Origin of the sequence: Nonomuraea sp. K271, assembly GCF_009908215.1 — a bacterium.
Taxonomy (GTDB): Bacteria; Actinomycetota; Actinomycetes; order Streptosporangiales; family Streptosporangiaceae; genus Nonomuraea; species Nonomuraea longispora.
The window spans coordinates 56,039-102,722 of record NZ_JAAAHR010000009.1; the positions used below are offsets into that span (position 1 = coordinate 56,039).

At 68.6% G+C, this 46,684-nt stretch carries 48 protein-coding genes, 2 pseudogenes and 1 riboswitch (1 of these 51 only partly in view); of the genes and pseudogenes, 20 read left to right on the forward strand and 30 right to left on the reverse strand.

The genetic code is table 11. From position 1 onward, the window contains the following. From GUY59_RS04935 to GUY59_RS49800, 5 genes are all read right to left on the reverse strand, one after another. A protein-coding gene (locus GUY59_RS04935) for a sirohydrochlorin chelatase (RefSeq protein WP_252374864.1) crosses the window boundary here: on the reverse strand, nucleotides 1-544 show its 5' portion. The gene continues 170 nt to the left of window position 1, outside the view; only the first 544 of its 714 coding nucleotides appear in the window; its start codon is at nucleotides 542-544; its stop codon lies off the left edge, out of view. A gap of 59 nt (nucleotides 545-603) precedes the next feature. Then, complete coding sequence (locus tag GUY59_RS04940) at nucleotides 604-1,332, reverse strand: phosphoadenylyl-sulfate reductase (RefSeq protein WP_138199974.1); 729 nt, start codon at nucleotides 1,330-1,332, stop codon at nucleotides 604-606. 163 nt (nucleotides 1,333-1,495) lie between these two features. After that, the gene (locus tag GUY59_RS04945) at nucleotides 1,496-3,184 is read right to left on the reverse strand and encodes a nitrite/sulfite reductase (protein ID WP_138199975.1); all 1,689 of its coding nucleotides are present in this window, start codon (nucleotides 3,182-3,184) and stop codon (nucleotides 1,496-1,498) included. A gap of 109 nt (nucleotides 3,185-3,293) precedes the next feature. Continuing rightward, complete coding sequence (locus GUY59_RS51245) at nucleotides 3,294-3,377, reverse strand: putative leader peptide (RefSeq protein WP_354532976.1); 84 nt, start codon at nucleotides 3,375-3,377, stop codon at nucleotides 3,294-3,296. A gap of 61 nt (nucleotides 3,378-3,438) precedes the next feature. Beyond that, nucleotides 3,439-3,564, reverse strand: a complete 126-nt coding sequence (locus GUY59_RS49800; RefSeq protein ID WP_269128705.1) for a hypothetical protein — start codon at nucleotides 3,562-3,564, stop codon at nucleotides 3,439-3,441. Between the two features lie 46 nt (nucleotides 3,565-3,610). Between GUY59_RS49800 and GUY59_RS04950 the strand changes: the two genes are divergently transcribed. Beyond that, entirely contained in the window at nucleotides 3,611-3,841 is a 231-nt protein-coding gene (locus GUY59_RS04950) for a hypothetical protein (RefSeq protein ID WP_138199976.1), read from the forward strand. Between the two features lie 27 nt (nucleotides 3,842-3,868). Further along, on the forward strand, nucleotides 3,869-4,714 hold the full coding sequence (locus GUY59_RS04955; protein WP_138199977.1) for an acyl-CoA thioesterase: 846 nt from the start codon (nucleotides 3,869-3,871) through the stop codon (nucleotides 4,712-4,714). A gap of 239 nt (nucleotides 4,715-4,953) precedes the next feature. On the opposite strand, the gene GUY59_RS04960 is transcribed toward GUY59_RS04955, so the two are convergent. The 12 genes from GUY59_RS04960 to GUY59_RS05015 form a co-directional block, all read right to left on the reverse strand. Continuing rightward, a complete protein-coding gene (locus tag GUY59_RS04960; protein WP_138199978.1) occupies nucleotides 4,954-6,171 on the reverse strand; it encodes a sulfotransferase in 1,218 nt (405 codons plus the stop codon). Next, on the reverse strand, nucleotides 6,168-7,022 hold the full coding sequence (locus tag GUY59_RS04965; protein ID WP_138199979.1) for a sugar phosphate isomerase/epimerase family protein: 855 nt from the start codon (nucleotides 7,020-7,022) through the stop codon (nucleotides 6,168-6,170). The genes GUY59_RS04960 and GUY59_RS04965 overlap by 4 nt, the downstream gene beginning before the upstream one ends. Further along, nucleotides 7,019-7,723: a hypothetical protein gene (locus GUY59_RS04970; RefSeq protein ID WP_138199980.1), complete on the reverse strand. Its 705-nt coding sequence runs from the start codon at nucleotides 7,721-7,723 to the stop codon at nucleotides 7,019-7,021. Before GUY59_RS04970 ends, GUY59_RS04965 begins: the two co-directional genes overlap by 4 nt. Further along, the gene (locus GUY59_RS04975) at nucleotides 7,720-8,691 is read right to left on the reverse strand and encodes a Gfo/Idh/MocA family protein (protein WP_161714404.1); all 972 of its coding nucleotides are present in this window, start codon (nucleotides 8,689-8,691) and stop codon (nucleotides 7,720-7,722) included. The genes GUY59_RS04970 and GUY59_RS04975 overlap by 4 nt, the downstream gene beginning before the upstream one ends. A gap of 118 nt (nucleotides 8,692-8,809) precedes the next feature. Next, on the reverse strand, nucleotides 8,810-10,408 hold the full coding sequence (locus GUY59_RS04980) for an MDR family MFS transporter (protein WP_138199982.1): 1,599 nt from the start codon (nucleotides 10,406-10,408) through the stop codon (nucleotides 8,810-8,812). Between the two features lie 98 nt (nucleotides 10,409-10,506). Then, nucleotides 10,507-11,349: a glycosyltransferase family 2 protein gene (locus GUY59_RS04985; RefSeq protein WP_161714405.1), complete on the reverse strand. Its 843-nt coding sequence runs from the start codon at nucleotides 11,347-11,349 to the stop codon at nucleotides 10,507-10,509. Beyond that, complete coding sequence (locus GUY59_RS04990) at nucleotides 11,346-12,143, reverse strand: polysaccharide deacetylase family protein (protein ID WP_161714406.1); 798 nt, start codon at nucleotides 12,141-12,143, stop codon at nucleotides 11,346-11,348. The genes GUY59_RS04985 and GUY59_RS04990 overlap by 4 nt, the downstream gene beginning before the upstream one ends. Before the next feature lie 70 nt (nucleotides 12,144-12,213). Further along, nucleotides 12,214-13,425 carry an alpha-hydroxy acid oxidase gene (locus tag GUY59_RS04995; RefSeq protein ID WP_138199985.1) on the reverse strand — a complete coding sequence of 404 codons (1,212 nt, stop codon included), beginning with the start codon at nucleotides 13,423-13,425 and terminating at the stop codon, nucleotides 12,214-12,216. A gap of 1 nt (nucleotide 13,426) precedes the next feature. Then, nucleotides 13,427-14,491: a cytochrome P450 gene (locus GUY59_RS05000; RefSeq protein ID WP_138199986.1), complete on the reverse strand. Its 1,065-nt coding sequence runs from the start codon at nucleotides 14,489-14,491 to the stop codon at nucleotides 13,427-13,429. A 149-nt stretch (nucleotides 14,492-14,640) separates the two neighbouring features. After that, nucleotides 14,641-14,955: an acyl carrier protein gene (locus GUY59_RS05005; protein ID WP_161714407.1), complete on the reverse strand. Its 315-nt coding sequence runs from the start codon at nucleotides 14,953-14,955 to the stop codon at nucleotides 14,641-14,643. Between the two features lie 41 nt (nucleotides 14,956-14,996). Next, the gene (locus GUY59_RS05010) at nucleotides 14,997-15,923 is read right to left on the reverse strand and encodes a hypothetical protein (protein WP_138199988.1); all 927 of its coding nucleotides are present in this window, start codon (nucleotides 15,921-15,923) and stop codon (nucleotides 14,997-14,999) included. Nucleotides 15,924-15,937: 14 nt separating this feature from the next. Further along, entirely contained in the window at nucleotides 15,938-17,515 is a 1,578-nt protein-coding gene (locus GUY59_RS05015; protein ID WP_161714408.1) for an AMP-binding protein, read from the reverse strand. Nucleotides 17,516-17,787: 272 nt separating this feature from the next. Between GUY59_RS05015 and GUY59_RS51250 the strand changes: the two are divergent. Continuing rightward, nucleotides 17,788-18,157 (forward strand): annotated as a pseudogene (locus tag GUY59_RS51250) (transposase); the annotation flags it as partial. Nucleotides 18,158-18,162: 5 nt separating this feature from the next. On the opposite strand, the gene GUY59_RS48310 reads toward GUY59_RS51250, so the two are convergent. Next, nucleotides 18,163-18,411, reverse strand: a complete 249-nt coding sequence (locus GUY59_RS48310; protein ID WP_289513531.1) for a transposase — start codon at nucleotides 18,409-18,411, stop codon at nucleotides 18,163-18,165. A 262-nt stretch (nucleotides 18,412-18,673) separates the two neighbouring features. Next, nucleotides 18,674-19,216 (reverse strand): winged helix-turn-helix domain-containing protein, encoded by a 543-nt coding sequence (locus GUY59_RS05030; RefSeq protein ID WP_138199991.1) that lies wholly within the window; start codon nucleotides 19,214-19,216, stop codon nucleotides 18,674-18,676. A 413-nt stretch (nucleotides 19,217-19,629) separates the two neighbouring features. On the opposite strand from GUY59_RS05030, the gene GUY59_RS05035 reads away from it, so the two are divergent. The 4 genes from GUY59_RS05035 (at nucleotide 19,630) to glyA (ending at nucleotide 22,985) form a co-directional block, all read left to right on the forward strand. Further along, entirely contained in the window at nucleotides 19,630-20,016 is a 387-nt protein-coding gene (locus GUY59_RS05035) for a tyrosine-type recombinase/integrase (RefSeq protein ID WP_236666861.1), read from the forward strand. A 34-nt stretch (nucleotides 20,017-20,050) separates the two neighbouring features. Further along, nucleotides 20,051-20,425: a YccF domain-containing protein gene (locus GUY59_RS05040; protein WP_138199992.1), complete on the forward strand. Its 375-nt coding sequence runs from the start codon at nucleotides 20,051-20,053 to the stop codon at nucleotides 20,423-20,425. Between the two features lie 141 nt (nucleotides 20,426-20,566). Next, nucleotides 20,567-21,505 (forward strand): YihY/virulence factor BrkB family protein, encoded by a 939-nt coding sequence (locus tag GUY59_RS05045; protein WP_201760517.1) that lies wholly within the window; start codon nucleotides 20,567-20,569, stop codon nucleotides 21,503-21,505. Between the two features lie 121 nt (nucleotides 21,506-21,626). Next, nucleotides 21,627-21,709, forward strand: a riboswitch (ZMP/ZTP riboswitch). 25 nt (nucleotides 21,710-21,734) lie between these two features. After that, on the forward strand, nucleotides 21,735-22,985 hold the full coding sequence (glyA, locus tag GUY59_RS05050; protein ID WP_138199993.1) for a serine hydroxymethyltransferase: 1,251 nt from the start codon (nucleotides 21,735-21,737) through the stop codon (nucleotides 22,983-22,985). Nucleotides 22,986-23,112: 127 nt separating this feature from the next. On the opposite strand, the gene GUY59_RS05055 is transcribed toward glyA, so the two are convergent. The 3 genes from GUY59_RS05055 to GUY59_RS05065 are packed head-to-tail and all read right to left on the reverse strand — an operon-like array spanning nucleotide 23,113 to nucleotide 26,005. Then, the gene (locus GUY59_RS05055; protein WP_138199994.1) at nucleotides 23,113-24,258 is read right to left on the reverse strand and encodes an amidohydrolase/deacetylase family metallohydrolase; all 1,146 of its coding nucleotides are present in this window, start codon (nucleotides 24,256-24,258) and stop codon (nucleotides 23,113-23,115) included. Next, a complete protein-coding gene (locus GUY59_RS05060) occupies nucleotides 24,255-25,268 on the reverse strand; it encodes a serine hydrolase domain-containing protein (protein WP_138199995.1) in 1,014 nt (337 codons plus the stop codon). Before GUY59_RS05060 ends, GUY59_RS05055 begins: the two co-directional genes overlap by 4 nt. Next, nucleotides 25,265-26,005, reverse strand: a complete 741-nt coding sequence (locus GUY59_RS05065) for an IclR family transcriptional regulator (protein ID WP_138199996.1) — start codon at nucleotides 26,003-26,005, stop codon at nucleotides 25,265-25,267. The genes GUY59_RS05060 and GUY59_RS05065 overlap by 4 nt, the downstream gene beginning before the upstream one ends. A 115-nt stretch (nucleotides 26,006-26,120) precedes the next feature. Between GUY59_RS05065 and GUY59_RS05070 the strand changes: the two genes are divergently transcribed. Genes GUY59_RS05070 through GUY59_RS05095 form a run of 6 tightly spaced genes read left to right on the forward strand, consistent with a single transcriptional unit; the run spans nucleotide 26,121 to nucleotide 32,629 of the window. Beyond that, nucleotides 26,121-27,674: an ABC transporter substrate-binding protein gene (locus GUY59_RS05070; RefSeq protein WP_138199997.1), complete on the forward strand. Its 1,554-nt coding sequence runs from the start codon at nucleotides 26,121-26,123 to the stop codon at nucleotides 27,672-27,674. After that, complete coding sequence (locus GUY59_RS05075; RefSeq protein ID WP_138199998.1) at nucleotides 27,671-28,588, forward strand: ABC transporter permease; 918 nt, start codon at nucleotides 27,671-27,673, stop codon at nucleotides 28,586-28,588. Before GUY59_RS05070 ends, GUY59_RS05075 begins: the two co-directional genes overlap by 4 nt. Then, a complete protein-coding gene (locus GUY59_RS05080; RefSeq protein ID WP_161714409.1) occupies nucleotides 28,588-29,442 on the forward strand; it encodes an ABC transporter permease in 855 nt (284 codons plus the stop codon). Before GUY59_RS05075 ends, GUY59_RS05080 begins: the two co-directional genes overlap by 1 nt. After that, nucleotides 29,439-30,686 (forward strand): threonine synthase, encoded by a 1,248-nt coding sequence (locus GUY59_RS05085; RefSeq protein WP_138200000.1) that lies wholly within the window; start codon nucleotides 29,439-29,441, stop codon nucleotides 30,684-30,686. The genes GUY59_RS05080 and GUY59_RS05085 overlap by 4 nt, the downstream gene beginning before the upstream one ends. Continuing rightward, nucleotides 30,683-31,654: an ABC transporter ATP-binding protein gene (locus tag GUY59_RS05090; protein WP_138200001.1), complete on the forward strand. Its 972-nt coding sequence runs from the start codon at nucleotides 30,683-30,685 to the stop codon at nucleotides 31,652-31,654. Before GUY59_RS05085 ends, GUY59_RS05090 begins: the two co-directional genes overlap by 4 nt. Beyond that, nucleotides 31,655-32,629, forward strand: coding sequence for an ABC transporter ATP-binding protein (locus GUY59_RS05095; RefSeq protein WP_138200002.1), 975 nt, complete (start codon nucleotides 31,655-31,657; stop codon nucleotides 32,627-32,629). It abuts the gene before it with no gap. An 88-nt stretch (nucleotides 32,630-32,717) separates the two neighbouring features. Here the strand turns inward: GUY59_RS05095 and GUY59_RS05100 are convergent, their stop codons facing one another. Further along, nucleotides 32,718-33,446, reverse strand: coding sequence for an anti-sigma factor family protein (locus tag GUY59_RS05100; RefSeq protein WP_138200003.1), 729 nt, complete (start codon nucleotides 33,444-33,446; stop codon nucleotides 32,718-32,720). Further along, nucleotides 33,443-34,057: a sigma-70 family RNA polymerase sigma factor gene (locus GUY59_RS05105; RefSeq protein ID WP_236666848.1), complete on the reverse strand. Its 615-nt coding sequence runs from the start codon at nucleotides 34,055-34,057 to the stop codon at nucleotides 33,443-33,445. The genes GUY59_RS05100 and GUY59_RS05105 overlap by 4 nt, the downstream gene beginning before the upstream one ends. Before the next feature lie 285 nt (nucleotides 34,058-34,342). Between GUY59_RS05105 and rsgA the strand changes: the two genes are divergently transcribed. Further along, entirely contained in the window at nucleotides 34,343-35,440 is a 1,098-nt protein-coding gene (rsgA, locus tag GUY59_RS05110) for a ribosome small subunit-dependent GTPase A (RefSeq protein ID WP_138200005.1), read from the forward strand. 169 nt (nucleotides 35,441-35,609) lie between these two features. Beyond that, nucleotides 35,610-36,242, forward strand: coding sequence for a phosphoribosyltransferase (locus GUY59_RS05115; protein WP_138200006.1), 633 nt, complete (start codon nucleotides 35,610-35,612; stop codon nucleotides 36,240-36,242). Between the two features lie 100 nt (nucleotides 36,243-36,342). Here GUY59_RS05115 and GUY59_RS05120 read toward each other — a convergent pair whose 3' ends face one another. Continuing rightward, a complete protein-coding gene (locus GUY59_RS05120) occupies nucleotides 36,343-36,738 on the reverse strand; it encodes an ATP-binding protein (RefSeq protein ID WP_161714410.1) in 396 nt (131 codons plus the stop codon). Between the two features lie 201 nt (nucleotides 36,739-36,939). Between GUY59_RS05120 and GUY59_RS05125 the strand changes: the two genes are divergently transcribed. Beyond that, nucleotides 36,940-37,821: a helix-turn-helix domain-containing protein gene (locus GUY59_RS05125; protein WP_252374866.1), complete on the forward strand. Its 882-nt coding sequence runs from the start codon at nucleotides 36,940-36,942 to the stop codon at nucleotides 37,819-37,821. Nucleotides 37,822-37,955: 134 nt separating this feature from the next. Next, nucleotides 37,956-38,189 carry a DUF397 domain-containing protein gene (locus GUY59_RS05130; protein WP_138200007.1) on the forward strand — a complete coding sequence of 78 codons (234 nt, stop codon included), beginning with the start codon at nucleotides 37,956-37,958 and terminating at the stop codon, nucleotides 38,187-38,189. A gap of 480 nt (nucleotides 38,190-38,669) precedes the next feature. On the opposite strand, the gene GUY59_RS05135 is transcribed toward GUY59_RS05130, so the two are convergent. The 4 genes from GUY59_RS05135 to GUY59_RS05150 all read right to left on the reverse strand — a co-directional run bounded on the left by GUY59_RS05135 (nucleotide 38,670) and on the right by GUY59_RS05150 (nucleotide 42,138). Next, nucleotides 38,670-38,981, reverse strand: a complete 312-nt coding sequence (locus tag GUY59_RS05135; protein WP_101784355.1) for a WhiB family transcriptional regulator — start codon at nucleotides 38,979-38,981, stop codon at nucleotides 38,670-38,672. Between the two features lie 99 nt (nucleotides 38,982-39,080). After that, nucleotides 39,081-39,950, reverse strand: coding sequence for a sucrase ferredoxin (locus GUY59_RS05140; RefSeq protein WP_252374867.1), 870 nt, complete (start codon nucleotides 39,948-39,950; stop codon nucleotides 39,081-39,083). A 97-nt stretch (nucleotides 39,951-40,047) separates the two neighbouring features. Then, nucleotides 40,048-41,562, reverse strand: a complete 1,515-nt coding sequence (locus GUY59_RS05145; RefSeq protein WP_138200009.1) for a glycerol-3-phosphate dehydrogenase/oxidase — start codon at nucleotides 41,560-41,562, stop codon at nucleotides 40,048-40,050. A gap of 51 nt (nucleotides 41,563-41,613) precedes the next feature. Beyond that, nucleotides 41,614-42,138 carry a TetR/AcrR family transcriptional regulator gene (locus GUY59_RS05150; RefSeq protein ID WP_138200010.1) on the reverse strand — a complete coding sequence of 175 codons (525 nt, stop codon included), beginning with the start codon at nucleotides 42,136-42,138 and terminating at the stop codon, nucleotides 41,614-41,616. 31 nt (nucleotides 42,139-42,169) lie between these two features. On the opposite strand from GUY59_RS05150, the gene GUY59_RS05155 reads away from it, so the two are divergent. After that, on the forward strand, nucleotides 42,170-43,741 hold the full coding sequence (locus GUY59_RS05155) for an FAD-binding oxidoreductase (RefSeq protein WP_138200020.1): 1,572 nt from the start codon (nucleotides 42,170-42,172) through the stop codon (nucleotides 43,739-43,741). Between the two features lie 26 nt (nucleotides 43,742-43,767). Here GUY59_RS05155 and GUY59_RS05160 read toward each other — a convergent pair whose 3' ends face one another. Further along, a complete protein-coding gene (locus GUY59_RS05160; protein ID WP_138200011.1) occupies nucleotides 43,768-43,959 on the reverse strand; it encodes a hypothetical protein in 192 nt (63 codons plus the stop codon). Between the two features lie 350 nt (nucleotides 43,960-44,309). Here GUY59_RS05160 and GUY59_RS05165 point away from each other — a divergent pair, with 350 nt between their 5' ends. Together GUY59_RS05165 and GUY59_RS05170 are read left to right on the forward strand one after the other, a co-directional pair. Next, a complete protein-coding gene (locus tag GUY59_RS05165; RefSeq protein ID WP_138200012.1) occupies nucleotides 44,310-45,794 on the forward strand; it encodes a metallophosphoesterase family protein in 1,485 nt (494 codons plus the stop codon). Nucleotides 45,795-45,843: 49 nt separating this feature from the next. After that, nucleotides 45,844-46,684, forward strand: a pseudogene (locus GUY59_RS05170) (bifunctional 3'-5' exonuclease/DNA polymerase); the annotation flags it as partial.

Consider the following 46,684-nt stretch of genomic DNA (forward strand, 5'->3'; position numbering starts at 1 on the left):
CGACGACCACCCGCGGCGCGCCGGCGCGCAGGAGCGCGGAGACCGCCTCGGCAGGGGACGGATCGGCCGCGGAGGCGTAGGCGGCCGACACCGACCACCATCCGGAGCGCCGCCACCGCCGGGCCATCCCCGCGACCACCGCGTTGGCTCTGGCGTCGCTCGAACCGGCCGACACCAGCACCACCGCCGTGTCCGGGTCGCCCGCGGGCACACCCGCCCCGCCCAGCCGCCGCTCCAGCGCGGACAGCAGCAGCGGGTGCGGCCCGAGCGTGGCGCCGTAGTGCACGCGCAGGCGCGGCCTGCGCGCTCTCACCTCGTTGAGCGCCGCGGGCAGGTCGACCCGGCTGTGGTAGGCCTCGGTGAGCAGCAGCGGCAGCACCACCGCCTCGCCGAGCCCGGCCAGCGCCTGCCCGAGCGCGGGGGCGCAGTGGTCGAGATAGGCGTCGCGTACGGGCACGTCGGGCCGCTCCAGGCGTACGCGGTCGAGCAGCGCGGCCACGGTGGCGGCGGCGCGCGGGTCGCGGGACCCGTGCGCCACTGCCACCAGTGGCACGCGGCCGGGGGGCGTCCCGCCTGCCAACGGGATGCGCCCCCTGTCGGGGATCACAGGTGAATGCCGCATTCGACCTTCCCCAGGCCCGCCCAGCGACCGCTGCGCGGATCCTCGCCCTCCGTGACCTGCCGCGTGCAGGGCGCGCAGCCGATCGAGGGGTAGTTGTCGTAGTGCAACGGGTTGATCAGCACACCGTTGTCGGCGATGTAGTTGTCGACGTCGTCCTGCGTCCAGGCGGCGATCGGGTTGACCTTGACCATCTGCCGTTTGGCGTCCCACTCGACGACCCTGGTGCCCACCCGGCTCGGCGACTCGTCGCGGCGGATGCCGGAGATCCACGCGAGGTAGGGCTCCAGCGCCCGGTTGAGCGGCTCCACCTTGCGCAGGTAGCAGCACAGGTCGGGGTTGCGGCCGAACAGGCGCGGCCCGAGGTCGCGATCCTGCTCCTCGACCGTCCGCGACGGCTTGATGTCGATCACGTTGACGTCATAGACCTGCCGTACGGCGTCCCGCGTGCCGATCGTCTCGGCGAAGTGGTAGCCGGTGTCGATGAACAACACGTCGACGCCGGGTCTGACCCGGCTCACCAGGTCGATGAGCAGCGCGTCGCTCATGGAGGACGTCAGGCACAAGCGCTCACCGAAGGTCGCCGCCGCCCACCGGATGATCTCACGCGCGGGAGCGCCTTCCAGAGCGGTCGCGGCGGACTCGACGATGTCCCGCAGGTCGAGCTCGCCGCGCTGATCTCTTAATGCGACCTCGAGGTCGACCAGCGTCATATCCTCACCCCGATCCCAAGAAACTTCAGTTTGAAAGCACGAGCGCACGCGCGGCAGTACCAGCTGCCGCCCGTGCCGTGCCCGGCGGAGTCGAGCTCGCCCTCGTAGGGTTCGAGGTCCTCGTCGCCGCAGTAGGGGCAGTGGAAGGGAACCGCTCGCGTGGTCATTTCAGGTCGGCCTCGTCCGCTCGCTGCACCCAGTCGGCGAACGACTCGCCTTCCTTCTTCTGGTCGTCGTAGTGGGACACGACCCGCGCGACGTAGTCGGGCAGCGCCTTGGCCGTGGTCTTCAGGCCTCTGACCTTACGGCCGAAACCGGAGTCGACGCCCAGCGAGCCGCCCAGGTGGATCTGGAAGCCCTCGACCTGCTCGCCGTTCTCGTCGACCACGAGCTGGCCCTTCAGGCCGATGTCGGCGGTCTGGGTGCGGGCGCACGCGTTGGGGCAGCCGTTGACGTTGATGGTCAGCGGCTCGTCGAACGACGGCAGCCGGCGCTCCAACTCGTCGATCAGGTCGGCGGCCCTCGTCTTCGTCTCGACGATGGCCAGCTTGCAGAACTCGATGCCGGTGCAGGCCATCGTCTGGCGGCGGAACGTGGACGGCCTGACCCGCAGGTCGGCGGCCTCCAGCTCGGCCACGATGGAGTCGACCTGGTCGGGCGCGACGTCGAGCACGACCATCTTCTGCTCGATGGTCGTGCGGACCCGGCCGGAGCCGTGCCGCTCGGCGATGTCGGCGATCTGATGGAGCTTGTCGCCGTCGACCCGGCCCACCTTGGGGGCGAAGCCGACATAGAAGGTGCCGTCCTTCTGCGGGAAGACGCCGACGTGGTCGCGGCGGCTGCCGCGCGGCGGCTCCGGGGCCGGCCCGTCGGGCAGCGGCTCTTTGAGGTATTCCTGCTCCAGCACCTCGCGGAACTTCTCCACGCCCCAGTCGTTGACGAGGAACTTGAGCCTGGCCCTGTGCCGCAGCCGCCGGTAGCCGTAGTCGCGGAAGATCCCGGTGACGCCCTCGTGCACGTCGCCCACCCGGTCGGGCCGGACGAACACACCGAGCCGCTTGGCCAGCATCGGGTTGGTCGACAGGCCGCCGCCGACCCACAGGTCGTAGCCCGCCTCGCCGTGCTCGTTGACCACGCCGACGAACGCCACGTCGTTGATCTCGTGGACCGTGCAGTGGGCGGGGCAGCCGCTCAGAGCCGTCTTGAACTTGCGCGGCAGGTTGGAGTAAGCGGGGTTGCCGACGACACGTTCCTTCAGCTCACGGATCTGCTCCGTGGCGTCCAGCACCTCTTCGGTGTCGATGCCGGCCAGCGGGCACCCCAGGATCACGCGCGGGGTGTCGCCGCACGCCTCCGTGGTGGACAGGCCCACCGCCTCCAGGCGCTCCCAGATGTCGGGCACCGACTCGATCTCGATCCAGTGGAGCTGGATGTTCTGGCGGTCGGTCAGGTCGGCGGTGCCGCGGGCGTACTCGTTGGCGATGTCGGCGATCGTGCGCAGCTGGGCCAGGTCGAGCTGCCCGCCGTCGATGCGCACGCGCAGCATGAAGTAGCGGTCGTCGAGCTCCTCGGGCTCCAGGATCGCGGTCTTGCCGCCGTCGATGCCGGGTTTGCGCTGGGTGTAGAGGCCGTACCACCGCATGCGTCCGCGCAGGTCGGCCGGGTCGATGGAGTCGAAGCCCCGCTTGGAATAGACGTCGATGATGCGCTGGCGGACGTTGAGGCCGTCGTCGTTCTTCTTGTTCTCTTCGTTCTTGTTGAGCGGCTCGCGGTAACCGAGAGCCCACTGGCCTTCGCCGCGCGGGCGCCGGTGATGACGGCTGGCGGGAGTGCGGCCGGCAGGAGTGCTCATTGCGCGTCCTTCGGTTCATGGGCGCGCGCAATGGTCCTCCAGCCTCGTCATCGAGGGCAGGGGTGCAGGAAAGGATGCGACGCGCTCAGCGGCAAAAGAAAGATTGCGGTTAGCGGGCGTCGCAACAGATGGCACTGCGGACACGCAGGAGGTCGACGTGGCGTCGACCGACAAGCATGGGGTCCGCTGGCATACAACGAAGATACCCCGAGCGTCCGGGATGTCCAAGAAGGGGTCCAGAGTGTGGGATCCGTTCAGCCCTGGCGCGGCCAGTCCAGGTCCGTCTCCTTGGCCTGCTCCGCGGTCTGGTGCTGGCAGTCGCACCATGATCCGCCGCGGCAGTCGTCGTGGCGCTTGTCCTTGCAGCTCTCGCAGATCACACCTGCATTATTCCCCTAGAAGGTTGTTCCGGTTAGGCTGGCGCGCGTGGATCTCATGGCGGAGCTGCTCGACGACCTGCACGCCGAGACCGCGTCCTTCGAGACGCTGCTCCAAGTACGCTGGCTGGCTGGCTGGTCGCGGGAGCACCATCACGATGGTGGGCGTGGCCGCCTACGCTCCTTGCACGCGCCGAGCGTTCCGGCAAGGGTGCAACTCCACGCCGCGTGGCATATCACTCCCCTTGCTTTCGTTTCCGCCATGAGGCTTCATGTGTGAGCCGAACGAATAGAGCTGGAGAACACCATGAGAGACTTTGCCTCGGCCAGCGACGTCAAGCAAGTCAGTCTGAGCGCTTTCCAGGCGACCCTGCACCCAGAATGGCAAATATTCGGGATAAACGGGGGTTATCTGATGGCCACGGTCCTGCGGGCAGTCGGCTGTCTCGCTCCGGAAGCCCGCCCGGTCAGCATGTCCAGCCATTTTCTGCAGAGCGCATCGCCAGGAAACGCTGATGTCGAGGTGGTCAAAATACGGGACGGACGCCGGGCTCAATCTTTCCGGGTTTCCGTGACCCAGGGCGATCGGCATGTTCTGGAGGGCATTGTTCTGACGTCGAATTCGCCGGTGGAGTCGCCGCGCGGGAAGTGGGGTGACCGTCAAGGGATACAACACCCGGACACTCTTCCCACGTTTCAAGAGTCGGCGGCGAAGCGACGCGACAAGCCTATTCTCCCATTCTGGGAGAACTTCGAACGGAAGCCGATCGAGTGGTTGGACTATGCTTCTTCCTGCGCTGCCGATGCCCCGGTAAGCCAATGTTGGTTCCGCTTCCTACCTGCGGCCGACTGGGGGAGTGATAGATGGCTCAGCGCCGCCCGCCTTCCCGTGCTACTGGACATCGGCCCGCTGCCGGCTATTCGCAGAGGCTTCGGTGAGGGGGGGACGAGACATGTTGCATCCAGCCTTGACATGCACATCACGTTTCACGAAGGGGATTGCTCGGACGATTGGCTGATGATGGAGGGAGTGGGCTTGGCCGCGGGAGACGGATTGTTATCTGGCGAGGCCAAGGTCTGGGGCGGGCAGGGCCATCTACTCGCGAGCGGCATACAGCAGATGCTGTATCGAGGCTGTGCTCCTCCAACCTGAGTCGCGCTTTTCGACGTGAGATCCACCTCCGGCGCATGTCGAGTTCTACCGACCGCCGTGTGCCGGCGCGCGCGTGAGTGCGGCGGTTCACGGAGCGTCGACGCTGTGGCCGGGCCAGGCCTGTCCACGATGGCGGAGCCGCGGTCCAGGCCGACCACCTTCGCGCCGGCCTGGCAGACCTCACGCGCCAGTGGTAGCCCGCCCTGCCCTAGCTCACTCGACCAGCAGGTCCGGCCGGCTCACGCAATGTCCGGGCCGAGGAACTCGAGACGGTTGCCGAACACGTCGAACGCGTAGAAGCGGCGGTGACCAGGGAAGTTGGCGTCCCAGGTGATCGTCACCCCTTTGTCGGTCAGACGTTCGGCCAGGCCGTCCAGATCTGCCACCTGGATGCCCGGATGCGCCTTGCGTGCTGGCCGGAAGTCTTCTTCGACACCAAGGTGGATCTCCAACCCGTCCGCGCGCACCCACAGCCCACCCCGCGCGGCGAGCACCGGTGGCTTCTGTATCTCAGTCATGCCGAGCACATCGATGTAAAATTCGCGGCACTCGTCCTCACTGCCTGGCGGGATCGCCAGTTGGACGTGATGTAGGCCCAGCCCGAACGGGGAGGCGGTCTCGGTCGTGTCGTATGGCAGCACTTGGCGCTGAGTCATGGAACCAGATCCTTTCTTCTTCGAAGGGGTTGTCCGATCGAGCAACGAGTACCATGTCGTGGCGACGTCCTGTGGCAGGGCCGCGACATCGCCGCCGTCGTTGTGGCTGCGGAGATCATACGCGTGGCGTCCGAGGTCGAGATCAAGCGTCTCGGACAGTCGGTGGAGGTCGGGTCCGGCACACAGCCGACCGTACTCGATCACCAAGCTGTGCTCGGATCGGCCGGCGCGCTCGTTTTCCAGCCACGGCTCATGCCAGGCCACCCACTTGGCCAGAGCTGAGGCGTGATCCGAGGTGCGCCACGGTCGGTCGCCGGCCCAGCGTTGGACCGAGCGAGCCACCTGGGCGGGGTGTCGAATGAGCAGAATCCACATGGCGTCCGGCACTGACTCGGCCACCAGGTCCAGTTCGAGCATGTACTCGTTGTACTTCTCGCCAAAAAAGGCGGCGGCGCCGTAGCTGCGACGGATCACGTCCCGGCGCAGCGCCACGACGTCGGTGATCTTGCCATCGGCAACCTCGGCGGCGGCGGCACGCAAAACCTGCTCCGTCGTTTCCAGCCAACGTTCGGCGCTCAACCCGTACGGCGGGCGGCGACGAAGTGCATGAAGGATCTCGTCCGCGCGCAGGTGCCGTCCGCGCAGGTCTGCGGGCGTACACCAGCGGTGCAGCAGGTACGGGAGCTTGCCATTGATGGTGAACTGGCCGCCTGCTTCGGCGAACGCGCGGTCAAGTATGGAGGCCAACGCTGTGGTGCCGGAACGCTGGCTTCCAAGCAGGATGACGGGTCGTTTCGTCATCCCGTGCCCCGCAGCGGTTCCACCCAGGAACGCAGTCGCCGCATGCACTCCACGCTAGCCGTCAGCCCACCGGAGGAGAATGATTCTCCCCACGGCTCGTCGCGCTGCCGCGGGGTAAGGACGCGGCCATGCCGCCAGTGCGTCTCCAAGCTGACAAAGCCGCGATAATCATCGTCTGCCAGCCGTTCGAGGATTGCCGGCCACGGCAGGTCTCCGTCTCCCAGTCGAACGTATTGCCGTGTGCCGTCCGGGTCCTTCACGTGCACGTGTCGGATGAGTTGGTTACCGAGCACATAATCCTGCGGAAACGGTTCTGGCTCTGCACCGCTGAACACACTGTTTCCCGGATCCCACAACAAGCCGATGTCGTCACGGCCGAGTTCGTCGAGGAACTGGAGGGAGTGCCGCATCGTCGGGCTGTTGGTCCGGGTCCCGGTCTCCAATAGCAGCGGCATCGGCGGCCTGACCTGTTCGATGACGCGCTTGGCCATCCTCGCGGCGCGAACGGGGTCGGGATCTCCATCGCGGTAGAAGCTGAAGATACGTACGTGCGGAGCGCCGGCCAGTCCCGCACGCTTGCACGATTCGGCTAGTACCTCGGTGACTTTTTCCAGCTCCGTATCGCTGCGCGGCAACGGAGACTTGAACACCGGCGGGGCGAAGCCGGCGACCCCGAGGTCTCGTTCGGCGAGCAGGCCCGTCATCCGACGTAACTGCCCATCCGAGAGCAGGTGCGGCGGCGTACCCTCCATCGACCTGATCTCGACCCCGGCGAAGCCCAACCGCGCCGTGGTATCTGCCACGAGGGCCGGGTCTTGCGAAACTTCATCACCGATCACCGCGAGCCTCATGCTTCCTCTTCCCCGGTCGTCATGGCGAGAGTGCGCTTCAGCACCTTCAAGTCCTGCACAGGGGTACCTGCCCGGGACTCGACCGTAACCGCGCATACCGGTGCGCCCGCGGCGAGGACGGCGGACACGATATCTAAGTCTGCTCGCCGCAGCGGCCGGTGTCGGTAGCCGGTATCGGCTCTGGCCACGCCTTTGACTTGAATGGCACGTACGTGCGGGGCGAGATCGGCCATCATCGAGGCATCGGCGCCGCCGGTCTCGAGCAGGCCCTGCAGATCGAGTACGACGCCAAGGTCTATCTGGGCGCAGAGTGCGGTGAGTGCGGCAACGTTCGGTCCGCCTCTGTGCGTCTCCACCCACAGGTGCAGCCCTGCGGCCGAGGCGGCGGCGACTTGCTCGGCGATGAGCCCCATGTCCGGTCCCTCGACGCAGAAGACCTTCACCGGGAAGTCCGTGGGCACATTCTCGTCGGCCGGCAGATCAATCGGCGTGCCCAGCCGCCATCCGGTGCCGGTGAAGAACACGTCCAAACCCGCATTGACGATCGTCTCGATCCCGGCGGCGACACCTGCGGCCTCCCACTGGTGTGTCTTCCCTATGCGTAGGTCGACCCCCATACCACCCGCTGCGGACACGGTCTGTGCCAACTGGGTGGCCGAAGCCGTGGTCATGCTCCCCGAACTCAATCCAATGGAGATCATGGGGCCACCGTTGTGGCATCGTGTTGCAGCAGACCATGGAGAATCATGGTGACCCCGCTGCTCCGGTCAAGCGACGACACTCGCGGCGGCACCCCGTTCTGGACTGAGAGGGCCAGCTCGGTGTACACACAGGCCCGCAGCTCAAGGGCCGGGCGAGCGTCCTGGTACACCTCCTCGTCGGCGATCCTGCCCACCAGACGTCCACCGTTCAGCTCGATCCAGGCGTTCGCGCCATGCACGGTCAGCTGTTCGAACCTGCCTGGCGACCGGCTGGTTACCGCAATCGTGAGCTGCGCACCCGAGTCGAATGCGACGTGCCCGCACAGTTGTGTGTCAATCCCCGGTGCGGCATCGGTGCGGTCAAGGAGGGTAACCTGAACCGGTTCCCCCAGTAGTTGGCAGGCCACGTCGAGGTAGTGCACGCCGAGGTGGGCGGTGACGCCGCCAAGGGCCTTGTCGGGACGTGACCGCCAACCACCGTCGGCGTAGTGGGAGGCTTTCCTGGGTCGAGAGACCATGAGGCTTGCCATAGCGTCGGCAAAGTGTGCCGACGCGCCGATGCGCAGAGTCTCCGGCAAGGCGAACCTGTGCTGGAACATCACAGCGGCATGCCGCTCCGCCCGGTGAGCCGCGGCGAGCATAGCCGACAGTTCTGCAGGGCAGCGCGCGGGTGGCTTCTCAACGAGCACATGCTTGCTCGCACGGAACGCAGCGGTGGCCATTTCGTAGCGATCACCGGGCGGAAGGCACAGAGCTACCACTTGTACGTTCGGATCCGCGAGCACCTCCGCCATGGGCCGCACGGGAAGGTCTGTTCGCGCGGCGACAACAGGATCCGGTTCCGTGATGGCTACCACCTCGGCCGAGGAAACCTTGCTCACGGCGGCGATGTTCTGCTGTCCCGCGTTTCCCAGACCGACCACCGCGACCCGGACGGGTTCGGACGTGTTCTCTGTCGTTCTTGTCACGGACTCTGATCCCCTAGATCTGTGTCGAATCGAAACGCGCGGTTCAAAGGTCCGGGCGACAGGGTCTTCCGCATCCTGGATACGCCTCGGGACTTTGCGTCGAGGGGTGATATCGGAGCTACCCCTCCATAGGCTCATGATCCTTTTTGGTTTCGCCCGCGCTGGGGGAGGTTCGTAGCGGGACCTCGTGCATGAACAGTGTCCCCAGGAAGCCGAGTGCGGCCACCAGCACAGCGGCGAGGAACACCGAGTGCAGCGCGTTGGAGAAGGCCTCGCGGATGATGGCCTGAACCAGCCCGGGGAGGCGGCCTATCGCTTCCGGCGATCCGAGCGCAGGGATGCCGTTACCGGTGGGTAGATGAAGGCGAAACCTTGCCATCTGCTCGCGCATCTCGTCGGCGACCCGGGTGCTGAGGATGGATCCGAACGCAGCGACGCCGACTGCTCCGCCGAACGTGCGGAAGAACGTGGCGGAGGAGGTGCTGGACGCGATGTCCCGCCGCTCGACGGCGTTCTGCGCTGCCAGGATGAGGATCTGCATGGTGAGACCGAGACCCGCCCCGACGATGGCGATGGAGCCGCCGATGGCCCAGCGGCTGGAATCGCCGTGCAGGCGGGATAGGAGGAGGAGCCCAATGGTGACGAGCGCCATTCCGGTCGCAGGGAAGACCTTCCAACGCCCCAACCGGGCGACGAACTGTCCCGAGACCAGGGCGGCCACGAAGGTTCCACCCACCATTGGCAGCGTCATGATCCCGGAGGCCGTGGGAGTCATTCCCTTGACGATCTGCAGGTACTGCGGCAGGTAGATCGTCGTGCCGAACAGGCATGCGCCGACCAGGATCGAGACCGCGCATATCAGCACGTAATTGCGGTTCCGGAAGAGTCGCGGTGGGAGGATCGGAGCCGCCGCAGCGCGTTCTACGGGAATGGCGAGCAGGAAGAAGAGCGTGCTGCAAATGCCGAGCGCGTACGTCCAGTGCGAGTTCCAGGGGAACTCCTTTCCCCCGAGGGTCAGCAGCAGCATGATCGTCGTGGCGCCGCCGGTGATGAGGATGGCGCCCCACCAGTCCACCGGGACGTTTCCTGTGGGCAGCTTGGGCAACTTGAGTAGGCGCGAGACGATGATGAACGCGACGATGGCCAGAGGAAGGGAGACGAAGAAGCACCACCGCCAGCCGAGCCCTTCGGCGTCCACGAGGAAGCCACCGATGAGCGGGCCGGTGAGCGTGGAGATGGCGAATGCCGAGCCCATGTAGCCGGAGTAGCGTCCCCGCTCCCGAGGTTCGACGAGGTCGCCGAGGATGATCTGGCTCAGCGACTGGAGGCCGCCGACGCCCACACCCTGGACCGCGCGGGCCGCGATCAGCCAGCCGATGTCCGGCGCGAACCCGGCTGCCATGGAGGCCGCCACGAAAATGACGAGTGCGGACTGGTAGACGCGCTTGCGGCCGTACAGGTCGGAGACTTTCCCCCACAGCGGCATGGATGCCGCCATCGTGAGCAGTGTGGCGCTGGCGACCCAGGAGTACTGATCCTGACCACCGAGCTCGCCCACGATCGTGGGGAGTGCCGTGCCGACGATGTACGTCGTGATCATCGCCGTGATCATTCCCGTTACCAGGCCGGCAAGGACCTTCAGAACCTCCCCGTGGGAGTAGCTCCGCGGCGTCTCCTGTGCGGCGGGACTCGCTCCCTCAGATGCGGGTTTCCACACCGAAAGGCCCTCTCAGTATCGGGTTGAGGTCGGTGACGGCGTTGAAACGTGCGGGCAGCCAGGTCTCGTCGATGAGCAACGCCGTCGCGCGCCTCTTGCTATGCCGACTTGGCGGATTGTGTGGTCGAGGCTCGTGAACGCGCACGCGCCTCATGAAGTCGGCCGCGTCTGCGGCCACTTAGATAGACGCCGTCGAGTGCGACATTGAGGAGAGCCGCGGCTGGCTGCGGGCCGACGATAGCTTCGCGTACTCCGGTGGCCAGGCGCTTCAGCGCAGGCGTGTCAAGCGCGGTATCGTCGAGCAGCCCTGCCCGCCAGGCCTCCCGGACCGCGACGCGCAAGCCTTTCGAATTCCGGTGGAGCACGAGCATTTCGGGCACGAAATGGCAGCAGCCTCCCCTAGCCTCAAGGCGGCGCACGAGAAAACGGTCGCTCATCGTCGGGACATCGGGGAAACCTCCAACTCCGACCAGCATGTCGCGCCAGATGACGGCATTGCCACCTGCAAGGAAGTCGACTGCCTGGCCGGGGACGAGCGGCGCGTATCTGCGGTCGTATCGAAGTTGGCGGGCGCGAGAAACGATCCCTTGATCGAAGCGGCGTACTGCTCCTGTCACCGCCGCGCGGGTCGGCTTCAGTTCGCGCCGGGCTGTCGCGAGCCAGCCTTGGCAGAGACGTACGTCGTCGTCGAGGAAGCCGACGGCATCGACCCCCTCCGCGACGACCTGCAGAGCCCGGTTCCGGCAGTATGCGGCGCCACGCCGGACTGCGTTGCGCAGCAGATGAATGGGAGCGCCGGCCACATCCGGCGGCAAAGTGACCGGCACTGTTGCGGCATCATCGACCACGATCACCTGGGCCAGGGAGGTGTCCGCCTCCCGCCGTAGGGATTCGAGACAGGCCCGGAGATCGTTGGGCCTGCCGATGGTCGGGATGATCACAGCGATCCGCCGTGCTCCCACGTCCGCCTCCATTCGGTTATGCAGCGGCCCCAGCGCTGCGGCTCGCCCGCAGGAAGATAGGTCCGGCGAATCTCTTGCGGAGCCTTGTCCCACGCGCGGGCGGGTGCCTTGATCGATCCGAAGCACAGCGACGGCAGCGCCAGCGTGCCGGGCTGCGGTAGTTCCCCGAAGGGATACGCCAACCAGTCCGGGGAGTCCGGCAGCCGCTCCTGCAGAGCGTGCCGGGCCCTGTCCACTTCAGCCTGGGCTTTCGCGGGGTCCAGCCGGTTGAAGGCGACGTGCGTGCAGCCGTGGCTGGCGACAAGGTGGCCGCGCTGTGTCAGTTCTTCCAACTGCTCCCATGTCATGTGCTGCAGCTGGCCCCGTACCGGGTGGTTCTCGACGCAGCCGATCAGATCCACGCTCACGAACATGACCGCACGCCATCCGCGCCGTTCCATGATCGGCACAGCATGCTCGAAGACATCGGTGTAGCCGTCATCGAAGGTCACCAGGCCGACCGGATCCGGATGCCCCCCACTCTTCAGGACGGATGGAACGGTCTCTGGTCCCAGAGGTTGGAAAAGCTCGCCGAACTCCCCGAGCGCACGATCGAACGCCGCGGGCGTGACTGCCGTATAGTGCCGCATTTCCGGATGGACATGGTGGAAATACAGAACAAGGGGCCACCCTGGCGCGGATCCGACCTCGGGCGGGGGGAATTCAGCTGGATGGGAGAGCCTGACGTGTGAGCCGGTGTAGGAGGGCAGGGCACGGTCGTCGTTTGCGCGCATAGTCATATTCCTGGGGGCACGGCTGCGGGTGACGTACGCCCCTTTTCACTGGACGCGGTGTAAGGGAATCTCACGGAGCTGATTCCGGAGAGGGGTTCGGCCACTGCAACCGGGATGCTGCAGCAACCGGAGGGAGGTGAGACGGTTGAAGCCAGCTTGGATTGAGCTCGGACAAAGCCGCGCAACCCATCAGCTTCATATTCCGCGCCAGCTCAGACCGGAAGATCTCAATGATTCTCTCGACCCCAGGCTGGCCGGCGAAAGCCAAACCGTAGACGAACGGCCGTCCGATCAGCACTGCTCGTGCCCCCAGGGAGAGTGCTTTGATCACGCAAGTAGCCCGGCGGACACCCCCGTCAAGGAGGACTTCCGTCTCTGGCCCGACGGCGGCGACGATCTCAGGTAGGACGCGCATGGTCGCGGGAGCACCATCGAGCGCTCGCCCACCGTGATTGGAGACGATGACCGCGTCCGCGCCAACGTCACGGGCCGCAATGGCATCGTGCCCGCTGAGCACGCCCTTCACGAGCAGCGAGTCCGCCCATTCGCTTCTCATCCATTCGATGTCTGCCCAAGTGAAGCGCGCCGACCTGTGTAGCGTCCCTGAGGAAAGCAGTGTGGAGGCGCGTTTTATGGTAGAAATCTGCTGCCGTGCCGCGAGGAGCATGGAAGCCACCCATCGTGGGCGCGCGACAAAGTGAGCAGCGAGGTGGGCGGTGAATTGTGGCGTGAGCCGGATCGGCGGAACGAGACCGTGACGGCTCTCCCCTTCACGGTTGCCAGGGGGTGGTCCATCGAGGGTGACGACCAGCCCTTCAAAGCCTGATTCGGCGGCCCGGGCCATGTCGCGCTTCACCGCATCACGGCCTCCGGCGGAGTTGACATGGAACCAGTTCGGCCCTGGCGACCGCTGGCCCACTTCCTCGGGCGGGCACATGGCGGTCCTGCTCAGAACTGCGACCGTTCCCGCCGCAGAGGCAGCCCGGGCGACTCCGACGGCCCCATCGGGGTGCACGAGCTGCACCATTCCACAAGGCGCCAACAGGACGGGTAATGCCAGCGGAGTCCCAAGGACGGTCGTGGTCATGTTCGGCTCTTCCACGGCAATGCCCACGCGGGGACGAATGGCATGCTCTTGGAAGGCGCGCACATTCGCGGCAAGTGTAGCTTCCTCCTCGGCGCCACCGTCAATGTAATCGAACAGTGCTCGTGGAAGGGCCTTCCGCGCCCGGCGCCGTGCGTCTGTGGTGCTCAGGATACGCTCTGCGCGGGTCCTCGACATGCTATCTCCTCGTAATCTTCACTGGGCCTCGAGCGACGACACCCTCCATCCACTCCACCGTGAACCCTCGAAGCAGTTCGGGCGGGACCCGCGAAAGGGCTCTGATGAGAACCCGTCCTTGCAACCTCGCGAGCGAGGCACCCGGGCAACTATGTCGCCCATGACCGAATCCGAGGTGGCCGCGCCTCGCCGAGAGATCGACATCTCGGGCGTTAGTGAATCGCGTATCGTCAAGATTGGCACTCTCAAGGGCGACCCACACGGGGTCTCCGCGCTTCAGCGGTTGATTGCCGACCACGCAGTCGTCCGCCACCCAACGGGCGACGTGCCGAACCGGTGAGAACACGCGCATGATCTCCTCAAAGAGTGAATCTGGAGTCGATGCGGCGTCTCCGAAGCGTTCGGGGTCTTCGACGATCCATGCGATCAAACAGCCGAGCTGATTGAGTGGATTCTCGTATCCACCGTGCAGCAGCACGACCGGAGTGGACCGAGCAAGCTTGGTGGGGATGGTACCGTCCTGGGCGGCGGCCTCAAGAGTCGCATGAAGCCCCACAGCTCTACCCGCACGGCCTTCTCGCTCAAAAAAGATCGTTGCTTTAAGCGCAGCATTCGTGGTGCGGCGTCTGGTGTCGCCTGGCAGTTCGGGCTCCAATAAACCCAGCATTTCCTCGGTGAGCATCCCCAGCTTCTGACGGGCAGGGCCGGGGATCTTCATGAGTGACATGACCCCCTCGAGTGCGAGCGGCCGTGCCAGGTCCGCCATGAGATCGGCGTTGGGTCTTTCGAGGTGCGCTGCGACAAGAGCATCACAAACCTTCTCGAGGTGCTCCGAGATTTCATCGAGTCGCACGCTGCCGAAACACCCTCGGATTAGGCGGCGAATTGTCTGATGAACCTGTCCGTCCATCAACAGGAAATTGTTGCTCGCTCCCGACGCGAGTCCGGCACGGGAGGGATCGGATACCATGCCGGAACTCGATAGAGACCTCCGGCAGTCTTTCCAACCCTTGACGATGAACGACCCCGTTGGCGGCGCGCCGACGTGGCGTGCAAACTCGATCATTGGCCTCGCTCCCGAACCGTTGACTTTCCATGTCGAGGTCTTCACCAGAAGGCCGGAAGGACTACGGCCCTTCCATATCTGGTGCTCCGCCGCGCAGGTGCGTGCGGAACAGGGTTCGGTTGGGGCGTTCCGGCCGGGCGACGGATGCTTCAGGTGCCGGAGACATCATGGTCCTTCCGCGATATCGCAATCACTAGCGATGCCAGGTCGCCGACTGTCTGGCATTCGTCGATGTCGATCTGATCCTCAGGCACGCGATGGCCGAGCTCCTCTTCGAGGTAGACGACAAGTTCAAGAAAATCCAGGGAGTCGAACCAGAGACAAGTCTGAGCGGTGGTCTCGTTGGCCCAAAAGGTTGTCTCAGGTGTTATGTCTTGCCCGCTGAGGCCAGTACTGTTCGCCCGTTCTATGCCCGTTCTAATCTTGTCGATAACTGAATCATAGGTCAACGCGGTCGATCCCAAGCCAAGGTTCTCCGTCCTTGTGGCGCGACTTTCTTGATCTGCTATTCCAGTGCTTTTGCCAGCCGTGCCCAGATTTCCTCATTTCCCTTCTTGACCTCTGCTCGCAGACTCGGCGCCTCGTCCAAAAGTGAATACCACTCGAGCCAATGGGCTGGCTGCTCGGTTATGAACGCCGATTGAGTATTCACGAAGTCCTGGATCATTTCGTCCTCGGAACGACCTTCGGGGAGAAGTGGAGCTGTTACCTGCAAAGCAGCCCCTGAGTCCTTCATCTCCCAGAACAGGGGGACGCACGGCCTTCCGCTCAATCTAGCGATCTTACCGAGGCCGGCTCCAACGTTCATTTCATGTCCAAGAAACTGCGTCCTTGTGACGCGGACTGACGGCAACACGACGTCAAGCAGAACCCAAACGGGCGTGCCCCGCTGCAGGGCATGCGTCATGCGTAGCGCAGCGCCCCGGCCGGAGAGATGGACGACGCGCTCACTGAGATCAGCGGCTCCATCGAGCTTCTTCGTGCCGCGGTCCATGACGTCCACCCGGGCCTTGGAAATCAGTGGCGCGATCGGCGAAATGGCCAGACGGAGCGCCATCAATGGATAGCCCTTGTAGTGAAAGCATGAGAGGATCGCCGATCCTTGAGATGCGAGCACCCGGGAGAGTTCGCCTACGTCCAGGCGTGCTACGGCGAACTCGGCGATGGCCTTCGGAGTTGCGGCCATGAGGAGCTTGCAGACGAAGTGCGTCCAGATGAAGTTCTCATATACCTGGGAGGCGACATCTACGGACGAGCGCCCGAACAGTCCCGCTTTGGCGATCGCTTCAGCCGTGGCTTCCTTGTATAACGCACCCGACGGGTGTTGATGGCCTACCATGGCGACAAATTCGTCTGTGCGAGGGCCAAATAGGGCATCCGAGCCGCGGGCGATCAGTTCGTCTGCGGCCACTACAAGGCTGTCTTCCCTCATCCTTCGACTCCGCACTAATCCAGCGACCCGGCTAAGATCTTCAGCTGCGACTCGCGCAGTGCCGCAGCGAGGGGCTTGCGCCGAATCTTCCCACTCGCGGTCAACGGCAGCGCCCCGCGTTCCGTGATCAGAACTCGCCGTGGGGATGCCCCAACCCTGGTCACGACCTGATGTTTCAGCTCTTGTGCCAGGCGAGTCACGGCGGCGCGGTCTTGAATGGTCGAATCGCATTCCGCAACAAGCGTGAACACACCGTCTTCGGCTATTGCCACGATCCTGCCCGGCCGAACCCCGGGCACTTCCCCGGCATATGCCTCGACATCGAATGCGTAAATGTTCCGGCCCGCGACGTGAAAAACGTCGTCGATTCGGCCCAGTACATAGAGCTCCCCATCGTGAAGAATCCCGATATCGCGAGTATGGAACCAGCCATCGGCGTCCGCCAGAGAGGAACCGTCGATTCTCGCGCCTATCGACGGACCTTTCACCAGGATCTCACCGACTCCGGTGCCGTCGATCCGTACCTCAAAGCCGGGGACGGGGACGCCGGAGGAAGCCACTATGTGGCCTTGAGCCGCGGCGATATCATCCGGCAGGTCCATGGCTATCTGCCTGATGTCGGCAGTGCGACATCCAGATCTGGGTGGTGTACCAGTGACCACCAGCGCCATCTCTGCCATACCGTAGGCGGGACATAGCGCCTTGGGGTTGAGGCCGCTGTCGCTATATTCCCGCGCGAACCGTTCCAACGAAGCGGGACGGATCGGTTCTGCTCCGACTATCCAGGAGCGCATCCGGCGGAGGTCGTACTCGGAGCTGTGGCGGCGTGCCGCCATCTCATACGCGTAGTTGGGAGCCGCGGTGATCGTTGACTTGAACTCTTCGCAAGCCGCCAGCCAGCTGCCTGGATTCCTCAAGAACATTTGAGGAGTCATGATGACCACGTCCATGCCGCGCGCCCAGTCGTCCCCGGCCCCTGCCAGCGCGCCCAGGAACGTTCCTATAAGGCCCATGTCATGCGAGAGGGGAAGCCATGAGCATATGCCGTCACCAGGGCCCATCTGCAGCCACCCCAGAAGTGCTCGAAGGTTGGTGGTGACGTTGTCGCCGGAAAGGAAGATGCCCTTGGGGTCAGCGGTGCTTCCGGAGGTGAACTGTGTCAATGTGAAGGAGCCCGGTTCGGTCACTCCTGGTCCTCGGAGGGCTAGAGCCTCGTCGAAGGACAGGACTGTGACGTCGTCCATAGGCGGGATCAGGCGCTGAAGTGAGGCTTCCAGCAACATCGTGTTCGCGCCGGATGCGGTGCAGATGCGTTGTACAAACTCGGCGTACCACTCAAGGTTGGCGCCGCGTGGCGGGAGTGGGACTGATACGAGTGGCTGCCCTGCCGCGATCGCGCCTACTAGCACCGTCGCACAGGCCTGGGTGTTGGAAAGAAGGATAGCAACTGGCTGGCCGTCGGTGACGGCTCGCATACGAGCCATGGCTTCGCCGGTCTTCCAAAGTGCCCCGTAGGCGACCGACGTCGTTTCATGCGGAAAGTGGAGGCGAACAAGTCCAGAGCCGGGTGCAATGAGTTCCGCAAGCGTCATACGTGCCCGTCTGCCTTGGTTGGGAGGAAGTGGAGTCAGCTTCCGGGTGGCCTGTGGCATCGGTGGATCAAACGGGGGTGGACGTGAGGAGTGTCACTCTTGGTCACTCTTGTTGTCAAGAGCCGCTTTTGCAAGTGAATCTCACGATCAAGGACGCGTACACAGATTGAATTCGTAGAGCCGGTCATGCGAGGACGTCGTTTTCGATGGTGAGCCCGGTACTACGTCCGTAGATCTTCGGGTTCCCCTGAGTGACTGAGGGTTGATGAGCGATGTCGCGGGTCAAATGGGATGCCGACGCGCTGCGTGATGCGGTGCGCTGTTATGTGGTGGAGAACCCGGGCCACCCTGAGGCGGCGCTGGTCGCCGACGATACCCAGGCGATCAAGATGGGCGACAAGTCGGTGGGGGTGGCTCACCAGTACTGCGGGCTGACCGGCCAGATCGAGAACTGTCAGGTGATGCCGATGCTCGCTACTCCTCGCCGCCCGGGCACGCCTTCGTCAACCAGCGTCCGTACCTGCCCGAAGCCTGGGTCGGCGATGCCGGTAGGCGTGGGCCGGAGTGCCCGAGCATGTCGTCTTCGCCACCAAGCCGCAGCAGGTGATCGACATGCTGACCGAGGACCTGGCCGCGGGCACCCGCACCTACGACTGGCGGCGGTGAGCGTCGTGCTCGCCGAGCAACAACCCGCCGAAAGGCCACGCCCAGGCCATCTTGACGATCCGGACCAGCCCGGGCAGATCGGCGCCGACGAAGGCGGCCATCGCACGCTTGAGTAGTGACCAGACGCCTTCGGCCGGGTTCAGCTCCGGCGCATAGGGCGGGAACCGGTAGACGCGCAACCAGCTGGCGTTGGCCTCGGCGAAGTCGGTCAGCTCGGCCACCAGGTGCACGCTGAGATCGTCTCAGCACCACACCAGCGGAGCATCGAGCAGCTGATGAGTGGCCACGATGAGATCGCGGTAGTCGCTCCAGGTGAAGCTCTTGGGCTCGGTTTTGCGGCCGTGGTAGACGTGCAGCTTGGACAGCAGGCGGGGTCGCTGTCCGGGCCGGTAACAGACACCCCGGCAATGTTGACCCGGCCCTTGCCTCCGGCGCGTACCCGCACCACCGGGCGGGCGCCGCGCGGTGCCCACGTTCGTCCTTTCGGCGGCCTCAGCCCTTGACCCGCTTCGTCGGCGAAGCGGAGGTAGGCGCCGAGGTCCGCCGTGGTGGCTTTACCGCCGGCCACACCTCCGGCCGCCAGGCGGCGATGGCCTGCTCATCACGCTCGGCCGCCTGCCGGGCGGGGACCTGTACCGACCAGCCGTGCCGCCGCAGCAGCTTGCCGACGCCCTCGATGGTGTAGCCGATGTGGAACAGCCTGCCGATCAGCGTCTTGACCCGGCTCAAGGTCCAGCGCTGGTCCTCGCCGTAACCGTGCGCCAGCGGCCCCCGGCCCAGCTCGCTCTCCAGACGGGCCCACTGCGCCGCGCTCAGCTTCTCCCGCGACACCGGCCCCTTCGAGCGCAGCGCCTCCATCCCGCCCTCGCGCCAGTTCTTACGCCATCGCGCGACCGTCCGTTCGTGCACCCGTAACTCACGTGCGATCTGTCTGGTGCTCTGCCTGTCCTCGAACCGCTCGCCGGCTCGCAACCGGAGCAGTTCCCTGCGCTCCTGCTCGGCAGGGGTATATCCGCCATGTTGCCCGTATCGCATACTTCGGTCGTACACCCGAAACGTTGGATCGTCACTGCTCTATGACTCTACGAATGCAAACTGTGTAGTTGAGCGCCCGCCTGCTCTGGAGATCAACTTCATGGGGATGACAGGAAGATCGTCGTGCACGGCCCGGTGCTCGACCCCGGTAGATGGCCCCGTAGGTGGCGACCATGGTGTGGTCGCTGCCGTCGGTCAGGGCCTTTTGCCTGGCGGGTTTGCCGCGTTGCAGGTAGGGGGCGGCACGCTGCGGACCGCTCAGGGCCCACGCGTATGCGCTGGCGCATCTGAGCCGCTGGCTGGAGCAGCCGGGAGCGCCCCCACTGAGCTGAGTGCCGAGCGGATCGCCGCGTTTGTCGCGGCGCGGCGAGTTGACGGCTGTCGACAGTGGTGGCCGGGGATCACCGACCGTGATGCCGCACCGGCCGACCCCGCTGTCCCCCAACCGCGCCGGCGGACGCCTCAGCCGCGACGCCGCTGCCGACCTGCTTGCCGAGTACGTCCCCGTCGCGGCCCGCACCTGCCCGACCCTCGCCTCCGAGAACGTCACCCCGCACACCCTGCGCCACACCGCGGCGATGGCGCTGCTGCACGCCGGCGTCGACCTCTCCACCATCGCACTCTGGCTCGGCCACACCAGCATCAAAGCCACCGACACCTACCTGCACGCCGACCTGGCCACCAGGAGAAAGCCCTGGCCCGAACCGGACCTCCCGGCGTCGGCACCCGGCGCTACCGCCCCGGCCCATCGGAAGGGAAGGCGCCGAAATCAAGGTGACGTCATGGTCGCTTCCCGATGACGCATGAGGCCGGGGTCGGTGACATCCTGTGAGCATGCGCACAATCCTGAACGTCATCTGGCTCGTGTTCGCCGGGATCTGGCTGGCCATGGGCTACGCACTGGCCGGAGTCATCTGCTGCATCCTGATCATCACGATTCCCTTTGGCATCGCCTCGTTCAGGATCGCGGCGTACGCGCTGTGGCCGTTCGGCAGGACCGTCGTGCGCGATCCCGACGCGGGCGTGTTCTCTTTGCTGGGCAACATCATCTGGTGTGTGGTCGCCGGGATCTGGCTGGCCGTCGGCCACGTCGTCACCTCTATCCCGCTGTTCATCTCCATCATCGGCATCCCGATGGGGGTGGCCAACATCAAGCTCATCCCCGTCTCCCTCCTCCCGCTGGGCGCGCGCATCGTCGACAACGACTAGCCACGGGCAGGGTGCGGGGCGTCTAATGGGGGCAACCGCCACCACGGGTTCGACCAGGCACTCTGGTAGGGCGGCGGGTCGATGGGCAGTTTCCATTGGCTAGGCTGTGCCGAAGAGTAACTGCGAACACCGTTGGGTGCCATGACGTCCACCGAAGCGCCTTCCCGGCCCAAAAGGGGGCTCGCCTCCAATGCCCGGGCCAGGCTGAGCTGGGTGCTCGACACCAGGTCGTGGGCGATCGTCCGTGCGTCGGCCAGCGCCGGAGTCAACTACCGGGTGACCGGACTCGCGGGTGAGGCGGCGTTCTTCGCGCTGCTGTCGCTGCCGCCTTTCGTGCTGGGCCTGATCGGGGTGATCGGCAAGCTCGGCACCTGGCTGGGGCCCAGCGTGGTCACCCAGGTCAAGACGTGGGTGATCGCACAGGCAGGGCTGCTGTTCACCGACGACGCCGTCACCAAGATCGTCAACCCGCTCATCACCGACGTGCTCAGCGACGACGCCGGCAAAGTGTCGATCATCTCGCTGGGTTTCCTGGTGTCCCTGTGGTCCGGCTCCAGGGCCCTCTATGTCTACGTCGACCTCATCTCCGTCGCCTACGGACTCGGCGAGGAGCGCGGCATCATCCGCACCAGGCTCATGTCGTTCGGCCTCTATGTCGTCGGCCTGGTCATCGGGATCATCGTCATGCCGATTCTGGTCATCGGCCCCACGCTGCTGAGAGACACGCTGCCCGGCGAATACGGCATCCTCATCGACCTGCTCTACTGGCCGGTCGTGATCGTCGGCTCGGTGTTGTTCCTGACCGTGCTCTACCACGTCAGCGTGCCGGTGCGCACCAAGTGGTACCGCGAGCTGCCCGGCGCCATCCTCGCGTTGTTCCTGTGGATCGTCTGCGCGGCGGTGCTGCGGGCCGTGCTGGCCGCGTGGATCTCGCCCGTCTCCGTCTACGGCTCCCTGGCCGCGCCCATCGCGCTGCTGCTGTGGTTGTACATCACGGCGCTGGCCGTGCTCATCGGCGCCATCCTGAACGCCGAGGTCGACCGGCTCTGGCCAGGCGTGGGCCGTACGAACAACGCGTGATCCGCCGACCGGCCCCGCCGAGCCCGCCGGGCGCGGTGAGCGCGCCGCGCCACCGTCAAGGCCGTCGGCCTAGAACGTCAAGATCACGCAGAAGTGAGAGCCTGCCGCATCCGCTATCGTCTAGACGAGACGCGACTGGCGCATTGGGTGGGAACGACCACCGGGGAGCGAAAGGAGCGGAGGCCGTGCGCCTGGGTCTTCGCAGATCGTCACCGATGACAGGGGAATCATGAGTTCTCTTTCCAGCGTCGACCCGCAGCTCGCCGAGCTCATCCAGGCGGAGGAGCGGCGGCAGGCCGACACCGTCAAGCTCATCGCGTCCGAGAACTACGTGTCCAAGGCCGTGCTCCAGGCCACCGGCACCGTCCTGACGAACAAATACTCCGAAGGCTACGCGGGCAAGCGCTACTACGAGGGCCAGCAGGTCATCGACCAGATCGAGACCCTCGCCATCGAGCGCGCCAAGGCTGTCTTCGGCGTCGGCCACGCCAACGTCCAGCCCTATTCGGGCTCGCCCGCCAACCTCGCCGTCTACATGGCGTTCCTGGAGCCCGGCGACACCGTGATGGGCATGGGCCTGCCGTTCGGCGGCCACCTCACCCACGGCTGGTCCGTCTCGGCCACCGGCAAGTGGTTCAACCCGGTCCGCTACGGCGTACGCAAGGACACCGGCCGCGTCGACCTCGACGAGGTGCGGCAGCTCGCCCTGGAGCACCGGCCGAAGCTCATCTTCTGCGGCGGCACCGCGATCCCGCGCACCATCGACTTCGAGGGCTTCGCCTCGATCGCCCGCGAGGTCGGCGCCGTGCTGGCCGCCGACATCGCCCACATCGCGGGCCTGGTGGCGGGCGGCGCGCACCCGTCGCCGGCGGGCCACGCCGACGTGATCTCCACGACCACGCACAAGACGCTGCGCGGCCCGCGCGGCGCCATGCTCATGGCCGACTCGGAAGAGCACGCCAAGGCGCTCAACAAGGCCGTCTTCCCCGGCCTGCAGGGTGGCCCGCACAACCACACCACGGCCGCCATCGCCGTCGCGCTGCACGAGGCCGCCCAGCCGGCCTTCCGTGACTACGCCCACCAGGTCGTCGCCAACGCCAAGACCCTGGCCGACGAGCTCGCCTCGCGCGGTTTCGACCTCGTCTCGGGCGGCACCGACAACCACCTGATCCTGCTCGACCTGACGCCCAAGGGCATCGGCGGCAAGCCGGCCGCGCAGGCGCTCGATCGCGCGGGCCTGGAGACCAACTACAACACGGTGCCGTTCGACCCGCGCAAGCCGTTCGACCCGTCGGGCATCCGCATCGGCACGCCGTCGATCACCTCGCGCGGCATGGGCGAGGCGGAGATGCGGCAGATCGGCGCCTGGATGGACGAGGTCGTCACCGCCGTCGCCAAGGGCGACGCCGACGACGTCATCACGCGCGTCCACCACGAGGTGAGCGAGCTCACCGCGCAGTTCCCCGCGCCGGGCCTGTAGCGGTCACAGCTAAGCCAAGCGGGCGCCGATCGCGCGTTCTGGTCCGCGGGGATCTGTTCGTTTCGGCGGGCCGGGTGGGCGCCGCCTGTCCGTTTCCCGGTGGACTTCGGGTGCGTGGGCAGCCTGGTCACAACTCCGTGGTGACGCCCTCCCTGACGGTGGCGACGGGAATCACGTGGCGATCCGGACGTGCGGTGTCGCCCCGCGCGTCCACGTAGGCGCGGTCCGGGGGAGCGGCGTCGGCCAGGCGGAAGATCGTGGCGTGGCGGATCGTGCCGTCGTCGCCGAGCCACGGCTGGTCCATGCGCAGGATCCGTCGTGGTGTGGCCGTGACCGCCTCGACCGCCCGTTCCAGCTCCATGCCGCAGTGCAGCAGCTTGGTGAGCGTGGTGGCCAGGTCGTGCACCGGGCCCGCGATGTTGCGTACGTGGAGGTCGGTGCTGATCGTGTGCGGCGGGAAGCCGGCCGCCAGCGCCCGGGCGGCCACGCCGAAACCGAAGCTGGCCGCGCCGTGCCCCACGTCCAGCAGCACGCCGCGATCGAGGGCGCGGGCCAGGGCCGGGGCGGGGGCGCCCCCGGCGAGCCAGGGAGCGCCGGTCTTGGCGTGGTAGCAGTGGGTGACGACGTCCCCGGCGTCCAGGAGGTCGAGCACGTCGCCGATCAGCGGCGGGGCCTCGCCCACGTGCACCAGCAGCGGCAGGCCCGCCTCCCTGGCCACCAGGCGGCCGAGCTGGAGCGGCTGCAGGCCCATCGCGCCGACGATCGCGCCGCTCGACCGCACCTTCACCCCGCAGACGACGTCCCTGTGCCGGTCGATGGCGGCGAGCGTGGCGTCCACGTCGATGAACGCCGGATCGGCGGTCTCGCGCAGATGGACCAGGCCGTGGGAGCCGATGTTGAGCCAGGCGCGCACCTGTGTACCTGCCGCCGGGATGACGTAGCGGACGAGGCCGTCGATGGTGGCCTGGCCCGCGCTGCCCGCGTCGGCGACCACGTGCACGCCCGCATCCAGGCCGGCCCGGTCGGGCGCCACGCTGATCTGCGTCATCGCGTCGTAGACGTGGGCGTGCAGGTCCACCCATCCGGGACCGATGTAGAGCTCGCCGCCGAGGTCCGGAGCCGTGGCCGTCCCGCCGCCCGCCTGCGGGGGAGCGGCCGGCTGCGCGCGGGTCAGGTGGGCACGGTCGTTCACCAGCGTCAGCCGGCCGGTCCCGCCGATGGCTGGCGGCGGCGCGAGCACGCGCAGGGGCGTGTCGAGGACTGCCGGGATCATGACAGGGTCCTGGTGACGGCGGCGTTGTGGAACGTGCGGCGGATGCGGCCGATCCCGTTCGAGGCACGACTCGGGTGCACGCGGTTGGTCAGGAGCACCGCGTAGAAGTCCAGCTCGGGATCCACCCACAGGCTCGTCCCCGTGAATCCGTCGTGCCCGTAGGCCGCCGGGGTGAGCAGGTCGCCGCCGCTGCCCAGACGGGGCTCGTGGCCCTTCCAGGCCAGCGCGCGTCCGCCGATCCTGGTGCCGGTCATGACGGCCAGCGTGCGCGGCGCGACGACGCCGTCGCCGCCCCTGCACAGCGCCTGGCCCAGCCTGACCAGGTCGTCCAGGGTGCCGAACATGCCCGCGTGCCCGGCGACGCCGCCGAGCACCTCGGCGTTCTCGTCGTGCACGGTGCCCTGCACGACGCGGCCCCGCCACGGGCAGTCCTCGGTGGCCGCCGCCCGCGCCCGGTCGTGCTCGGGAAGCAGGAAGCGCGTCTCGTCCAGGCCCAGGGGAGCGGTGACGCGCTCGCGTACGAGCTGGTCGAGCGGGACTCCGGCGGCGCCCTCCGCGACCAGCCCGAGGATCATAAAACCCTGCGAGCTGTACTCGACGCCCGGCCGCTCGCGCAGCGGCAGTCCGATGAGCGCGTCGAGCAGGGACTCCCGGGTGGGGCAGCGGCGGTAGAGGGGCTGCCGGCCGGGGATGCGCGAGGTGTGGGTGAGCAGCTCGAACACGGTGATGCCCGCCTTGTCCGTCCCGGCGTACCCGGGGAGCTGGGACGCGGCGGTGTCGTCCAGGGTGAGTTCACCCGACTCCACCAGCGCCATCACGGCGAGCCCTACGATCGGCTTGGTGACCGAGGCGAGGTCCCACAGGGTGTCGTCGCCCACCGGGGCTCCGTCCCGGCTCAGCGTGCCGAGCATGTCCCGCCCGACCGGTCCGGCGGACGTGCCGTAGGCCCAGGCCGCGCCCGAGAACTCACCCGTGTCGTGGGCCCTGGCCAGAATGCGGCCGGCTGTCATACGTTCCTCCCCAGCGCCGCGGAGACCCGGGCGGCGGCGGCCACCACCAGCGGGCCGAGCAGCGGCACGTCGTCCTCATCGAGATTGAGCGTCAGCCCGGCCACGCTGACCGCGCCCACCGCCGTCCCCGCCGCGTCGTGCACCACCGCTCCGACGCAGCGCACGTTCGGCTCGTTCTCCTCGTCGTCGATCGCGTACCCGCGCTGCCGTACCGCCTCCAGCTCGGTCATGAGCAGGCCGGGGTCGGTGATCGTGGCGGGCGTGTTGCTGATGAGCGGCGCGGTCGCCGCCAGCACCGCGCGCACCTCCTCCTCCGGCAGGTGGGCGAGGATCGCCTTGCCGATCGCCGTGCAGTGCAGCGGAATCTGCGTCCCGACCCGTGAGGCCATCCGGTACGGCTGCTGCGACTCGACCTTGGCGAGGTAGACGGCCGACGAGCCGCTGCGGATCGCGAAGTGCACGGTGTGCGAGGTGTTGCGCTGCAGGTTCTCCAGGATCGGCCGGACGAGGGTCGTCATGTCCCGGTCGGTGAGGGCCGCCCCGGCCAGCGCGAGGACGGCAGGCCCCGACGCGTACGTGCCGTCGCCGTGCGAGACGGCGTACCCCTGGGCGATGAAGATCTGCAGGATCCGGTGCACGGTCGTCTTGTTGATGCCGGTCCGCTGGGCGATGTCGGCGAGGCGGCGGGGTTGGTCGTGGCTTGCCAGCGCTCCTAAGACGACGAGCGTCTTCTCCACGGAGTTCATGGTGACTGTCCCAAAAGGGTTGACGGACATAACCGAAACAGGTCATATTCAACCACGTGATACGCCATTTCACCATGTGAAACGCAAGAAAGGGGGGCGGGGGCTTATGTTCGACCGTGCGTTGCTGGCCCGCCGGGACCTGTTCAAGATCGGCGGCCTGGCCGCGGCGACGGCCTCCCTCGGGGCCTGCGCGAGCACGAAGCCCTCCGGCGGCGGACAGGGAAGCGCCGGGACCGCCCTGCGGGTCTCGCTCGCCTCCGACGCCACCACCCTCGACCCGCAGAAGCAGGGCGACCTGCCCTCCATGAACGTGCTGATCAACGTCTTCGACACGCTCACCGTCCGGGACACCGACGACAAGCTCTCCGGCGGCCTGGCCGAGCGCTGGGAGTCGAAGGACGACAAGACCTGGCGCTTCCACCTGCGCAAGAACGTCAGCTTCCACAACGGCGAGCCCTGCGACGCCGCCGCCGTCGCGTACAGCATCGAACGCCTGATCGACCCGGCCACCCAGTCGCCCATCGTCGAGCTGCGCCTGGTCACCGGAGCGAAGGTGATCGACACGCACACGGTCGACCTGGTCACCAAGGATCCCGACCCGATCCTGCCGGCCAAGCTGTCGTTGTTCGGCGGCGTGATCGTGCCGCCGAAGCACATCAAGGAGAAGGGTGAGAAGGCCTTCGCCGAGCACCCGATCGGCACCGGCCCGTTCACGTTCGAGCAGTGGCAGCGCGACAGCCAGATCACGCTCAAGGCCAATCCCGATCACTGGAACGGCAAGCCCGCCGTCGAGCAGCTCGTCTTCAAGGTCATGCCGGACCCGTCGTCGTCGCTGGCCGCGCTCCAGTCGGGCGAGGTGGACATCGTGACCGGCCTGACCCCCGACGCCGCCCAGCAGCTCGGCGACGCCCCCGGCTTCAAGATCGTCACCTCGCCGGGTGTGCGCACGTTCTTCGTCTCCCTCGACACCGAGGAGGGGCCGCTGAAGGACAAGCGGGTGCGCCAGGCGCTCAACCACGCGCTCGACGTGGACGCCCTCATCACCTCGGTGCTCAACGGCGCCGCCGAACGAACCCCGACCCTCATCCCGCGCCAGGCGTTCGGCTTCGACCCCGCGATCAAGCCGTACCAGCACGACGTGGCCAAGGCCAAGAGCCTGCTCGCCGCGGCCGGGCACCCGGACGGGTTCTCGCTGAAGCTCTCGTCCTCCACGGCCGACAAGGACATCGCCCAGGCCATCGCGGGCCAGCTCGCCGAGGTCGGGGTCAAGGCCGAGGTGTCGCTGCTGGACCCGGCCACGTTCAAGGGCCGCCTGGTCTCGGACAACCGCAAGGCGCTCGGCGCGATGTACTTCGTCGGCAACTCCGGCTGGACCATGGACGCCTCCAGCAACCTGCAGTCGTTCGTCCGGCACGACCGCCGCCAGAGCCGCTGGAACAACCCGGAGGCCGACGCGCTCATCGACAAGGAGGAGCAGTCGGTCGACCCGGAGGTGCGCAAGAAGGCGTTCACCGAGCTGCAGAAGATGCTGATCGAGGAGTCGCCGTTCCTCTACCTCTATCAGGCGAGCATCCTGTACGCGGTCAGCGACAAGGTGCAGTGGAAGACCAACGCCAACGGCACCCTCGCGATGGCGAACGCCAAGCTCGCGACCTCATGACCGGATTCGTCGCCCGGCGGATCGGCCACACGCTGCTCGTCCTGTTCTGCGTGGCCACCGTCTCGTTCTTCATCGTCCGGCTGGCCGGCGATCCCGTGCAGCAGATGCTGCCCCCGGAGGCCACCACCGAGCAGGAGGCCACGCTGCGGGCGAGCCTCGGCTTCGACCGGCCGCTGCCCGAGCAGTACGTCTCCTACATGACGGGCCTGCTGAGCCTCGACTTCGGCCAGTCGGTGTTCTTCCACCGCCCCGCGTTCGAGGTCATCATGGAACGGCTGCCGCTCACGGTCGACCTGGCCGTGGCCGCGCTCGCGTTCACCCTGGCCGTGTCGATCCCGGCCGGGATCGTCGCTGCCGTCAAGCGGGGCAGCGCGACCGACACCTCCGTCATGGCCTCGGTGCTGGTCGGCCAGTCCACGCCCGCGTTCTGGGTGGGCATCCTGCTCATCCTCGTCTTCGCGGTCCACCTGCAGTGGCTGCCCGCCTCGGGCACCGGCTCGCCCGCCCACCTGGTGCTGCCCGCGATCACGCTCGGCCTCTACTCGGCCGCGATGATCGCGAGGCTGCTGCGCTCCTCGCTGATCGACGTGCTCGGCGAGGACTACATCCGCACCGCCCGGGCCAAGGGCCTGTCCGGATTCAGGGCCGTCACCTCGCACGGCCTGCGCAACGCTTCGCTGCCGGTCGTCACCGTCGTCGGCCTGGAGATCGGCAGCCTGCTCGGCGGCGCCATCCTCACCGAACAGGTGTTCTCCTGGCCGGGCATCGGGCGGCTGACCGTGGAGGCGATCACGTACCGCGACTATCCGCTGATGCAGGCCACGGTGCTCTTCCTGGCGGCCGTGTTCGTCGTCGTGAACCTGATCGTGGACCTGTCGTACGCCCTGCTGGATCCCCGGGTGAGGCTGAGCTGATGCCGACCGCAGTCCTGCGCGCGCTGCGCCGCAACCACGCCGCCAAGGTCGCCGTGGGCGTCATCGCCCTCGTCGTGTTCGTCGGCCTGTTCGCGCCGCTGATCGCCCCGCACGACCCGAACCTGCAGAACCTCGAGCTGAAACTGCGGCCGCCGTTCTGGATGAGCGGCAGCGAGCCCGGATACCTGCTCGGCACCGACAAACTGGGCCGCGACGTGCTCAGCCGCATCATGTACGGCACCCGCGTCTCGCTCCTCGTCGGCCTGGCCGCCACCCTGCTGTCCGGCGTGGTCGGCGCCGTGGTCGGCGTCGTCAGCGGCTATTACCGGGGCTGGCGGGAGCAGGTGTTCATGCGCCTGGCCGACGTGCAGCTGGCGTTCCCGTCGATCCTGCTGGCGCTGGCCATCATCGCCGTGCTCGGGCCGAGCCTGTTCTTCATGATCCTGGTGCTCGGGCTGACCGGCTGGGTGGCGTACGCCCGCGTGGTCCGCGCCGAGGTGCTCTCCCTGCGGGAACGCGAGTTCGTCACCGCGGCCAGGGCCATCGGCGACACCGGGCCGCAGATCATGGTGCGCCACCTCGTCCCCAACATCGTCGCCCCCCTGGCCACCATCGGCACCCTCCAGGTGGCCGCGATGATCGTGGCGGAGGCGTCGCTCAGCTATCTGGGGCTCGGCGTGCCGCCCGACGTGCCCACATGGGGCAGTCTGCTGGCCGACGGCCAGCTCTATCTGCGCAGCGCCTGGTGGATCGCGGTCTTCAGCGGAGCTGCCATCATGATGACAACACTCGCGATCAACGTCACCGGCGACCTCCTTCGCGACGTCGCCGACCCGAAGGCATACACCCGATGAACCTCGCCACGCACTACAGGTGCGACGACTGCCACGCCACCTTCCCGCTGAAGACTCCCGCCCTGCTCTGCGAGGCGTGCGGCGGCCTGCTCGAGATCGACTACGACCTCGGTCCCGCCAAGCCGCAGGACATCCTGGACAACGCGGCGAGCCGCCGCCACCTGGGGTTGTGGCGCTGGTCGGATCTGCTGCCGCTGCCCGAGCACGCCGAGCCCCTCCATCTCGGCGAGGGTGACACCCCGCTGATGCGCACCAGGCGGCTGGGCCGCCACATCGGCCTGCCGGGCCTGCTGGTCAAGAACGACACGCTCATGCCCACCGGCAGCTTCAAGGACCGCGGCTTCTCCGTCGCGGTCGGCTTCGCCAGGGCGCTGGGTGTGACGCAGGCGTTCACCTACAGCTCGGGCAACGCCGGGGCCTCCTTCGCCGCCTACGCGGCCAGGGCCGGGATCGAGGCCACGGTCCTCGTCGAGGACGTCGCCAACGAGTCCAAGATCGCGGCCATCAGCCTCAGCGGGGCCCGCGTGCTGCGCCTGCGCTACCGGTCGAGCCTGGAGATCTTCGCCGGGGTGAGCGCCCTGTCGGAGGCCGGGTTCTACTGCTTCGTCAACTTCATCAACCCCGTGCGCCACGAGGGCATGAAGACGTACGCGTACGAGATCTGCGAGGCGCTCGGCTGGCGCGCGCCCGACGTGATGGTGCACCCGGTCGGCACCGGCGGCGGGCTGTACGGCGCGTGGAAGGGCTTTCGCGAGCTGAGGCGGCTCGGGCTCATCGACCGGCTGCCGAAGATGGTGGGCGTGCAGCCGGCCGCGTCCGCGCCGCTCGTACGCGCCTTCGCCGAGGGAAAGACGGTCGCCGGCCGCCACGGCGACGCCAACAAGACCGTCGCCCAGAGCATCGCCGGCGACGCGCCCATCCAGGGCGGCTCGCGCGTGTTGCGCGCCGTCTACGACTCGGGCGGCCGGGTCGTCGCCGTCGACGACAACGACCTGTTCGAGGCGATGCGGCTGCTCGGCGTGGAGGGCATCTCGGCCGAGCCGTCGGCCGCGGCCTCCACCGCCGCGCTGCTGCGCGCCCGCGCCCAGGGCTGGGTGTCGGAGAGCGACACCGTGGTCAGCGTGGTCACCGGTGGCGCGCTCAAACAGCCGAGCGCCCTCGCCCAGGCCGCCCTCCCGCCGCAGGGAACGGTCGAGGCCGACCCCGCCGAGCTGCTGCGGATCTTCAGGGGAGGCGCCGGATGAGCCTGCTGGAGATCAACGACCTGCACGTGGAGTTCCGCCTTGACGCGGGCACGGTCGAACCGGTCAACGGGGTGTCGTTGTCGGTCGAGGCCGGCCAGACGCTGGCCGTGGTCGGCGAGTCGGGCAGCGGCAAGACCGCGACCGCCCTGTCGATCCTGCGCCTGCACCCCACCCCTCCCTGCCACTACACCGGCGGCGAGATCCTCGCGGGCGGCCGCGACCTGCTCAAGCTGCCCGAACGGGAGATGCGCCGGATCCGCGGCAACGAGATCGCCATGGTGTTCCAGGACCCCATGACCAGCCTCAACCCGCTCAAGACCGTCGGCGCGCAGATCGCCGAGTCGCTCCGCCTGCACCAGGGCATGTCGAGGTCCGAGGCCAGGGCCCAGGCCGTGCCGGCGCTGCGCGAGGTGGGCATCCCCAACCCCGAGCAGCGGGCGGGGGAATATCCGCACCAGTTCTCCGGCGGCATGCGCCAGCGTGTCATGATCGCGATCGCGCTCGCCTGCCGGCCCAGGATCCTCATCGCCGACGAGCCGACGACCGCGCTCGACGTGACGGTCCAGGCCCAGATCATGGAGCTGCTCGCGGCGCTGCAGGAACGGTTCGGCATGGCCATCGTGCTCATCACGCACGACCTCGGCGTGGTGGCCCGCTCCGCGGACCAGGTCCTGGTCATGTACGGCGGCCGCCCGGTCGAGCTGGCCGCCGTGGACGACCTCTTCGACGCGCCGCGCATGCCGTACACGAAGGCGTTGCTGCGCTCCATGCCCCGCTCCGACGTGCCGGGCGGGGCGCCGCTCGACCCGATCCCCGGCAGCCCGCCGAACCTGTTCGCGCCGCCCGGCGGGTGCGCGTTCCATCCCCGGTGCGCCCTGGCCGTGCCCGAGTGCGCCACCGAGGTGCCGCCGCTGCTGGAGCGCGCGCCCGGGCACAGCGCCGCCTGCCTGCTCGAAGGGAGCCCGTAGATGGCCGAGCCGCTGCTGTCGCTGCGCCACGTACGCAAGGAGTTCAGCTCGAAGGTGGTCGCCGTGGACGACGTGTCCTTCGACGTGCACCCGGGTGAGACGCTCGGCCTGGTGGGCGAGTCGGGTTGCGGCAAGACCACGCTGACCCGGCTCGTCCTGCGGCTGGTCGAGGCCAGTGCCGGTGAGATCTGGTTCGACGGCCGGGAACTCCTCGGCCTGCGCCAGAAGGAGCTGCTGGCGGTGCGCGAGGACATGCAGGTCGTGCTGCAGGACCCGTACGCCAGCCTGAACCCCCGCATGCGCGTCGGCGAGATCGTCGCCGAGCCCCTGGTCACCCACGGCCGGGTGCGCCGCCGCTCGGCCGCCGCCCGCGAGCGCGTCGCCGAGCTGCTCGACGCCGTCGGGCTGGAGGCGGGCAGCGAGGACCGCTTCCCGCACGAGTTCTCCGGCGGCCAGCGGCAGCGGATCGGCATCGCCCGCGCCCTGGCGCTGGAGCCGAAGCTGGTCATCTGCGACGAGCCGGTCAGCGCGCTCGACGTGTCCATCCAGGCCCAGATCGTCAACCTGATGAAGCGGCTGCAGGCCGAGCGCGGGCTGACGTACCTGTTCGTCTCCCACGACCTGTCGATCATGCGGCAGATCGCCACCCGCGTCGCCGTCATGAACCTCGGCAGGATCGTCGAGCTGGCCGGCACCGAGACGCTGTTCACGGCGCCGCGCCACCCCTACACGCACAGCCTGCTGTCGGCCGCGCCGGTGGCCGACCCGAAGGTGGAGCGGACCCGGCGGCGCATCGTGCTCAAGGGCGACCCGCCGTCGCCGGCCGACCCGCCGTCCGGGTGCAGCTTCCACACCCGCTGCCCGGCCGCCCGCGCCGAGTGCGCGGCCACCCGCCCGCAGCTGACGCCTCAGGAAAATCCCGGTCACACCGCGGCCTGCCTGTTCCCGGTGTCGGACGTGGCCGCCCTGACGTGAAGCGGCGCCCCGCCGCACGGGCTCGGGGTGCGGCGGGGCGCCGGGGCGAACGGGGCGGGCCGGAGTGCCCCGTTCGCGGTGGCGATGGTCAGACCTCGATGGTGAGCAGTTTCCTGCCGGTCGAGGTGACCACCTCGAAGTGGTCCACGTCCTTCAGCGGCGTGGCGCTGCCGCCGTGCATGTAAAGGGGGTCGGGCGAGCCCGGCACTCCGTACCCGGCTGGAGGCACGGACCATCCGGTCATCACCCGGCGTTCTCCCTTCTTGCCGACCGAGATCAGCTCGCACTCCAGCGGCCCCTTGACCCCGGCCAGCTTGAGCGCCGCGTGGGTGCCCCAGGCCTTGGCCTCCACGACCAGCCCGCCCGTCACCCCGTCGACGCCCTTGCCCTCCAGGGGGGTGCCGCCGGCGAAGAACTGCTCGGCCGGGCCCATGTTCTCCGCCTCACCCTGCGCGACCGGCGGCTCGCCCGCGCTCAGCTGCGTGCCGATGGTCAGCCCGCCGGCGACCAGCGTGACCGCCGCCGCCATCCCGGCGGCGAACGTCCCCTTGCGCCGCCGCCTGTGCGCAGCCTTCCTGCGCCGAAACCGGCCCGACGCGTCGCTCTGGGCGAGGAAGTCGCCGGAGGAAGGCGGGCGGGGATCCTCGGGTAGGTGGCCGATGCCGTGCAGCACGCTCGCCACCCCGGCCAGGTCGGCCAGCTCGGACCGGCACGAGGGGCAGCCGAGCAGGTGGGCCTCGAAGGCGAACCTGTCGTCCTCCTCCAGGAGGCCGAGGGCGTAGGCGCCGACGTCGGTGTGCTCGACGCGGGAGGTCATGCCGTCACCCCCCGCTCCTCCAGCGCGACCCGCAGCGCGCGGACGGCGTAGTAGACACGGGACTTCACCGTGCCCACCGGGATGCCCAGCGTCCGCGCGGCGTCGTTGACCGAACGATCCCGCAGGATCGTCTCGTTGAGGATCTCGCGATGCGCCGGCGACAGCGCCTTCAGCGCCTCTGCCACGACCACCTGGTGCAGCAGTCCCTCCATCCCGTCGGGCACGGACATGCTCTCCAGCTGACCGTCGCCCGACTCCTGCGGGCGGGCGTCCCTGCGCCGCCGGTCGTCGATCACGATACGCCGGGCGACCGTGGCCAGCCAGGGCATGAGCGAGACCGCGTCAGGGTCGAGCCGCTCCGCACTGCGCCAGGCACGGATCATGGTCTCCTGCACCACGTCTTCCGCCCACTGCCGATCGCCGGCCGTGAGCCTGATCACGAAGGCCAGCAGCGGCCGGTGATATTCCCGGTAGAGCGCGGACACGACCACCTCGTCGTCCGGCACCTCGTGCGGCGCCACGCCGTCGCCCATCGGGCCGCCGGCTCGGTCGCCCACCGGGTCGTCCGGTCGCACCCGCCGGAGCCAGTGTCGTAGGCGCGGCCCGCCCATCGGGAGGGCTCCCTCGGCCGAGGGCGGGGGATACGTGCTGATCCGCATCATTCCCCTTTCTCGCGTCCGTCGGGAGGTGGTACGGCCGGCCGCCATGTCACGGTTCAACAGATCGCGATACTTAATGTGATTGCGCACGTCGGGGCGGGGTGCGTAGAGTCGCATCGAGAACCGATCGAGGAGGTGAGGACCTATGCGGGCCGTTCTGCTCGGCATGCCGTCCGTCCACCTCCGGGCCCTCGTCTGAGCTGCCCGGCTCCTTCTCGCATCAAAGGGTTCACTGCCTTGTCTTACGATCTTTCTCTGCTGGGCTGGAGCGATCAGCGCGCCACCGAGCTGCCCGCCGGCACCGTCCCCGGCCGGGTCGCCCGCGTCGACCGCGGCGCCGCCGACGTGATCGCGGCCGACGGCCAGCATCAGGCCAGATACACCGCCCGCGTACGCCGGGCGGCCGCCGCCGACCCGGTGGCACTCCCGTGCGTCGGCGACTGGGTCGCGCTGTCCTGGCTCGACGAGGGCCGCTACGAGCTCGACCGGGTCCTGCCGAGGACGACCGCGTTCATCCGGGGAGGCGTCAGCCGGACCTCCGTCGGCGGCCTGTCAGGCGACGGCCAGGGCCAGGTGCTCGCGGCCAACGTCGACGTCGTCTTCGTGGCCGAGCCGTCCATGCACTCCACCGACTTCGCCGACCTCGGCCGCATCGAGCGGCTCGTCGCCCTGGCCTGGGAGTCCGGGGGCACGCCGGTCGTCCTCATCACCAAGTCCGACCTGTTCGAGCAGGGCCTCGACCAGCTGCTCGCCGACGTGCGGGTGGCCGCGCCCGGCGTCGACGTGCACACGGTCTCCTCGCTGAACGGCGACGGCGTGCGGCTGGCCGGCGACTACCTCGAAGGCTCCCGTACGGCCGTCATCCTCGGCCCTTCGGGCGCCGGCAAGTCCACCCTGGTCAACGCTCTGGCCGGGGAGCCGGTCATGGAGACCCAGCAGGTGCGCGCCGCCGACGGGCGCGGCAGGCACACCACCGTGCACAGGGAGCTGATCCCGCTGACCGGCGGCGGGCTGATCATCGACACGCCGGGCATTCGCAGGATCGGCCTCTACGACATCGGCGAGGGGGTCGACCTGGTCTTCTCCGACATCGAGGCGCTCGCGGAGCAGTGCAGGTTCGGCGACTGCGGGCACTCGGGGGAGCCAGGGTGCGCGGTGCTGGCCGCCCTGGAGAGCGGCGAGCTGCCCGAGCGGCGCCTGCAGAGCTGGCGCAAGCTGCAGCGGGAGGCGGCGTGGATGGCCGCGAGGACCGATGCGCGGCTGCGCAAGGAGCAGCAGAACAGGTGGAAGGTCATCACCAAGGAGATGCGCCGCTCGGGCCGCAACCGCCCCTGACACCGGCCCCACCTCATCGCTGACCCGCCCGGCGACCCCGTCGGGGCCCGCCCGCCGGTGCCGCCGGGCGGGTTGCCCGGTGCCGCCGGTCCCCGCCGGGGCGGCCGTTCGCCGCCCAGGTGCGGGCGTGCGGAGGCGAGGAGGCGGCGTCGGCGGGTAGGCGAAAGGCATGATGCTTTTCGCAGACCGGGCCGAGGCCGGAGCGCTGCTCGCCGAACGGCTGCGGGATGCCCACGATCCCGTGGTGCTCGCGCTGCCCCGTGGCGGGGTGGCGGTGGCCGTGCCCGTCGCGCGCAGGCTCGGTGCCGTGCTGGACGTGCTCGTGACCAGGAAGATCGGCTACCCGGGGCAGCCCGAGCTGGGCGTCGGCGCGATAGCCGAGGGCGGTGAGCCCGTTTTCGACCTGACGCTGTTGCGCAGGCTGGGCCTGACCCCCGAGTCCGTCTCCGACGTGGTCGCTCAGGAGCGGCGCGAGCTGGCCCGCCGGGTGCGGGTCTACCGGGGTGAGCGCCTGCTGCCCACGCTGCGGGGACGCGAGGTGATCGTGGTGGACGACGGCCTGGCGACCGGCGGCACCGCGCGGGCGGCGCTCCGGGCGGTCGCCACGGCCAAGCCCGCCAGGGTGACGCTGGCCGTGCCGGTCGGGGCCCGCGACACCGTCGCGTCCCTGCGGGAGGAGGCCGACGAGGCGGAGGTGCTGCTGACGCCGGCCGACTTCAGGGCCGTCGGCCAGTGGTACGAACGCTTCGACCAGCTCAGCGACGACGACGTGCTCGAACTGCTCCGGGAGGCGCGATCATGACGAGGCCCCGAGCCGGTGGGCGGTGGGGTACGGGCTTAGGGTGATGCGTACGCAGCTGGGCGACGGGAGGCGAGGTCACGGTGGGCGGCGCGAGGCGGGCTCAGCCGACGAGCACGGCCCAGACGAGCTTGCGCTGGTCACCGGGGGAGAGCCAGCCCCAGGCGGTGCAGAGGGCGTCCACCAGCCGCAGCCCCCGCCCGAACTCCGAGAAGACGTCGGGCGCGGCGGCCACCGGCACGGTGTGGCTGTGGTCGGCCACCACGCAGGCCAGCTCCGCGCCGTGCGAGAGCAGGCGCAGCTGGGCCACTCCGCCGCCGTGCCGCATGGCGTTGGTGACCAGCTCCGAGACGACGAGCTGGACGTCGAAGGCCACCTCCACCACGCCCCACGCGGTGAGCGTCTGGTCGACGAACCGCCGCGCGGTCGCCACGCACGAGGGCTCGAGGCGCTGGTGGAAGGGGAAGACGGCGTCGCACTCCCCGGCACGGCCGTCCACCAGGACAGACCAGAGCCAGCGCGGAGGCCGGGAACCGATGGCGGCTTGCGGCCGAGCGTCGAAAGTCGTCATTCAGGCCCCCGAAGCGCGGTCTGGTGATCCAATGCCCATCTTTACGGGGAGTGCTTACTGATGCAAGACTTTTCGTAGTTTACGGATGCGAATCGCATCTGCACGTGCAGATGACCTAGGAGCGGTGCAGTGAGCGCACAGAGCACGGAGGGAAGGCTGCTCAGCCATTCCCCCGGGAGCCCGACGGTGCTGCGCATCCTGCTCGGCACCCAACTCCGCAGGCTCCGCACCGAGAAGGGTATCTCGCGCGAGGACGCCGGGTACTCGATTCGCGCATCTCACGCCAAGATCAGCCGGCTGGAGCTCGGTCAGGTCAGCTTCAAGAAGCGTGACGTGGCCGATCTGCTCACCCTGTACGGCGTCACCGACCCCGCCGATCGCGAGCCGCTGCTCGCGCTGGCCGAGCAGGCCAACGCCCCGGGCTGGTGGCACCAGTACGGCGACCTGCTGCCGTCGTGGTTCGAGGTCTACATCGGCCTGGAGGGCGCCGCCTCCAGCATCCGCACCTACGAGAACCAGTTCGTCCCCGGGCTGCTCCAGACGCCGGCCTACGCCAGGGCCGTCATCGAACTGGCCCACGAGAAGGCCGCGCGGTCGGAGCTCGACCGCCGGGTGGCGCTGCGCATGGCCCGTCAGAAGCGGCTGGACAGCGGCCTGACGCTCTGGGCGGTGATCGACGAGGCCGTCGTACGCCGCACGCTGGGCGGCCCCGGGACGATGCGCGAGCAGCTCGCGCACCTCCTCGACGTCACGGCCGAGCGCAACGTCACCGTGCAGCTCATGCCGTTCGACCGCGGCGGGCACGCGGCGGCGGGCGGTCCCTTCAGCATCATGCGCTTCCCGGAGCGCGAGCTGCCGGACGTGGTGTACATGGAGCAGCTGACCAGCGCCCTCTACCTGGACAAACCCGCCGACTCCGACCACTACATGGAGGTCATGGACCGGCTCAGCATCCAGGCCGAAAAGCCCAAGGCGACCCGGCGTTTCCTGGAGCAGCTCATTTCCGGTTGAGCTGCTGGTATGCCTGTGATCCACGGCATACCAGGATTTTGGTCGTCCGGTATATGCGCCTCGGCACGCTGTCGTATTGTCAACTCGCAAGCGCGGATGCACGTGCATCCGTAAGATCGCGAGGAGCCGCCCCCATGCACGAGTTCCGGAACGGAACGCCCGCCGGCCGCCTTCCCGTCGTCTGGCGCAAGAGCAAGCAGAGCAACCCCAACGGCAACTGTGTCGAGGTCGCCAGCCTGCCCACGGGGGAGATAGCGATGCGCAACTCACGTTTTCCCGACGGGCCCGCGCTCGTCTACACGCAGGCTGAGATCACCGCGTTCGTCCTCGGAGCGAAGGACGGAGAGTTCGACGACCTGATCGTCTGAAGCGGGGTTTCGTCGCCGGGTGGGCCGGGTTACGGTCTGCCCGGCGATTCTTTTCGGTCGGTGAGCCGCCGCTGAGCTTCGATCGTGCGGGCGCGGCGTGGCGGCCCGACCGGCCGGACGGGCGCGGGCGGCGTGCGCTGCGGCCGGGGTGCGTTCGCGAACGTCAATCGCCGCGGTCGGCGGTGTGTTCGAACGTCAGTCGCCGCGGCCTGCGTGTGCTCGAACGCAGCGAGCCCGGACCCGCGCGGGGACGCGCCGGGTGCCGGGTTCTCACGGGCTCGCCGGTTGTCCGGCGGCCGCCGCGGGTCCGGCCGGGCGTTGCCCGGCCGGACCGCTGGGTGATGCTGATGGTGCCAGGTGAGGTGCCTGATCAGGCAGTTGTCCCGACCGGGTTCGCCAGAGCCTGGGCATGGAGGGCCAGGCTCTGGTTCATCGGGACAACTGCGTGATCACGCGATGCCGGTGACGCAGCCGGGTGTGTCAGGCGGCGGAAATGCCGGCGCTGGCCGCGCGGCGCATACGACGGCGACGCTCGCTCGCGCGCTCGTCCTCGTTGAGACCGCCCCACGTGCCGTACTTCTCGGGCCGGGACAGCGCGTAGTCAAGGCACTCGGTGCGGACGGGGCACTGGGCGCAGATCGCCTTCGCCTTCCGCTCACGTACGTCACGCTCGGGCTGCCGCTCCCCGTCAGGGCCGAAGAAGAGCACGAGGTCCTCACCCCGGCACGCGGCATCATCCTGCCAACCCCAGCTGGGGCGCGGGCGGGCGAGCTGCCGACGTACCTGAGACATGAGAAAACCACCTTCGTGAGAGGTATTTCGGAATTGAGCCGCATTGGACGCTTTTGGCGTCACTGTTCCAACGCAAGGTAGGGCCGTGATGTTCCCTGGTCAGGCGAGAGCAGGCGTGGTGTACCGCACAGGCGTGAGCCTGTCCAGCGAAACCAGCCGGTAGGTGGTGATCGTCTCGGCGCAAGCCGTGCCACACGGCGCTGTGAACACCGATGGCTCAACCACAACCTGGAACCGGACGTCGCCGCAGCGCACGATGGCTTCGGTGACGTCGCCGTCCGACCTGGAGGATTCCACGGCCACCGCGCCGACGGAGCACTCTCCCGTATGGGTTCGGGCGAAGTGCTCCACGGCTTGCAATGGCTCAGGGATGCCTGCGCGTCCCCGGTAGCGGTCGAGAATGATCTCGCCCGACCGGTACGCGTTAGCCGCTGCCAGTGCAGCAGCCTGAGACATGCTGCCGTAGAAAATTCCGTGTGGCAAGCACACGAGGTTGGCGGCGTAACGATCGCCGCCAACGTGTGACGTTTCCCACACTCTGTCCGGCAAAGATTCGGCCAGTGACCGAGCGAGGGGTAGTCCAATGCGGGCGCAGCACACATTGCGCTTGGCGTGCGTGCAGACCAGAAATACCGGCTCGTCTTCAAGTATGCAGGACTCCGGGACCACTCCGGTCACGAAAGCGTCCAGGTCAAGATCGTCGGGACCTGCGACGACGCCCCCCGCGAGCCACGGACGATCACCGGCGGCGTGACCCAGTAGCACACGGATGCCCTGATCCTGCGGGCGGGTCCGCTTTCCCGGGCGGCGGATCAGCTGGGGTCTGATACCGCGTTCGAGCGCCCGGCGGACGAGTTCGGAGATTTCTTCAGGAAGTTCGAAGTTTTCCAGGCGGGAAGGCCACGCGCCGGTGTATTCGATGAGCAGCCAGAGCCTGGCCCCCACCGTGGCACTGGCCAAGGTGGGCACCTCCCCCGTGTGGCACCCGCTGGGATGCTCGCAGCCCCTCGCCAACGCCCGTTCTCCTTCCCGTTAGATTAGGTAAGCCTAATCTAACGGGTTGGTGCTACCGGACGTGGGGTGTTCCGCGCAGTACGTCCCGTGTCGCTGCCAGTGCGCGTTCCCTGTCCTGCTCGACCAGGCCGATCCTGGTCCGCCGGTCCAGCAGGTCGCTCTCGTCGAGCGCGCCCTCGTGCAGGACCGACCACAGCAGCTCGCCCTGGGTGATGCCGAGCCCGGCCTCCTCTGGGTGCGCCTTGACGAGCTCGTGCACGGCCTCCGCCTCGCTGCCGTACCGCTCGGCCAGCCGCACCGGCACCCCCGCCGGCTGCGGGCCCGCTCCCACGAGCGGGATCTTCCTCGTACGGCTCCGCCGGCCCGGCAGCCTCGCGGCCGAGACCGCCCGCTCCACCGCGTCCTCGGCCATACGCCGATATGTCGTGAGCTTGCCACCCACGACCGTGACGACGTTGCCCTCGGACATCACCGCGTGCCTCCGGGACAGGTCGGCCGTCCGCCCGTCGGCCGCCAGGAGGGGCCTGAGGCCCGCGTACGCGCCCGCAACCGCCTCTCTGGTCACCGGAGCCTCAAGAACGCCGTTCAGCACCTCCAGGAGCATTCTGACGTCTTCCTCGGGGGCCTCGGGCACGTCCGGCACCGGCCCGTCCACCGGCTCGTCCGTGAGCCCGACGTGGATGCGGCCGTCGTGCTGGGGGAGCACGAGGGCGAACCGGTTGCTCTCGCCCGGGATGGGCACGTGCATGCCCGCGATCAGCCCGGGCAGCGTCCCCGGCGACAGGACGACGTGGGTGCCGCGCGACGGACGCAGTCTCACCTGCGGATCCAGCGTTCCCGCCCACACCCCCGTCGCGTTGATCACCGCTCCGGCCCGGATGGCGAACTCCTCGCCCGTCAGCTCGTCGCGTACGTCGGCGCCCTCGTGCGTGAGCCGCAGCGCGCGGCAGCGGGTCAGCACGCGGGCGCCGTGCGCGGCTGCGGTCCTCGCGATCGCCACCACCAGCCGCGCGTCGTCGAGCACCCGGCCGTCCCACGACAGCAGCGCGCCGCGCAGGCCGTCGCCGTCGAGCACGGGCGCGAGGGTGCGGGCGCGGGCCGCGGTCAGCCGCGTGGGGCCCGGCAGCAGGCGTCGCGGGGTGCGGGCGGCGGCCCGCAGCGCGTCGCCCAGCCGGTAGCCGGCCGCCGCCATGAGCTCCTGGCCCCGCGAGACGGCGGGCGTCAGCGGCAGCACGTACGGGTGCGCCTTGATCAGGTGCGGAGCCGTCGTACGGAGCAGGACGCCACGCTCGGCCGCGCTTTCGCAGGCCACGCCGACCTGCCCCCTGGCGAGGTAGCGCAGCCCGCCGTGGATGAGCTTCGAGCTCCATCTCGACGTGCCGAACGCCAGGTCGTGGGCGTCGATCGCGGCCACGCGGAGCCCACGGGACGCGGCGTCGAGCGCGGCGCCCGCGCCGGTCGCGCCGAGCCCCACCACCAGCACGTCCACCCGCTCCTCGGCGACCCGGCGCAGCTCACGGGCCCGTCTGCGGGCGTTCAGCGAACTCCCCGGGGCAGGCTCGGCCATCAGCCCGTCACCTCTCCCGCGCTGCGGGTGCCGACCGCGGCGGCGGCACGTTCAGCGGCTCTCTCGTCGGTCAAGGTATCCCTCCAGCAAGGCGGCGAGTTCGGTGTCGAGGTCGTCCACGGTCACGGGGCCGAGCATGGTCGGAGCCGACAGCAGGAACGACTGGGCCACCAGCAGCACCGCTCTGGCCCTGCACGCGTCGCCGAATCCTCGCTCCAGCACCTCCAGCACGGCCTCGTGGGTCGCCCCGCGCCGGTCGAGCAGGTAGGGGAGCAGCAGCTCGGGATCCACCTCCACGATCCTGCGCCACAGCGGGTGCGCGCGCAGCTCCCGCACGCCCGCGACGACCGCGCGGACAGGGTCGGACATGTCAAGCTCCGCGACCACTCGTACCCACTCCCTGGTCATCAAGTCGGCGACCAGCGTGCGCACGTCCGGCCAGTGGCGGTAGAGCGTCATCCGTGACACCCCCGCCCGGCGCGCCACATCCGTGAGCGTCGTCCTGCGCACTCCGTAGGCCAGCACGCAGTCGCGGGCGGCGTCCAGAATGCCGTCATTGTGACGAATCGACTTCATGTGTCACAGTGTACCCATGCCTGGAGAACCCATGTCGTGGTCGGGCTGGGGCGACCCCGCCCGCGCCCGGGAGCTGCCCGAGCAGGTCCGCACGCTGCTGCACGACCTGCTCGGCGTACGCGCGCCCGCCGGCCCCGCCGCCTCGCTGGAGTCGGTGCGGCTCCCGCCGGTCGCCCTGCCGGGGCCGCTGGTCGAGGCCCTCGCCGGCGTGACCGGCGCGGAGCACGTCCTCACCACGCACGAGGCCCGCGTACGGCACACGCGCGGCAAGTCCACTCCCGACCTGCTGCGGATGCGCGCGGGAGACGGCTCCGACGCGCCCGACGCCGTGGTGCTGCCCGGCTCGCACGAGGAGGTGGCCGAGCTGCTGCGGCTGTGCTCCGCCGAGCGGATCGCGGTCGTGCCCTTCGGCGGCGGCACCTCGGTCGTGGGCGGGCTCGCCGCCGCCCGCGCCGGGTTCGCCGGGGTCGTCGCGCTCGACCTGGCCAGGTTCGACCGGCTGCGCTCGGTCGACACGGAGTCGATGGTGGCCGAGTTCGAGCCGGGCGTGCGGGCCTCCGAGGCCGAGCGGCTGCTCGCCGCGCGCGGGCTCACGCTGGGGCACTTCCCCCAGTCCTTCGAGTACGCCACGCTCGGCGGTTTCGCGGCGGCCCGCTCGAGCGGCCAGGCCTCCGCCGGGTACGGGCGCTTCGACGACATGGTCATGGGCCTCACCGTCGCCACCCCGGCGGGCACCCTCGACCTCGGCCGCGCCCCCAGGTCGGCGGCCGGGCCCGACCTGCGGCAGCTCGTCCTCGGCTCGGAAGGCGCCTTCGGGGTCATCACGTCCCTGCGCCTGCGGGTGCGCCGCGCGCCCGCGGAGCGCCGCTACGAGGGATGGCGCTTCCCGTCGTTCGCCGCGGGCTCCGCGGCCGTGCGGGCGCTGGCGCAGGAGGGGCCACTTCCGGCCGTGCTGCGGTTGTCCGACGAGACCGAGACCATGATCGGGCCGGCGAAGCCGGACGCCATCGGAGCGGGCGGCTCCGGCTGCCTGCTGATCGCCGGCTACGAAGGCGCCTCGGAGGGGGATCGGCAGGCGGCCGGAGCCGCCGTGCTGGCGCGGCTGGGCGGCGAGCCGCTCGGCGCGGACCCCGGCGTGGCGTGGGAACGCGGCCGGTTCTCCGCGCCGTACCTGCGCGACTCGCTGCTCGCGGCCGGCGCCACGGTCGAGACACTGGAGACGGCCGGGTTCTGGGCGAATCTGCCGCGCCTCTACGACGCCGTGCGGCTCGCCCTGCTCGGGGCGCTCGGCTCACCGCTGGTGATGTGCCACATCTCCCACGTGTACGAGACCGGCGCCTCCCTGTACTTCACCGTCGTCACCCCGCAGGACGCCGACCCGGTCGCCCAGTGGCAGCGGGCCAAGACGGCGGTGAACACGGCCATCGTCGAGGCGGGCGGCACCATCACGCACCACCACGGGGTGGGCCGCGACCACCGCGACGCGTACGCGGCCGAGCTGGGTCCCGTCGGCGTGAGCGTCCTGGAGGCGGTCAAGTCCCGGCTTGATCCCGCGGGCGTGCTCAACCCGGGCGTGCTCGTGCCCCCGGCCGGGGGCGGCTGAGCCTCCCGGCCGGCGTCGGCGGGCCGTCAGTCGGGTGGGAGGAGCCGGTCGGCCTCGGCCACCAGCGCGGCGGCCTCGCTGTAGCGGTGGAGGGCCTCCAGCACGGCGGCGAGCCGGTGCAGCGAGGCCACCAGCGGGGCGCCGCCCGCCGGACGGGTGAGTGCCACCGCCTCCTGCGCCAGCGGCAGCGCCTCCATGGGCCGCCCCCGCCGCAGCATCAGCCGAGCCCCCGTGGTCAGGCACCTGGCCAGCAGACCCGAGTATTCCTCCGGAGACTCCCCGACCAGAACCCGGCTCCTCGCGATGGCTTCGCTCAGGCTCTTGAACGCCGCTCCACCCCATCGGGGCCGAGTCTGCGCATAAGCCAGTAAACCCTCAATAGCGTCCGCTTCGGATGTGCCTCTGCGGGTCGCGTCATCAGGGCCGTTACGGGTCATGGGAGCCTCCCCTCGGCGGTCCCAACCGCTTGCTTGGGGTGGTGAGGGTACACCATGGTGCACCCTCCGCGTCCCTGGCTGCACGGAGCGTTCAAGATGCGTGATCGGTAGATCCCGGTAAAGATGTTGACATGGTGGAAGTCGCGGCCGAACGCGCAAAGCAGCTCTCCTCGCGGGTGTCGGAGGCGGGCGCCGGATGGGCGTGTCCGCAAGTGGGGACGTTCGCGCAGCTCAGACCGGACAAGAGGGGATTCAGCTGGCTCAATTTACGGACGTTGTGGCGCTCGCGTAACGAGGTGCTGGCCGGGTTGTTCGGTGATCCGTCCGGGCAGGTGCGGGCGCAGTGGGTGGAGGCTCAGGAAGCGCGCGGGATAGATCCGGAATTTCGCATCAAGGCACCTGCTGGCGGAAATTTCAGTTTCTTGCTGCTCGGTGATACCGGTGAGGGAGATGCCTCCCAGTACGCCGTTGTTCCGGGGATGTTAAAAGTCGGCCAGGGGACATCGTTCGCCGTCATCGCGAGTGATGTGGTCTATCCGACGGGATCGGGCAACGAGTACGAAGACAAGTTCTTCCGTCCGTACAAGGATTATGACGCCCCCATTTACGCCATCCCCGGCAACCACGACTGGTACGACGGCCTCGGCGGGTTCATGCGGGTCTTCTGCGACGCCCGGCTCAAGCCGAAGCCCGACCGCGGGCTGCGGGGGCTGCTGTGGCGCAGACCGGAGCCGATCGACGAGGCGCGGCTGGCCAAGGCGCGCGAGCTGAGGGGCGGGCCGTCCCAGCAGGCGGAGCAGCCGGGGCCGTACTGGGTGATCGAGAGCGACAGCCTGCTGATCGTGGGGGTGGACACCGGCATCAAGAACACCATCGACAAGGGGCAGACCGCGTGGCTGCGGCGGGTCTCGCTCGACCCCCGTCCCAAGATCCTCGTGACGGGCAAGCCCATCTACACCGCCAACGCGTACAAACCGTCGCCGCTGGAGGAGGGCGGCACGATCGACGACATCGTGCGCGACCCCGCACACCGGTACGTCGCGGCCATCGGCGGAGACGTGCACAACTACCAGCGTTATCCGGTCAAGGTGGGTGACCGGGTGATCCAGTACGTCGTGTCGGGAGGCGGCGGCGCGTTCATGCACGCGACGCACACCATCCAGCGCGTCGACGTGGCCGGCGTGCACGAGGACGACTTCCGGTGCTACCCGCTGCGCGGCGACTCGCTGTCGTTCTACAGCCAGCTCTACGCCACCAGGCTGCGGATGAAATGGCTCTACCTCACCCCTGCCGAGGCCGCGTGCGTCATGTCGGAGCACGTCAGGAACCAGCCGGTCAGGACACCCGAGGGAACCGTCGCGCTCACCCGCAGGATGCGGTGGGCGGCGCGGCTGCTCGGCGGCTGGCCGTGGCCGTTCCGGCTGCCCGTGGACAGGGTGTTCCACCGCTACCTGTCCGAGTTGTCCGACTGGGACACCCCGCCGTTCTTCAAGCAGCTGATGCACGTCACCGTCACGCCCGATGAGCTGACGCTGCGCTGCTACGCCGCCACCGGGTGCCTGGGGCAGGAGCTGGACCCGCCGCTGGAGGACGAGGTACGCATCAGCCTGGCGTGAGACCGGCCCGGGCCCGGCTTTGTCGGAGGCGTTTGGCACTCTTGAGCACGTGCATGTCGTGGTCGCGGGGGAGACGCTGCTCCCGGTGGGTGGCGCCCCTCGCCGTCCCGCCGATCCGGCGCGGGCGGTCGCCGAGCTGGAGGCGTCCGAGCGCCCGCGCTGGGTCTGGGCCGACGCCCGTGAGGACTACGCGCCCCTGGTGGCGCGCGGGGTGCGGGTCGCGCGCTGCCACGACATCGCGCTCACCGAGGGGCTGCTGCTCGCGCACGAGGGCCGCTACGGCGAGGCCCGCTCCGCCAGGGCCGCGTACGCCAGGCTCCACGGGCTGGCGGTCCCCGACGACGAGCCGAGCGCGCCCGGCACGCTGTTCTCGCCCGAGCCGCCGGGCGCGGAGGCGGTGGCGGAGGTGCTGGCCGACCAGCTCAGGCGCATCGCGGCGCTGCCCGAGCCAGGAAGGTTCCGGCTGCTGGTCGCCGCCGAGTCCGCCGGGGCGCTCATCGCGGCCGAAATGGCGCACGACGGCATGCCGTGGCGTGCGGACGTGCACGACGAGCTGCTGACGGAGCTGCTCGGCCCGCGGCCCGTGCACGGCATGCGGCCGGCCAAGCTGCAGGCGCTGGCCTCCGAGGTGGCTGCGGCGTTCGGCCACCCGGTCAACCCCGACTCGGTGCAGCAACTGGTCAAGGCGTTCAAGGCGGCGGGGGTGACGCTGAAGACGACCAGGTCATGGGAGCTGAAACGCGTCGACCACCCCGCTGTGGCGCCGCTGCTGGCCTACAAGGAGCTGGCCAGGCTGTTCAGCGCCCACGGGTGGGCGTGGGCCGACCAGTGGGTGCGCGACGGCCGCTTCCGCCCGGAATACGTGGTGGGCGGGGTGGTCTCCGGGCGGT

Bases quoted from the DNA above. Each gene is read 5' to 3' on its own strand.
- GUY59_RS04940 (WP_138199974.1), bottom strand. From the start codon at position 1,332: ATGACGCTGGTCGACCTCGAGGTCGCATTAAGAGATCAGCGCGGCGAG.
- GUY59_RS04945 (WP_138199975.1), bottom strand. From the start codon at position 3,184: ATGAGCACTCCTGCCGGCCGCACTCCCGCCAGCCGTCATCACCGGCGC.
- GUY59_RS51245 (WP_354532976.1), bottom strand. From the start codon at position 3,377: ATGCCAGCGGACCCCATGCTTGTCGGTCGACGCCACGTCGACCTCCTG.
- GUY59_RS04955 (WP_138199977.1), top strand. From the start codon at position 3,869: ATGAGAGACTTTGCCTCGGCCAGCGACGTCAAGCAAGTCAGTCTGAGC.
- GUY59_RS04960 (WP_138199978.1), bottom strand. From the start codon at position 6,171: ATGACGAAACGACCCGTCATCCTGCTTGGAAGCCAGCGTTCCGGCACC.
- GUY59_RS04965 (WP_138199979.1), bottom strand. From the start codon at position 7,022: ATGAGGCTCGCGGTGATCGGTGATGAAGTTTCGCAAGACCCGGCCCTC.
- GUY59_RS04970 (WP_138199980.1), bottom strand. From the start codon at position 7,723: ATGATCTCCATTGGATTGAGTTCGGGGAGCATGACCACGGCTTCGGCC.
- GUY59_RS04990 (WP_161714406.1), bottom strand. From the start codon at position 12,143: ATGCGCGCAAACGACGACCGTGCCCTGCCCTCCTACACCGGCTCACAC.
- GUY59_RS04995 (WP_138199985.1), bottom strand. From the start codon at position 13,425: ATGTCGAGGACCCGCGCAGAGCGTATCCTGAGCACCACAGACGCACGG.
- GUY59_RS05000 (WP_138199986.1), bottom strand. From the start codon at position 14,491: ATGATCGAGTTTGCACGCCACGTCGGCGCGCCGCCAACGGGGTCGTTC.
- GUY59_RS05010 (WP_138199988.1), bottom strand. From the start codon at position 15,923: ATGAGGGAAGACAGCCTTGTAGTGGCCGCAGACGAACTGATCGCCCGC.
- GUY59_RS05015 (WP_161714408.1), bottom strand. From the start codon at position 17,515: ATGACGCTTGCGGAACTCATTGCACCCGGCTCTGGACTTGTTCGCCTC.
- GUY59_RS05030 (WP_138199991.1), bottom strand. From the start codon at position 19,216: ATGCGATACGGGCAACATGGCGGATATACCCCTGCCGAGCAGGAGCGC.
- GUY59_RS05035 (WP_236666861.1), top strand. From the start codon at position 19,630: ATGCCGCACCGGCCGACCCCGCTGTCCCCCAACCGCGCCGGCGGACGC.
- GUY59_RS05040 (WP_138199992.1), top strand. From the start codon at position 20,051: ATGCGCACAATCCTGAACGTCATCTGGCTCGTGTTCGCCGGGATCTGG.
- GUY59_RS05045 (WP_201760517.1), top strand. From the start codon at position 20,567: ATGACGTCCACCGAAGCGCCTTCCCGGCCCAAAAGGGGGCTCGCCTCC.
- glyA (WP_138199993.1), top strand. From the start codon at position 21,735: ATGAGTTCTCTTTCCAGCGTCGACCCGCAGCTCGCCGAGCTCATCCAG.
- GUY59_RS05055 (WP_138199994.1), bottom strand. From the start codon at position 24,258: ATGATCCCGGCAGTCCTCGACACGCCCCTGCGCGTGCTCGCGCCGCCG.
- GUY59_RS05060 (WP_138199995.1), bottom strand. From the start codon at position 25,268: ATGACAGCCGGCCGCATTCTGGCCAGGGCCCACGACACGGGTGAGTTC.
- GUY59_RS05070 (WP_138199997.1), top strand. From the start codon at position 26,121: ATGTTCGACCGTGCGTTGCTGGCCCGCCGGGACCTGTTCAAGATCGGC.
- GUY59_RS05075 (WP_138199998.1), top strand. From the start codon at position 27,671: ATGACCGGATTCGTCGCCCGGCGGATCGGCCACACGCTGCTCGTCCTG.
- GUY59_RS05080 (WP_161714409.1), top strand. From the start codon at position 28,588: ATGCCGACCGCAGTCCTGCGCGCGCTGCGCCGCAACCACGCCGCCAAG.
- GUY59_RS05085 (WP_138200000.1), top strand. From the start codon at position 29,439: ATGAACCTCGCCACGCACTACAGGTGCGACGACTGCCACGCCACCTTC.
- GUY59_RS05090 (WP_138200001.1), top strand. From the start codon at position 30,683: ATGAGCCTGCTGGAGATCAACGACCTGCACGTGGAGTTCCGCCTTGAC.
- GUY59_RS05095 (WP_138200002.1), top strand. From the start codon at position 31,655: ATGGCCGAGCCGCTGCTGTCGCTGCGCCACGTACGCAAGGAGTTCAGC.
- GUY59_RS05100 (WP_138200003.1), bottom strand. From the start codon at position 33,446: ATGACCTCCCGCGTCGAGCACACCGACGTCGGCGCCTACGCCCTCGGC.
- GUY59_RS05105 (WP_236666848.1), bottom strand. From the start codon at position 34,057: ATGGGCGGGCCGCGCCTACGACACTGGCTCCGGCGGGTGCGACCGGAC.
- GUY59_RS05115 (WP_138200006.1), top strand. From the start codon at position 35,610: ATGATGCTTTTCGCAGACCGGGCCGAGGCCGGAGCGCTGCTCGCCGAA.
- GUY59_RS05130 (WP_138200007.1), top strand. From the start codon at position 37,956: ATGCACGAGTTCCGGAACGGAACGCCCGCCGGCCGCCTTCCCGTCGTC.
- GUY59_RS05135 (WP_101784355.1), bottom strand. From the start codon at position 38,981: ATGTCTCAGGTACGTCGGCAGCTCGCCCGCCCGCGCCCCAGCTGGGGT.
- GUY59_RS05145 (WP_138200009.1), bottom strand. From the start codon at position 41,562: ATGGCCGAGCCTGCCCCGGGGAGTTCGCTGAACGCCCGCAGACGGGCC.
- GUY59_RS05150 (WP_138200010.1), bottom strand. From the start codon at position 42,138: ATGAAGTCGATTCGTCACAATGACGGCATTCTGGACGCCGCCCGCGAC.
- GUY59_RS05155 (WP_138200020.1), top strand. From the start codon at position 42,170: ATGTCGTGGTCGGGCTGGGGCGACCCCGCCCGCGCCCGGGAGCTGCCC.
- GUY59_RS05160 (WP_138200011.1), bottom strand. From the start codon at position 43,959: ATGCTGCGGCGGGGGCGGCCCATGGAGGCGCTGCCGCTGGCGCAGGAG.
- GUY59_RS05165 (WP_138200012.1), top strand. From the start codon at position 44,310: ATGGTGGAAGTCGCGGCCGAACGCGCAAAGCAGCTCTCCTCGCGGGTG.